53 protein-coding genes (1 of these 53 cut by a window edge) are annotated in these 57,514 nt (G+C 72.1%); 33 read left to right on the forward strand and 20 right to left on the reverse strand.

The annotated features are described in order from the left end of the window. The first annotated feature begins 88 nt into the window (after positions 1–88). The gene (locus BM290_RS39765) at positions 89–970 is read left to right on the forward strand and encodes a phosphotransferase family protein (protein WP_093621152.1); all 882 of its coding nucleotides are present in this window, start codon (positions 89–91) and stop codon (positions 968–970) included. Here the strand turns inward: BM290_RS39765 and BM290_RS39770 are convergent. Further along, positions 933–1,607: a TetR/AcrR family transcriptional regulator gene (locus BM290_RS39770; RefSeq protein WP_093621153.1), complete on the reverse strand. Its 675-nt coding sequence runs from the start codon at positions 1,605–1,607 to the stop codon at positions 933–935. The two genes, BM290_RS39765 and BM290_RS39770, sit on opposite strands and share 38 nt — an antisense overlap. Positions 1,608–1,684: 77 nt before the next feature. Here BM290_RS39770 and BM290_RS39775 point away from each other — a divergent pair, with 77 nt between their 5' ends. Beyond that, complete coding sequence (locus BM290_RS39775) at positions 1,685–2,809, forward strand: FAD-dependent oxidoreductase (protein WP_093621154.1); 1,125 nt, start codon at positions 1,685–1,687, stop codon at positions 2,807–2,809. A gap of 46 nt (positions 2,810–2,855) precedes the next feature. Then, positions 2,856–3,380 carry a dihydrofolate reductase family protein gene (locus BM290_RS39780; protein WP_093621155.1) on the forward strand — a complete coding sequence of 175 codons (525 nt, stop codon included), beginning with the start codon at positions 2,856–2,858 and terminating at the stop codon, positions 3,378–3,380. 3 nt (positions 3,381–3,383) lie between these two features. Here BM290_RS39780 and BM290_RS39785 read toward each other — a convergent pair whose 3' ends face one another. From BM290_RS39785 to BM290_RS39795, 3 genes are all read right to left on the reverse strand, one after another. Further along, a complete protein-coding gene (locus BM290_RS39785; protein WP_093621156.1) occupies positions 3,384–5,009 on the reverse strand; it encodes a discoidin domain-containing protein in 1,626 nt (541 codons plus the stop codon). Further along, positions 5,006–5,830 carry a GDSL-type esterase/lipase family protein gene (locus tag BM290_RS47750; RefSeq protein WP_203779814.1) on the reverse strand — a complete coding sequence of 275 codons (825 nt, stop codon included), beginning with the start codon at positions 5,828–5,830 and terminating at the stop codon, positions 5,006–5,008. Before BM290_RS47750 ends, BM290_RS39785 begins: the two co-directional genes overlap by 4 nt. A 224-nt stretch (positions 5,831–6,054) precedes the next feature. Beyond that, positions 6,055–7,362, reverse strand: a complete 1,308-nt coding sequence (locus BM290_RS39795) for an APC family permease (protein WP_093621157.1) — start codon at positions 7,360–7,362, stop codon at positions 6,055–6,057. An 80-nt stretch (positions 7,363–7,442) separates the two neighbouring features. Between BM290_RS39795 and BM290_RS39800 the strand changes: the two genes are divergently transcribed. After that, entirely contained in the window at positions 7,443–7,904 is a 462-nt protein-coding gene (locus BM290_RS39800; RefSeq protein WP_093621158.1) for an Lrp/AsnC family transcriptional regulator, read from the forward strand. A gap of 45 nt (positions 7,905–7,949) precedes the next feature. On the opposite strand, the gene BM290_RS39805 is transcribed toward BM290_RS39800, so the two are convergent. Continuing rightward, positions 7,950–8,522 (reverse strand): TetR/AcrR family transcriptional regulator, encoded by a 573-nt coding sequence (locus BM290_RS39805; RefSeq protein WP_093621159.1) that lies wholly within the window; start codon positions 8,520–8,522, stop codon positions 7,950–7,952. Between the two features lie 96 nt (positions 8,523–8,618). Between BM290_RS39805 and BM290_RS39810 the strand changes: the two genes are divergently transcribed. The 3 genes from BM290_RS39810 to BM290_RS39820 all read left to right on the forward strand — a co-directional run bounded on the left by BM290_RS39810 (position 8,619) and on the right by BM290_RS39820 (position 11,512). Beyond that, entirely contained in the window at positions 8,619–9,434 is an 816-nt protein-coding gene (locus BM290_RS39810) for an SDR family oxidoreductase (RefSeq protein ID WP_093621160.1), read from the forward strand. A 66-nt stretch (positions 9,435–9,500) separates the two neighbouring features. Further along, positions 9,501–10,070 (forward strand): TetR/AcrR family transcriptional regulator, encoded by a 570-nt coding sequence (locus BM290_RS39815; protein WP_177320091.1) that lies wholly within the window; start codon positions 9,501–9,503, stop codon positions 10,068–10,070. Beyond that, positions 10,067–11,512, forward strand: coding sequence for an MFS transporter (locus BM290_RS39820; RefSeq protein ID WP_093621162.1), 1,446 nt, complete (start codon positions 10,067–10,069; stop codon positions 11,510–11,512). Before BM290_RS39815 ends, BM290_RS39820 begins: the two co-directional genes overlap by 4 nt. On the opposite strand, the gene BM290_RS39825 is transcribed toward BM290_RS39820, so the two are convergent. Next, on the reverse strand, positions 11,513–13,435 hold the full coding sequence (locus BM290_RS39825) for a sensor histidine kinase (RefSeq protein WP_093621163.1): 1,923 nt from the start codon (positions 13,433–13,435) through the stop codon (positions 11,513–11,515). A 98-nt stretch (positions 13,436–13,533) separates the two neighbouring features. Between BM290_RS39825 and BM290_RS39830 the strand changes: the two genes are divergently transcribed. Further along, complete coding sequence (locus tag BM290_RS39830; protein WP_093621164.1) at positions 13,534–15,006, forward strand: serine/threonine-protein kinase; 1,473 nt, start codon at positions 13,534–13,536, stop codon at positions 15,004–15,006. Between the two features lie 309 nt (positions 15,007–15,315). On the opposite strand, the gene BM290_RS39835 is transcribed toward BM290_RS39830, so the two are convergent. After that, on the reverse strand, positions 15,316–16,260 hold the full coding sequence (locus BM290_RS39835) for a zinc-binding dehydrogenase (RefSeq protein WP_203779812.1): 945 nt from the start codon (positions 16,258–16,260) through the stop codon (positions 15,316–15,318). Between the two features lie 81 nt (positions 16,261–16,341). Between BM290_RS39835 and BM290_RS39840 the strand changes: the two genes are divergently transcribed. The 4 genes from BM290_RS39840 (at position 16,342) to BM290_RS39855 (ending at position 21,259) form a co-directional block, all read left to right on the forward strand. Then, positions 16,342–16,959: a TetR/AcrR family transcriptional regulator gene (locus BM290_RS39840; protein WP_093621165.1), complete on the forward strand. Its 618-nt coding sequence runs from the start codon at positions 16,342–16,344 to the stop codon at positions 16,957–16,959. A 202-nt stretch (positions 16,960–17,161) separates the two neighbouring features. Continuing rightward, entirely contained in the window at positions 17,162–17,869 is a 708-nt protein-coding gene (locus BM290_RS39845; protein ID WP_307837983.1) for an APH(3') family aminoglycoside O-phosphotransferase, read from the forward strand. Between the two features lie 341 nt (positions 17,870–18,210). Then, positions 18,211–19,665 carry a PepSY-associated TM helix domain-containing protein gene (locus BM290_RS39850; RefSeq protein ID WP_093621167.1) on the forward strand — a complete coding sequence of 485 codons (1,455 nt, stop codon included), beginning with the start codon at positions 18,211–18,213 and terminating at the stop codon, positions 19,663–19,665. Positions 19,666–20,023: 358 nt separating this feature from the next. Then, positions 20,024–21,259, forward strand: coding sequence for a serine hydrolase domain-containing protein (locus BM290_RS39855; RefSeq protein WP_093621168.1), 1,236 nt, complete (start codon positions 20,024–20,026; stop codon positions 21,257–21,259). 180 nt (positions 21,260–21,439) lie between these two features. Here BM290_RS39855 and BM290_RS39860 read toward each other — a convergent pair whose 3' ends face one another. Then, entirely contained in the window at positions 21,440–22,519 is a 1,080-nt protein-coding gene (locus tag BM290_RS39860; RefSeq protein ID WP_093621169.1) for an NAD(P)/FAD-dependent oxidoreductase, read from the reverse strand. Between the two features lie 156 nt (positions 22,520–22,675). On the opposite strand from BM290_RS39860, the gene BM290_RS39865 reads away from it, so the two are divergent. From BM290_RS39865 to BM290_RS39910, 10 genes are all read left to right on the forward strand, one after another. Next, positions 22,676–23,497 carry a helix-turn-helix transcriptional regulator gene (locus BM290_RS39865; RefSeq protein WP_093621170.1) on the forward strand — a complete coding sequence of 274 codons (822 nt, stop codon included), beginning with the start codon at positions 22,676–22,678 and terminating at the stop codon, positions 23,495–23,497. A 240-nt stretch (positions 23,498–23,737) separates the two neighbouring features. Then, positions 23,738–25,045: a choice-of-anchor B family protein gene (locus BM290_RS39870; protein ID WP_177320092.1), complete on the forward strand. Its 1,308-nt coding sequence runs from the start codon at positions 23,738–23,740 to the stop codon at positions 25,043–25,045. A gap of 38 nt (positions 25,046–25,083) precedes the next feature. Then, positions 25,084–25,908 carry a hypothetical protein gene (locus BM290_RS39875; RefSeq protein ID WP_239144051.1) on the forward strand — a complete coding sequence of 275 codons (825 nt, stop codon included), beginning with the start codon at positions 25,084–25,086 and terminating at the stop codon, positions 25,906–25,908. A 115-nt stretch (positions 25,909–26,023) separates the two neighbouring features. Then, positions 26,024–28,282: a M4 family metallopeptidase gene (locus tag BM290_RS39880; protein WP_093621172.1), complete on the forward strand. Its 2,259-nt coding sequence runs from the start codon at positions 26,024–26,026 to the stop codon at positions 28,280–28,282. A 140-nt stretch (positions 28,283–28,422) separates the two neighbouring features. Then, positions 28,423–29,313 carry a hypothetical protein gene (locus BM290_RS39885; RefSeq protein ID WP_093621173.1) on the forward strand — a complete coding sequence of 297 codons (891 nt, stop codon included), beginning with the start codon at positions 28,423–28,425 and terminating at the stop codon, positions 29,311–29,313. Between the two features lie 174 nt (positions 29,314–29,487). Then, on the forward strand, positions 29,488–30,009 hold the full coding sequence (locus BM290_RS39890; protein WP_093621174.1) for a sigma-70 family RNA polymerase sigma factor: 522 nt from the start codon (positions 29,488–29,490) through the stop codon (positions 30,007–30,009). Continuing rightward, complete coding sequence (locus BM290_RS48815) at positions 30,002–31,297, forward strand: sialidase family protein (protein ID WP_093621175.1); 1,296 nt, start codon at positions 30,002–30,004, stop codon at positions 31,295–31,297. Before BM290_RS39890 ends, BM290_RS48815 begins: the two co-directional genes overlap by 8 nt. Before the next feature lie 84 nt (positions 31,298–31,381). Beyond that, entirely contained in the window at positions 31,382–32,494 is a 1,113-nt protein-coding gene (locus tag BM290_RS39900) for an acyltransferase family protein (RefSeq protein ID WP_093621176.1), read from the forward strand. Between the two features lie 2 nt (positions 32,495–32,496). Further along, on the forward strand, positions 32,497–33,459 hold the full coding sequence (locus tag BM290_RS39905) for a hypothetical protein (RefSeq protein ID WP_093621177.1): 963 nt from the start codon (positions 32,497–32,499) through the stop codon (positions 33,457–33,459). Between the two features lie 77 nt (positions 33,460–33,536). After that, complete coding sequence (locus BM290_RS39910; RefSeq protein ID WP_093621178.1) at positions 33,537–34,079, forward strand: DUF4279 domain-containing protein; 543 nt, start codon at positions 33,537–33,539, stop codon at positions 34,077–34,079. A 66-nt stretch (positions 34,080–34,145) separates the two neighbouring features. On the opposite strand, the gene BM290_RS39915 is transcribed toward BM290_RS39910, so the two are convergent. The 4 genes from BM290_RS39915 to BM290_RS39925 all read right to left on the reverse strand — a co-directional run bounded on the left by BM290_RS39915 (position 34,146) and on the right by BM290_RS39925 (position 37,858). After that, positions 34,146–34,829 carry a PCRF domain-containing protein gene (locus BM290_RS39915; protein ID WP_177320093.1) on the reverse strand — a complete coding sequence of 228 codons (684 nt, stop codon included), beginning with the start codon at positions 34,827–34,829 and terminating at the stop codon, positions 34,146–34,148. A gap of 30 nt (positions 34,830–34,859) precedes the next feature. Next, complete coding sequence (locus BM290_RS50875) at positions 34,860–34,991, reverse strand: hypothetical protein (protein ID WP_275413327.1); 132 nt, start codon at positions 34,989–34,991, stop codon at positions 34,860–34,862. A 965-nt stretch (positions 34,992–35,956) separates the two neighbouring features. Further along, positions 35,957–36,520, reverse strand: a complete 564-nt coding sequence (locus BM290_RS39920; protein WP_093621180.1) for an aspartyl/asparaginyl beta-hydroxylase domain-containing protein — start codon at positions 36,518–36,520, stop codon at positions 35,957–35,959. A gap of 870 nt (positions 36,521–37,390) precedes the next feature. Beyond that, positions 37,391–37,858 carry an SRPBCC family protein gene (locus BM290_RS39925; protein WP_093621181.1) on the reverse strand — a complete coding sequence of 156 codons (468 nt, stop codon included), beginning with the start codon at positions 37,856–37,858 and terminating at the stop codon, positions 37,391–37,393. Positions 37,859–37,891: 33 nt separating this feature from the next. Here BM290_RS39925 and BM290_RS39930 point away from each other — a divergent pair, with 33 nt between their 5' ends. After that, positions 37,892–38,536, forward strand: coding sequence for a hypothetical protein (locus BM290_RS39930; protein ID WP_093621182.1), 645 nt, complete (start codon positions 37,892–37,894; stop codon positions 38,534–38,536). Here BM290_RS39930 and BM290_RS39935 read toward each other — a convergent pair. After that, positions 38,495–39,682 carry a mannosyltransferase family protein gene (locus BM290_RS39935; RefSeq protein WP_093621183.1) on the reverse strand — a complete coding sequence of 396 codons (1,188 nt, stop codon included), beginning with the start codon at positions 39,680–39,682 and terminating at the stop codon, positions 38,495–38,497. The two genes, BM290_RS39930 and BM290_RS39935, sit on opposite strands and share 42 nt — an antisense overlap. Beyond that, complete coding sequence (locus BM290_RS39940; RefSeq protein ID WP_093621184.1) at positions 39,670–40,659, reverse strand: glycosyltransferase family 2 protein; 990 nt, start codon at positions 40,657–40,659, stop codon at positions 39,670–39,672. Before BM290_RS39940 ends, BM290_RS39935 begins: the two co-directional genes overlap by 13 nt. 263 nt (positions 40,660–40,922) lie before the next feature. On the opposite strand from BM290_RS39940, the gene BM290_RS39945 reads away from it, so the two are divergent. Continuing rightward, positions 40,923–43,238 (forward strand): glycoside hydrolase family 9 protein, encoded by a 2,316-nt coding sequence (locus BM290_RS39945; protein ID WP_093621185.1) that lies wholly within the window; start codon positions 40,923–40,925, stop codon positions 43,236–43,238. Here the strand turns inward: BM290_RS39945 and BM290_RS39950 are convergent. Then, positions 43,204–43,914, reverse strand: coding sequence for a Fic family protein (locus tag BM290_RS39950; RefSeq protein ID WP_093621273.1), 711 nt, complete (start codon positions 43,912–43,914; stop codon positions 43,204–43,206). The two genes, BM290_RS39945 and BM290_RS39950, sit on opposite strands and share 35 nt — an antisense overlap. Positions 43,915–44,080: 166 nt before the next feature. On the opposite strand from BM290_RS39950, the gene BM290_RS48820 reads away from it, so the two are divergent. From BM290_RS48820 to BM290_RS39965, 3 genes are all read left to right on the forward strand, one after another. Further along, positions 44,081–44,638, forward strand: coding sequence for a hypothetical protein (locus BM290_RS48820; RefSeq protein ID WP_177320094.1), 558 nt, complete (start codon positions 44,081–44,083; stop codon positions 44,636–44,638). A gap of 148 nt (positions 44,639–44,786) precedes the next feature. Beyond that, entirely contained in the window at positions 44,787–45,041 is a 255-nt protein-coding gene (locus BM290_RS39960) for a hypothetical protein (protein WP_093621186.1), read from the forward strand. A gap of 128 nt (positions 45,042–45,169) precedes the next feature. After that, positions 45,170–46,327, forward strand: coding sequence for a cellulose-binding domain-containing protein (locus BM290_RS39965; protein ID WP_093621187.1), 1,158 nt, complete (start codon positions 45,170–45,172; stop codon positions 46,325–46,327). Here BM290_RS39965 and BM290_RS39970 read toward each other — a convergent pair. After that, positions 46,258–49,086: a glycoside hydrolase family 2 TIM barrel-domain containing protein gene (locus tag BM290_RS39970; protein WP_203779808.1), complete on the reverse strand. Its 2,829-nt coding sequence runs from the start codon at positions 49,084–49,086 to the stop codon at positions 46,258–46,260. The genes BM290_RS39965 and BM290_RS39970 overlap by 70 nt on opposite strands. A gap of 48 nt (positions 49,087–49,134) precedes the next feature. On the opposite strand from BM290_RS39970, the gene arfA reads away from it, so the two are divergent. Together arfA and BM290_RS39980 are read left to right on the forward strand one after the other, a co-directional pair. Next, positions 49,135–50,643, forward strand: coding sequence for an arabinosylfuranosidase ArfA (arfA, locus tag BM290_RS39975; protein ID WP_093621189.1), 1,509 nt, complete (start codon positions 49,135–49,137; stop codon positions 50,641–50,643). 90 nt (positions 50,644–50,733) lie between these two features. After that, the gene (locus tag BM290_RS39980; protein WP_239144045.1) at positions 50,734–52,659 is read left to right on the forward strand and encodes a sensor histidine kinase; all 1,926 of its coding nucleotides are present in this window, start codon (positions 50,734–50,736) and stop codon (positions 52,657–52,659) included. Here BM290_RS39980 and mgrA read toward each other — a convergent pair. After that, positions 52,621–53,610 (reverse strand): L-glyceraldehyde 3-phosphate reductase, encoded by a 990-nt coding sequence (mgrA, locus tag BM290_RS39985; RefSeq protein WP_203779806.1) that lies wholly within the window; start codon positions 53,608–53,610, stop codon positions 52,621–52,623. The two genes, BM290_RS39980 and mgrA, sit on opposite strands and share 39 nt — an antisense overlap. Before the next feature lie 11 nt (positions 53,611–53,621). Further along, positions 53,622–54,467 carry an aldo/keto reductase gene (locus tag BM290_RS39990; RefSeq protein WP_093621191.1) on the reverse strand — a complete coding sequence of 282 codons (846 nt, stop codon included), beginning with the start codon at positions 54,465–54,467 and terminating at the stop codon, positions 53,622–53,624. 101 nt (positions 54,468–54,568) lie between these two features. Between BM290_RS39990 and BM290_RS39995 the strand changes: the two genes are divergently transcribed. From BM290_RS39995 to BM290_RS50880, 3 genes are read left to right on the forward strand one after another with little or no spacing between them, the layout of a single operon-like run. Then, positions 54,569–55,456 (forward strand): LysR family transcriptional regulator, encoded by an 888-nt coding sequence (locus tag BM290_RS39995; protein WP_093621192.1) that lies wholly within the window; start codon positions 54,569–54,571, stop codon positions 55,454–55,456. A gap of 18 nt (positions 55,457–55,474) precedes the next feature. Continuing rightward, entirely contained in the window at positions 55,475–56,173 is a 699-nt protein-coding gene (locus tag BM290_RS40000) for a DUF6348 family protein (protein ID WP_093621193.1), read from the forward strand. Positions 56,174–56,201: 28 nt separating this feature from the next. Further along, entirely contained in the window at positions 56,202–56,327 is a 126-nt protein-coding gene (locus tag BM290_RS50880; protein WP_275413325.1) for a hypothetical protein, read from the forward strand. On the opposite strand, the gene BM290_RS40005 is transcribed toward BM290_RS50880, so the two are convergent. Beyond that, positions 56,305–56,751, reverse strand: a complete 447-nt coding sequence (locus BM290_RS40005; protein WP_093621194.1) for a MarR family winged helix-turn-helix transcriptional regulator — start codon at positions 56,749–56,751, stop codon at positions 56,305–56,307. The genes BM290_RS50880 and BM290_RS40005 overlap by 23 nt on opposite strands. Positions 56,752–56,821: 70 nt before the next feature. On the opposite strand from BM290_RS40005, the gene BM290_RS40010 reads away from it, so the two are divergent. Continuing rightward, positions 56,822–57,223, forward strand: coding sequence for a tautomerase family protein (locus BM290_RS40010; protein ID WP_239144044.1), 402 nt, complete (start codon positions 56,822–56,824; stop codon positions 57,221–57,223). An 11-nt stretch (positions 57,224–57,234) separates the two neighbouring features. Here BM290_RS40010 and BM290_RS40015 read toward each other — a convergent pair whose 3' ends face one another. Continuing rightward, positions 57,235–57,514, reverse strand: the final stretch of a protein-coding gene (locus tag BM290_RS40015; RefSeq protein ID WP_093621196.1) for an AI-2E family transporter. 1,046 nt of this gene lie beyond the right edge of the window; 280 of the gene's 1,326 nt are visible here — the last part of the coding sequence; the start codon falls outside the window, past its right edge; its stop codon occupies positions 57,235–57,237.

Below are 57,514 nucleotides of genomic sequence, written 5' to 3' on the forward strand. Positions count from 1 at the left end.
CCTCGAAGGTCGAGCGAGCAGGGCGATGGCCCGACGGTCACCGGTGCACTCGAACCACCATCAGCTCGAGTGAGACAAGGGTGCACCAATGAGCATCGACGACCCGCTCCTGCCCGCGCTGCCCGACGGTCATGTCGTCATCGACGTCGTGCCGCGCACCGGCGGCTCGCTGAACACGGTGCACGAGGTCCGGCTGGCGTCCGGCGAGTCGCTGATCGTCAAGCGGTACGCCGACTCGGAACGGCCGGCCCAGGCCAAGGAGGTGTACGTCTACGGCCTGATGGCGGCCCTCCCCCAGGTGCCCCGGGTCGTGCACGTGGACCCCGTACAGCGAACGACGGTCCTGACTCTGCTCCCGGGCCGGCCGATGTGGGAACGCGCCCCGGACCCGGTGGCGGTCCGGGCCGCCTACCGCAGGATCGGCGAGTTCCAGGCCGCCCTGCACCGCATCCACCTGCCGGCCTACGGCCGCCTCACCACCGGCATCGTCGACCCGGCAGCCGACAACACGACGTACATGCGCCGGAGGTTCGCCGGCCAGCTCGCCGAGTTCCTCGCCGCCGGTGGCCCCACAGACATCCACGACGCCGTGGCGGCGCGGGTGGCGGCGAGCGGCCGCTGCCTCGCCGCCTGCACCGCCCCGGTGCTGTGCCACAACGACCTGCACGAGGGCAACGTCCTGGTCGACGACGCCGGGGTGGTGACCGGTTTCGTCGACGTCGAGAACGCAGAGTCCGCCGACCCGATGACCGACCTGGCGAAGACCATCCAGTTCGACGACGCGCCGGAGAAGCGGGCGGCGCTGCTGGACGGCTACGGCCCGCTGCCGCCGTACGGCGCCGAGCGCATCGACCTGTACCGGGTGTTCCACGCCCTGGAACTGTGGACCTGGTTCACCTCGATCGGCGACCGGGAACGCCTGCCGGCGCTGCTCACCCACCTGAGATCGGCCGGTGCACGACGCCGGTGAGGAAGATGTCCACACCGGCCAGGAACTGCTCGCGATCGTCGTGCCCGGCCAGCAGCGCGGCCGACTCCTGGACTGCGGCGTCGGCGTCGTGCCGCGCCCACCGGGCCGCGAGCCTCTCCAGGTAGGCCCGCCGGGCGGCGTCGTCGGGGGCCCGGCGGGCGCCCGCCGCATGCTGGGCGGCCGCCCCCAGCACGTAGTTGACCAGCGCCGACCCGGCCTCGGACAGCGCCGCGCCGCGGGCCCCGAGACGGCGCAGGTGCACGCCGAGGCTGGTCCAGATGCCCAGCACGGCGGGCTGGAACGGCTCCCGCGACAGTTGCGCCCCCACCCACGGGTGGGCGTCGATCGCGTCGAAGACGCCGAGGGCCAGCGCACGGATCGCCCGCCGCGGATCGTCGTCGCCGGGGTGCGCGGTCACCCGGCCGATCACGTCCTCGGCGGCGGCGGCGAGCAGCTCGTCCTTGCCCGCGACGTGGTGGTAGATGGCGCCCCGCCCGGTCGCGAGGCGGGCGGTGACGGCCCGCACGGTCAGACCCTCCTCCCCCGCGGTGTCGAGGATCTCGACGGCCGCCTCGACGATGCGCTCCCGGGAGAGCGCGTCGGTGCGCCGGGGGTTCCGCTGCGGCGGGGAGGTCATGCCCCCATCTTGACACAGTTGGACCGGCGGTCCAATCTAGGGATCGTTGGACCGCCGGTCCAAAAGAAGGGAAGACCATGATCACTCCCGTCACCGTCATCGGCGCAGGCCTCGGAGGGCTGACCCTGGCGCGGGTCCTGCATCGGCACGGCATACCGGTCACCGTCCACGAAGCGGACCCCTCCCCCGGCGCCCGCACCCAGGGCGGCCAGCTCGACCTGCACGAGCACAACGGCCAGCGCGCCCTGGAGATCGCCGGCCTGACCAGCGAGTACCGGGCGATCATCCACCGGGGCGCCGGCGCCCAGCGGGTCCTCGACCGGCACGCGGCAGTCCTGGCCGAGCTGCCCGACGACGGCTCGATGACCCGCCCGGAGGCGCTGCGCGGCGACATCCGGCGCATCCTGCTGGAGTCGCTGCCCGAAGGGACCGTGCGGTGGGGCCGCAAGCTGCGCTCGGTGACCGCCCTGGGCGGCGGACGGCACGAGCTCACCTTCGCCGACGGCGCCACCCTCGTCTCCGAGCTGCTGGTCGGCGCGGACGGCGCCTGGTCGAAGGTCCGGCCGCTGCTGTCGGCCCACACCCCGCGGTACGCCGGCATGAGTTACATCGACACGTATCTGCACGACGTCGGCGCCCGGCACCCGGCCGCCGCCGAGCTGGTCGGCCCCGGCGCCATGTATGCGCTGGTCCCCGGCCGGGGCTTCCTCGCCCACCGGGAGCCGGGCGACGTCATCCACACCTACGTCGTGCTCGACCACCCGCCGGCCTGGTTCGCCGGCCTCGACTTCACCGACGCCGTAACCACGAGGAAACGGATCGCCGCCGAGTTCGACGGCTGGGCGCCCGGGCTCGTGTCGCTGATCGCCGACAGCGACACCGATCCGGTGCTGCGCAGCATCCACCGGCTGCCCGACGACCATCGCTGGGACCGCGTCCCGGGTGTGACGCTCCTCGGCGACGCGGCCCACGTGACGCTTCCCGGCGGCGAGGGCGCGAACATCGCGATGCTCGACGGGGCCGAGCTGGGCGAGGCGCTCGCCGCCGGCCCCGGCAGCATCGAGAAGGCCTTGGCGGCGTACGAGCGGAGGATGTTCTCCCGCAGCGCGGAGGAGGCGCGGGCGGCCCGGGAGACCATCGACCTGATCTTCGGCGACGGGGCCCCGCACGGCCTGGCCGCCCTCTTCGCTGGAGCCGCCTGATACCGGCAGCCGGCCGGCGGCCCGGTACCGCCGTAGGCTCGACGGCATGACGACATTGCAGTATCAGTGCGCCATGTCGCTCGACGGTTTCATCGCCGGCCGCGACGGTGACATGTCGTGGCTGGACACCGGGACCGCGCCCGGCGAGACGAATCCGCTGGTGGCTCAGGTGGGCGCGGTGCTCAGCGGCGCCCGGACCTACCATGGCGACGACCCGAACGCCGGGACCGAGCAGGAGGGCGGCTACGACGGGCAGTACACCGGGCCGACCATCGTGCTCACCCACCACGTGCCGCCGTCCGCCCCGCCGGGCGTGACGTTCGCCGACGACCTCGGCAAGGCGATCGAGCTGGCCCGGGAGGCGGCCGGCGACAGGCTGGTGAGCGTCCTGGGCGCGGATGTCGCCCGCCAGTGCATCGCGGCCGGCCTGCTCGACGAGGTCCTCGTCCACCTCATCCCGGTGCTGCTCGGCGACGGGGTGCGGCTCTTCGACAATCCGGGCGGCGATCCGGTACGCCTGGAGGTGCTGGAGTCGGGTCCGCTGATGGTCCGCGCCCGGATCGTCCGCTGACGCCTACCGGGTGCCGAGCACGGCCGCCGCGGTGAGCCGGGCACGGCCGGCACAGCCGGTCACCGTGATCCGCACGTGCCGGCCGAGCCCGGTGAACTCGGTGCGCCCGCCGGTGGCGTCGCGGGCCACGGTGGTCCAGCGGCGCCCGTCGGCGGACGCCTCCACCCGGTACCGGACGTCCCGGGCCCCGGCGAAGGCGGGGGTGACGCCGGTCAGCTCCCGCTGCCGTCCCAGGTCGACCCGCCAGGACGCGTGCCCGGCCGGCGCCCAGCGACGTCCTCGCGCGTGGTCGGACGGGATCTCCTCGGCGGTGTACCGGCTGTAGTTGTAGAGGCGTTTCGCCTGCGGCAACGGCCGGCCGGTGACCTTGGCGGCCAGGTCGCACGGCCCGTTCGCGTACAGGTGCGCGTGGTCGCCCATCACATAGTCGACCACCTCGGTACGGTCGTCGCCGCACACGTCACCGCGCATCATCCGCCCGTCGACGCCGAACGTGGCGATCCGCTCGCCCGTGCCGTCCCAGATGCCGGCCACCTCGCCGCAGCCCCGGTTCCAGGACAGCAGCAGGTCGGAGTACGTGCCGTCCCAGTTGTGCAGGGGCTCCAGGACGGTCCCCCAGCAGCCGAGGGTGGTGCGGTTCTCCTTCCACAGCGTCTGCCCGGCGGCCGAGACGAGGTAGAGGCCGTCCTTGCCGGTGGCCGACGTGCGGTCGACCCGGTCCAGTCCGGCCACCTCGAGCCCGGGCAGCTCGGGCCGGAAGTCGCCGAGCCCGACCTGCTGGGCCTCGACGGCATCGGTGTTCTGCCACAGCGCCCTGCCGTCCCACCGGTACGCGTTGGTGCTGTCCCCGCCCTTGCCCGCGCCACCGAACACGATGTCCTCGCCACCGTCGCCGTCGATGTCGCCGACCCCGATCGAGTCGGGGTGGTCGGCCATGTCGGCGGTCCACAGCAGCTCGCCGTCCGGCGTGAGGATGTCGTATCCGGCGATCAGCTCCTGCCGGCCGTCGTCGTCGAAGTCGTGCGGGTACGGCCGGTGCCCGGTCACGCCACGATGCGTCCACAGCAGCGTGCCGTACTCGTCGGTGGCCCAGACCTGCTCGTACCGGTCCTTGAAGACCAGGTCCCGCGGGTGGTCGAGGCCGCGGAAGTTCGCGATCACGATGGTGTCCCAGGCGTTCGGGCCGGGCACCGGGAACTCGCGCACGAGAGTGCCGGTCCGGCCGTCGAAGACCCGGAACATGCCCTCCATCACGGCCAGGACCTCGTTGTCGCCGTCACCGTCGAGGTCGTAGATCTCGGCCGGGATGTCGGTGCCGTTGGTGGTGACCCGCGGATCCGGGGTGCCGGCCTGCCACATCGGCGCGCCGGTGCCGAAGTCGTAAGCGGTGAGCGCCTGCACCTGCCGGCCGATGTAGGTGTCGCTGGCCAGATAGGTGGGCTGCATGGTGATCAGGTCGAGCCGGCCGTCGCCGCTGACGTCGCCGAGCAGCAGCCGTGCGCCGGTGCCGCCCGCGCTGGTGTCGATGCTGGTGATCAGCTGCGGCCCGGCCGCCGCCGCCCGGGCCGGTGCCGCGGGGGCGACGAGCGCGAGGGCGGCGGCGGTGAGCAGGGTAAGGACGCGTCTCACAGCAGATGTCCGGCGAGCGCGATGTTCTGGGTCCGCAGGGCGCCGGCCACGAGTCCGGCGATGCGCTGTGCGCCGTACGTCTCGAAGTGGGTGTGGTCGCTGCAGAAGTACTGCCCGACGAGCCCGGACGTGTAGTCGCCGTTGTTGGGACACAGCTTGACCGCGTTGTAGTGGTTGACGCTGAGCGTCTGCAGGTCGATGACCGGCGATCCGGTGGCCGCGCCGGCCGCGACGGTCTGCGTGACGAAGCCGCGGTTCTTGACCGCGGTGCTGCCCGAGCAGGTGATCGCCGCGACCGGGGTGAGCAGCACCGGGTAGGCGCCGCGGGCCTTCGCGGTCTGCGCCATCATGGTCATCAGCTGCTGGTAACGGGCCGTGCCGACGTGCCGGGGGCAGGTGGTCGAGCCGTCGTTGATGCCGAACTGGATGAACAGGTAGTCACCGGCCTTCATCCCGTCGAGCACCCGCTGCCAGCGGGCCGAGGCGGTGGTCGAGCTGAGGACGCACTCGCCGTTGGAGCCGATGGTGGAGGTGACGCCGCCTTCGTAGAGCCAGGTCTGGATGCTGCGGCCGCCGAGGGCCAGGTTGTTGACGACGACGTCGCTGGTGAACAGCGCGTCGAACTGGGCGCCCCAGCCGACCGGGCAGGCGGCGGCCGGGTTGGCCATGGTGGAGTCGCCGGCCAGCCAGACCGTGGTGGTCGCGGCCGCCGCGGCGGCGGACGCGGGCCGCTCGCCGCATCCGGGCAGTCCGGGCGCGGCGGCGGGCGCGGTCAGGATCAGGGGTACGGCCAGAGCGGTGACGATGAGTCGCCGGAGCATGCGCATGGTTCCTCCGTGTGGGGATGCACGTCTGCCGGCGGACCGCGGCGGTCGGGGGATGCGGTGACGCGGGCAGGCCGCGAAACGCCGGGGATGAATCGTTTCACGGCACAGGGACCCTATCAGCGTAGGTATTGAGAAGTTTCGATGTCAATTGGCGATGACGGTGGCGGTCGAGCCGTCGATGGAGAACTCGGGCGGCCGGGGTGAACACGATGCTCGGGTCACGCAGCACTCCCGTCGGGGCCCGTCCCTTTCAACACGGTCGGTTTCCCCGCGATATGCGGAGCGCGGCCGGGCACGTCCACCGGTCGATCGGCAGTGTTCAGCACCGATCGCACTCGAACACCGCGGGCGGCGAAACCGGCCAGCGCGATCCCGGCCGGCACCAGCAGGTAGATCCCGCTGAGCGCCAGGGTCGCTGCCGTCAGGGCGCTGCCGGCGACCGCTGTCGCGCGGGTCCACCCGCCGGGCAGCAGCCGGACCGCGGCCAGGGCGCCGACGAACATCACCGCGGCCAGGCACGCCGACGTGGCGCGCAGCAGCGGGTCCAGGCCGACCGGCAGCACCAGCACGGCGGCGCCGAGCACCGCGATCGCCGCGCCGAGCACGGTCAGGCTGCGGTGCGGCGTCGCGATCCGGTGCGGCAACAGCCGCTGCCCGGCCAGCGCCACCCCGAGCCGGGACGCCCCGGCGAGGTACGTGTTGACCGCGCCGAAGGTCAGCACCAGCGCCGCGATCCCGGTCACCGGCCCGGCGGCCGCGCCGAGGCCCGTGGCTGTCATCGCGGTCAACGGAACCGGCGAGGACGCCGCGCCCGAGCCGACCACCGTCACCGCCACACCCAGGTAGATCACCGCCACCGTGACCAGGGTCAGCGCGGTGGCCGTCAGCAGCCGCCGCCCCTCGAACTCGGCCGACAGGTGGCTCGCCGCCTCCCACCCGACGAACGCGAAGATCAGCACGCCGATCGCGCTGCCGACCCCACCGAGGCCGTGCGGGAGGAACGGCTCGAACCGTTCGGCCCGTACCGCCGGCACGCTCGCCACGATCGCGGCGGTCAACACCGAGAGCAACAGACCGACCATCACCACCTGGGTACGGCCACTGGCCCGCAATCCGGCAGCGTTGGTCACCAGCGCCGCCGCCAGCAGGCCGAACGCGATCACCACGGCCGCCCGCCCGTCCCAGCCGAACGCGTCCGCCGCGTAGACGCCGCCGGCCAGCGCGCCCGCGAGGGTGCCGATCGGCACGGCCACGAAGAACCACCAGCCGACCGCCGCGTACGCCCCGCGCCCGAGCGCCTTCCCGGCGAAGTGCGCCACCCCGCCGCCGTCCGGATGCCGCAGCCCGAGCAGCGCGAACGTGAACGCGACCGGAACGCTGACGACCAGCAGCGCCGCCCACGCCAGCACCGACCCCGGCCCGGCCGCCTGTGCCGCCAGGTGCGGCAGCACCAGCATGCCCGGGCCGAGCACACCGCCGAGAACGGTCGCCGTGCCCTGCCAGACTCCCAAACGATGCCCTGTCATGCGTACGACGCTAGGCATCTGTTCGGTGTGATCGTCCGCATGCCGAACGTTTGCTCGGAATCGATGGCGAGAATGGGTGGATGGACGAACTAGACGCGCGAATCATCGGCCTGCTGCAGTCAGATGCACGGTTGTCGAACCGGGAGTTCGCCCGGCGGCTCGGCATCGCCCCGTCGACTTGCCTGGAACGGGTCCGCGCCCTCACCCGGCAGGGGGTGATCCGTGGCTATCACGCCGACATCGACCCGGCCGCGCTCAACCGGGGCGTCCAGGCCATGGTGTCGGTGCAGGTGCGGCCGTTGAGCCGGGCCGTCATCGACACGTTCAAGGCGTCCGCCGGGAAGATGCCCGAAGTGCTGCACGTCTTCGTGCTGGCCGGCGGTGACGACTTCCTGCTGCACATCGGCGTGCCCGACCTGGACGCGATGCACGCGTTCCTGCTCGACCGGCTCAGCAAGCGCCGGGAGGTGGCCGGCTTCCGTACCTCGGTGATCTTCCAGCAGGTCAGCAACCCGGCGCCGGGCCTGCTGCCGTCACCCTGACCGGGATCTCCGCCACGGACCTCGACAACCGGCGCCGGCCGCCCGTCAGCTCCGGCCGGCGCCCTCCCCGGCGGTACGCAGACACTGGTCGAGGCGCTGCAGGAAGACGTCGAACGGCTCGTCGGCCCGCCAGGTCTGATAGGCAGTGGCGGAGGCGGCGTGGGCGAGATTGAGCCGCAGGATCGCGGTCATCTCCTCGCCCGCGCGGGCCCGGCCGAGCACCCACGCGTGCAGATCGGCCCGGAACCGCTCGCCGAAGTCCTGTGTCGACTGGGCGAGCGCCGGCGACTGCGCCTTGAGCCGCCGCTGCAGCGGCATCCGGTCGCCGAGCCGCTCGGTGAACGCCATCAGGATCGCGGTCAACGACAGCCAGAGCGGCTCGTCCGCCGGCCGCTGCGCCATCAGCGCCCGCCAGTTGTCACGCTCCTCCGGATCCTGATCGAAGACGACGGCTTCCTTGCTCGCGAAGTAGTTGAAGAACGTCGCCCGGGACACGTTCGCCGCGGCGGCGATCTGCTCGACGGTGACGGCTTCGTAGCCGTGCCTGTCGAACAGCGCCAGCGCGGCGGCCCGGATCGCGCGCCACGTCTCCAGCTTCTTGCGCTCCCGCAGGCTCATGCCCTGATCGTACCCGATCTAGATTCCGTCGATTTTTAGACGCCGTCTAGTTTTCGGATATGGTGGGCGGCGACACCCGCCACGAGAGGACTTCCCATGAGCAAGGTCTGGTTCATCACCGGCACGTCCCGCGGTTTCGGCCGCCGCTTCACCGAGGCCGCACTCGGGCGCGGCGACCGGGTGGCGGCCACCGCCCGCGACATCGGCGCCCTCGACGACCTGGTGGCCGAGCACGGCGAGGCGATCCTGCCGATCACGCTCGACGTCACCGACCGGGAGGCCGCCGAGGCAGCGGTGCGGGCGGCGCACGAGCGGTTCGGCCGGCTGGACGTGGTGGTCAACAACGCCGGCTACGGCCTGTTCGGCATGGTGGAGGAGCTCAGCGAGGAGCAGCTGCGCGCCCAGCTGGAGACCAACCTGTTCGGCGCCTTCTTCGTCACCCGCGCGGCCCTGCCGATCCTCCGGGAGCAGGGCAGCGGCCACATCGTCCAGATCTCCACGATCGGCGGCGTCGGCGCCTTCCCGTCGCTCGGCGGATATCACGCGTCGAAGTGGGCGCTCGAAGGACTCACCGAGTCGCTCGCCCAGGAGGTCGCCGGATTCGGCGTCAAGGTGACGCTGGTCGAGCCGGGCGGCTTCGCGACCGACTGGGGCGGCTCGTCGGCCGCGCACGCCACGCCGCACCCCGCCTACCAGCCGATCCGCGACGCCGTGGCGGCCCGTCGCGGGCAGGCGCAGCAGGGCGATCCAGCCGCCGCCGGGCCGGCGCTGCTGCGGATCGTCGACGCGGAGAACCCGCCGCTGCGCGTGCTGTTCGGGTCGCAGCCGACGCAGCTCGTCAAGCATCTGTACGCGCAGCGCCTGCAGACGTGGGCCGACTGGGAGCACGTCTCGCACGCCGCCCAGGGCTGAGCCGTTACTCACATGCACTCGGTGGAACTTTGCACCGGGTGCATGTTTCTGCCTAGGCTGCGAGTCGTGGACGAGGGCGAGGGCGGGCTGCGCGAGCGCAAGAAGCGGCAGACCTGGAGCGCGCTGCGGGAGGCCGGGCACCGGCTGGCCGCCGAGCGCGGTGTGGAGAACGTCAGCGTCGAGGAGATCGCCGCCGCCGCGAACGTGTCGAAGCGGACGCTGTTCAACTACTTCGACAGCAAGGAGGAGCTGCTCTTCGGCCCCGACCCGGAGGATCCGGAGCGGCTGGCCGCCCTGGTCCGGGAGCGCCCGGCCGGCGAACCGCTGTGGAGTTCGCTGCGCGAGGTCGTCGCCGGTTACGTGGCCGTCCACGAGACCCGCTTCCGGCTGCACAAACAGTTCCGGTATGCCAGCGGCGGCGTCCTCGAACCGGCGCTGGCCGCCTGCGTCGCCGGGCGCGGCACCGGTGACCCGCTGCACGACGAGCTGCTCACCAGGACGGCCATGACGGTCCTGCGCACCGCCTTCGCTATGTGGCAGCCCACCCAGGACTACGCCGAGCTGAGCCGGCTCGTCCGGCACGGGTTCGACCTGGTCGCCGCCGGGCTCGGCACCGACCGGGCACCGGTCCGATGAGCGGCCCCACGGCGGCGCGGCCGCGGCTCGTCCTCGCGGTCCTGGCCGCGTCCGGCACGGTCGTCGCGATCATGCAGACGATCGTGGTGCCGCTGCTGCCGTCGCTGCCCCGCCTCACCCACAGCACCCCCACCGATGTCAGCTGGCTGCTCACCATCACGCTGCTCACCGGCGCGGTGTTCACCCCGCTGCTCGGCCGGGCCGGCGACATGTACGGCAAACGCCGCGTCCTGCTGGGTGTCCTCGGCCTGCTCGTGGTCGGCTCGGTGCTGCTCGGCGCCGGCTCGCACCTGGCCGTCATGATCCTCGGCCGGGCGCTGCAGGGCGCCGCCCTGGCGGTGATGCCGCTGGGCATGAGCATCCTGCGGGACGAACTGCCCCCGGAGCGGGTGATCTCCTCGGCCGCGATCATGAGCTCGACCCTGGGCATCGGCGCCGCGTTCGGCATCCCGATCGCCGCGGCCGTGGTCGACTACGTGGACTGGCACACGATGTTCTGGGTGTCGGCGGTCCTGAGCCTGGTGCTGCTGATCCTGATCCGGCTCGTGGTGCCCGAGTCCCCGGCCCGCGCGCCGGGCCGCTTCGACGTCCCCGGCGCGCTGGGCCTGACCGCCATGCTGGTGTGCCTGCTGCTCGCCGTGTCGAAGGGCGCCACGTGGGGCTGGTCGTCGCCGCGGACGTGGGGCCTGTTCCTGGCCGCCGCGCTGATCGCCCCGGTGTGGGTGTGGTTCGAGGGGCGTACGCTGCAGCCGCTCGTGGATCTGCGCACGTCGGCCCGGCCCGCGGTGCTGTTCACGAACATCGCGAGCCTGCTCGTCGGGTTCGCCTTCTACGCCAACACCCTCGCCACCGCGCAGCTGGTGCAGGAGCCGGTGTCCACCGGGTACGGCCTGGGCCTGTCGGTGATCGTCAGCGGCCTGTGCCTGATCCCCGGCGGGCTCGCGATGGCGCTGCTCTCCCCGGTCTCCGGCTGGATCTCCGGACGCCGCGGCCCCCGGTTCACCCTGCTGCTGGCCGGCACGGTGATGGTGGCCGGCTACGCCACCCGCATCGTCACCAGCCGGAGCCTGTGGGCCATCGTGGCCGGGGCGCTGGTCGTCGGCGCCGGCACCGCGCTGGCCTACTCGGCGCTGCCCAGCCTGATCATGCAGGCGGTGCCGATCCACGAGACGGCGGCGGCGAACGGCATCAACACGCTCATGCGCTCGATCGGGCAGGCCGTGTGCAGCGCCGTGGTCGCCACCATCCTGGCGAACCTGACGATGCCGATTCCCGGCGGGGCCGCCCCGTCGCTGCACGCCTACCAGGTGGTGTTCGCCACGGCCGGGGCGGTCGCGCTCGCGGCTCTCGTGGCGGCCCTGTTCATCCCGCGGCGGTCGGCCGGCCGTACCCCGCGGGTCGATGATCGTGACAAGGTGCTGAGCCCGGCCGAGGCCGGCTAGCTAGGCGCTCTCCAGGGTCAGCTCGAAGACGCTGCCGCGGGGCTGGTTGTCGCGGTGGGTGACGGTGCCGTGGTTGGCGCCGGCCAGGCTCGCGACGATGTGCAGGCCCAGGCCGTGGCCCTTGGCGCCGCCGGTCTCGTGGGCGCGGGTGTAACGGTCGAACAGCCGCGACCGCAGCCCGGCCGGCACCCCCGGGCCCTCGTCGTGGACGGACACCGTCACCGTGGCGTCGCCGGCCCGTACGGTGATCCCGGTGGCGCCCCCACCGTACTTGGCGGCGTTGGTGATGAAGTTGACGACGATCTGCGTCAGGTGCGCCGGGTTGACCAGCACCCGGAGCCCGTCGGGGCAGTCGACCGGCACGTCGGCCTCCAGCGCCTCGACGGCCTCCCGCAGGGCCGGCCCGAGCAGCACCGGCTGCCGGCAGGCGGTGAGCGTGCCCGAGTCGAGGCTGCACATGGCCAGCACGTTGTGCCGCAGCTCGTCGATGCGGTGCGCGGACTTGCGGATCCGGCCGATGAGCCCGAGCACGAACTCCGGCAGCGGCTCCTCGCCGAGCAGCTCGCTGTAGCCGGTGATCGCGGCCAGCGGCGTGCCGATGTCGTGCGACAGCATTCCCATCAGGTCGAGTTTCAGCAGGTTGGCCTGCTCCAGCTGCCGGTTGCGCTGCTGCAGCTCGCGCTGGGCCAGCAGCCGCCCGGTGATGTCGGCGTTCGTCTCGATCACCTCGGTGCCGCCGTCCGGGGCGGGCCGCCGGGCGTGCCGGCTGAGCACGGTGATGGTGTGCCCGTCGGCGCACCGGTGGGTCAGCTCGCCCTCCCACGTCCCGGCGGTCTCCAGCGCCTCGCGCACCTCGGCGAGGCCGTCCGGGAACCCGGTGTGCAGCAGCTGGTGGATGTCCTGCCCGGCGACGGCGGCGGCGGGCCACCCGTACATCTGCTCGGCCCCGTTGTTCCAGAAGCGGATCGTGCCGTCGTCGCCGCGCACGATGATCGCCGCGGGCGCCGCGTCGATCAGCTCGGCCTGCCGCCGCAGCTGCCGCTGAGCCGCCCGGCGGGCGCTGATGTCGTGCAGGAAGGCGTGGTAGACGGGACTGCCGACGTCGGTGACCTGCACCGTGTACTCGACCGGGAAGTAGCGGCCGTCCCGGTGGCGCACCGGCATCTCCATCCGGCGGCCGGCCAGCTCGGACCGGCCCCCGGCGCGCACCCGGTCGATGTCCGCGTTGTACCGGTCCCGATGCTCCGCCGGGATGATCAGCTCGGTGGCGAGCGCGCCGATCGCCTCGTCGCGCGTCCAGCCGAACAGCGCCTCGGCGGCCTGGTTCCAGTCCACCACCAGGCCGCGGGCGTCGGTCGACACGTACGCGTCGTGCGACGCCTCCAGCACCGCCCGCATCGTCGCCGCCGCCTGCTGGGCGTCGTCGGCCGCCTTGATCAGCGCGATCTCCGAGTCGACGGCCGCCGCCAGGTCCTCCAGGGTCTCCAGCTCGGCGGCGGTCCACTTCCGCGGCTGGCCGTCGATGGCGCAGAACGCGCCGAGGGTCTGGCCGTCCAGCCGGATCGGCATCCCCGCGTACGCGATCACGCCGATCTCGTCGATGGCCCGGTTGTCGCGCAGCCGCTCGTCGTCCCGGGCGTCGGTGACCACCAGCGGCGCGTCGTCGTCGACCACGTACTGGCAGAACGAGTGCGACAGCGGCGTCTGGCCGGCGTCCGCCCACGGCTGCGGCAGGCCCAGCTGGCTCGCGAACACCTGCCGCTCGTCGGTGACCAGCGACACCAGCGTCGTCGGCACGCCGAGCAGCCGCGACGCCAGCCGGGTCAGCCGGTCCAGGCCGGGCGCGGGCGGCAGCGTCAGCAGACCGGTGGACGCCACGGCCGCCAGCCGGTCCGCCTGCGCGATACGCCGTTCGGTGTCCACCGCGGTCCTCCCGACTCCCGTCCGACCTATCGGCAGCAACCGGCCGGGACCTGAGCGGCGGGTTTCCGGCACCCCGCGCCGGGGCATCGATGATCCCGATGAACAGCGGAGACCTGATCGACGGACGGTTCCGGCTACAGGACCGGCTCGGCGCCGGCGGCATGTCGGTGGTGTGGCGCGCCCACGACGAGGTCCTCGGCCGCGACGTCGCCGTCAAGGTGCTGTCCCCCGCCGTGGCCCGCGACCCGGCACGGCTCGCCGACATCCGCGACGAGGCACGGGCGGTCGCCCGGCTGCGGCACCCCGGCATCGTCGAGGTGTACGACTACGGCGAGGCGGGCGGTCTGCCGTACCTCGTGATGGAGGTCGCCGAAGGCCGCACGCTGGCCCAGTTGCTCACCGGCGGGGCGCTGCCCTGGCCGACCGCCGTGGTCATCTGTGCCCAGGTGGCCGCCGCGCTCGCCGCCGCCCACGATCGCAGCGTCGTCCACCGGGACGTCAAACCCGCCAACGTGGTCGTCTCCGGCGCCCGGGTGAAACTGCTCGACTTCGGCATCTCGGCGGTGTCCGGCGCCGACGACCGCACCGCCGGCCACCTGCTCGGCACCCCCGCCTACCTGGCGCCGGAACGCCTCGAACACGGCGTGGCCCGCCCGGCGACCGACGTGTACGCGCTGGGGCTTCTGCTCTACCGGGCGCTCGCCGGACGGCTGCCGTGGGCCGCGTCGACAGCCACCCAGATGCTGCGGGCCCACCGCTATCAGGAGCCGTCCGGGCTGCCGCCGGTCGCCGGGCTGCCCGCCGAGGTCGCCGAACTCTGCCGCCGATGCCTGGCCAAGGATCCCGCGTACCGGCCCGCCGCGGCCGAGGCGGCCGAGACGCTGGCCGCCGCGGTGGCCATGGACCCGGCGATCCTCGCGCTGCCCGGCGCCCCGCCGGAGCGGACGCCGGAACACCCGGCCGCCCCGGCCGCGACGGTCGCGATCTCCGCCACCCCGCACCGGCGGGTCCTGATCCTCTCCGGCATTACGGTCCTGGCGGCCGGGGCGATCGCCGCGGTGGCGCTGCCGACGGACTCCGCCGGGCCGGTGGCTCGGGCCGCCCTGCCGGCCGCCTCCGCCCCCGCGTCCCCGTCGGCCGCCTCCGGCCCGGGGAAGCGGGAGTGCGCGGTCGGCTTCGTCGTCGCGACCGCCGACGGCCGGTTCACCACCAAGGTCAGTGTCGCCAACACCGGTGACGTGCCAATTCCCGCGGCCGCGCTCACCTTCACGCTCCCCGCCGACCAGCGGCTGGCCGACGGCGCCCCCGGCGTCTGGCGGCAGAAGGGCCGGACCGTCACCGCCCGCCTCGCCGACCTCGCGCCGGGCCACGACCACACCGCCACGGTCCACGGGACCTTCCGGGGCGCGACAGCCCCGCCCCGCGACTTCCATCTCGACGGCACGGCCTGCCGGGTCACCCTGGCGGTGGCACAGTCCGCGCCACAGCCGGATCCGCCCGCGCCGGCCGCGGCACCGCCTGCGCCGGCGCCCGCCGGACCGCCGGCGAAGAAGCCCAAGAAGCCGAAGTGACCTCGCCGTAGGTGACCATCACCAGCGCCGATGTCCCTCCTGGCCCATACCACCGCGGAGGTACGGCCACCCGCACCGTCGCCGACCGGACACCGCCGGGCAGCCACCGGTCACGACGAGAGGCGCCGCACCCACCGACTCCGTCTCGCGACCTTCAAGTCATGGCTTCCCGGCTCGCGGCCTTCCGACTCGGCTTCACGACCCTCCTACGGTCGCCCGTCACGCGGCCTTCCGTATCGCGGCCTTTCGGTTCCCGGCGTGCCGCCGCACGGCCTTCGGCTCACGCGGTGCCGCCGCACGGCCTTCGGCTCACGGTTCGAGGACGAAACGGCCGAGAACGTCGCCGGCGTCCATGCGGCGGTGCGCTTCGGCGGCCTGATCCAGTGGCAGCACGTCGTGGACCACGGCGTGCAGCTCACCGCGGGACACGGCGGCGAAGTGCTCCGCCCGTACCGCGTCCCGTGCCTTGACCGGAACCGTGTCGAGGCTGAACGTGGCCACCGACCGCGACTGCTGGAACGCCGCCATCAGGCGCATCCCGAAGTCGGCCGGCGGCATCCCGCCGACCACGCCGACGATCACCATCCGCCCGTTCGGGGCGAGCCGGTCGATGAAGTCCGGCAGGCCGGCCCCACCGACGATGTCGACGACGACGTCGAACGAGCCGGGCTCGCCGGCGCCGGAGCGGTCCAGCACCCGGGTCGCGCCCACGTCACGAAGCCGCTCCCCGCGTTCCGGCGAGGACGTGGTCACCGCGACCACCGATGCTCCGCCGCGGGCGGCGAGCTCCACCGCCGCGATGCCGATGCTGCCGGAGGCGCCCCGGACCAGCACGGACTCCCCCGCGGTGAAACGCGCGTGGGCGAGTGCGAAGTGCGCGACCGGGCCGGCGCTGCCGATCGTCACCGCGTCGACCGCGCTGAGCCCGTCCGGGAGGGCGACGACGTCGTCGATGCGGGCCAGCGGCCGCTCGGTGTAGCCGCCGCCGGCGCCGGTGAACGCCCACACCCGGCGCCCCAGCCACGACGCGCCGACCCCGGCGCCGACCGACGTCACGGTGCCCGCGACCTCACTGCCGGGGATCCAGCCGGACGTGAACCCGTACCCTCCGAGGGTCCCCCGCCGGATTACCGCGTCGACCCCGCCGACACCGATCGCCTCGGCCGTGATCACCACCTGCCCGGCCGCCGGCTCAGGCGCGGGAACGTCGACGACCGCCATCCCGCCCGCGTCCCCGAACCGCTGAACCGCCACTGCTCGCACCATCGTCTCCGCCTCCGCTCGTACGCTGGAAAGCTAACGGACGCCGGCGTCCACTTACCGGAAGTGAGAAGGATGAGCCAGCAGACGCCTCACCTGCTGCGGGCCGACGCGCGCGACAACCGCGACCGCGTCCTCGAAGCGGCCCGCACCCTCTTCGCCGAGCAGGGCCTGGCCGTGACGATGCGCCAGATAGCCCGCCGCGCGGAGGTCGGCCCGGCCACCCTGTACCGCCGCTTCCCCACCAAGCAGACACTCGTGGAGGCGGCGTTCGCCGACGAGGTCCGCGCGTGCCGGGGCATCGTCGAGTCCGGTTGCGCGGCGCCCGACCCGTGGCGCGGCCTCTGCTCGGTGATCGAGGGCCTGATCACGCTGAACGCCCGCAACCACGGTTTCACCGAGGCCTTCACCGCGGCCGCCCCGGACGCCGACGTGTTCACCACTCACCGGGCCGCCCTGCTGACCCTGCTCACCGGTTTGATCCGCCGGGCCCGGGAGGCAGGCGCCCTGCGCCGCGACGCGACAGTCCACGACCTGGTCCTGATCCTCCAGGCCGGCCGCGGCCTGTCGGCCCTTCCCCCGGCCCGCCGCGACCAGGCGGCCCGACGCTTCGCCACCTTGGTCATCGACGGCTTCCGGCCCGTCGTCACGAGCAGGCCACAACTCGCCGGCCCAGTCCCCAGCCAACCGTGACCCGGGACCCAACGCCTCGCCACCCTGACCGTCGACAGCTTCCGCCCTGTCACCACCATCGGGTCGCCGCCACGAGCCACGACGGCCGCAGGCTCGCCGTATTCTTCACCTTCGCGGCGAGCCAGGGCCGCCTCGCTGTTCCTCGCCCCCGGGCCACACCGTGATCGCGTTCCGGGCCTCGGCTCGTTGCGCGCATGGTGGTATGGCTTGGCGGATGTGGGAGACGGTGAGCGCAGGCCGGTCCGGGGCACGGGTCACTCGACGCAACGGCGTGTACCGCAAGGAGTCGGACGACCCCGCGACGGATCCGGCCGGCGAGGGAAACCGGTTGCTGTGGTTGCGCCGACACGGCATACCCGCCGCCGAGGTGCTCGACTGCCGGCCGGGCCTGCTGGTCACCGCCGCGGTCCCGGGCCGTTCCGCAGCCGCCCCGTGGCCCGCCGAGGCACGCGAACGCATCATCGACGCGCTCGCCGAGCTGACCGTCGCGCTCCACGCATTGCCGGTCGCCGGATGTCCCTACGACCGCCGCCTCGCGGTGACGATTCCCGAAGCGCTGGCCGCCGACATCGATCTCGGGAACCTGGACGCCGAACGTCGGGGATGGAGCCGTGACCGGCTGATCGCTCGCCTGTTGTCCACCCGTCCGCAGCACGAGGACCTCGTGGTCTGCCACGGCGACCTGTCCCTGCCCAACATCCTGCTCGACCCGGTCACCGACCGGGTGTCCGGCGTGATCGACGCCGGCCGGCTCGGCGCGGCGGACCGCTGGGCCGACCTGGCGATCATCACGAGGTCGATGACGAGCCGGTTCGGCAGCGCGGCGGCGGACCGCTACCTCGACCGCTACGGCGTGGACCCGAACCCGCAGAAGACCGACTTCTACCGTTTGCTGGACGAGTTCTTCTGACCACGGCGCCCATCGGGGATCCCGGCACGGGGACGGTGCTCGGGAAGGGGACCGTTTACGGCACCACGGACGCGCTGCCGATCCGGTCGTGGATCGACGAGTTGCACCGGTCGCCGCGGCCCCTGCCGTCACGGGTGTGAGCACTCGGATCACGGTGACCGACGGTGTGGAGGTGAGAGGATGCTGGGAACTTTTCGCGATCGGGCGACGACTGGTGTGGTGACCCCGCTCACGTGGGTGGGGTCCTTCGGCGTACCACCGGGTGAACCGGCACGTCGACTGCAACCCCCGGATGCCGGTGCGCCTGCCGCGTGCCGCCGACACCTCGACGAGGACAGCCGATGGCCATCACACCCGAACTCACCGAGAAACCGGTCCCCGCGGCCGACTCGGGCCGGCGTACCCCGAGCGCCCGCACGTTCGGACCCCTGCTGTTGCGTCTGCACTTCTACGCCGGTGTGCTGGTCGCGCCGTTCATCCTGATCGCGGCGACGACCGGTCTGCTGTTCACCATGGTCCCGACGCTCGACAGGATCGTCTACCGCGCCGAGCTGGTCGTCGCCGACCCGGGCGACACCACCCTGCCGGTGTCCCAGCAGGTCACGGCAGCGCGGGCCACCCACCCCGACGGAGACCTGATCGGGGTACGTCCCGGCGAGGGCGACCGCACCACCCAGGTCGATTTCAGCTCGCCGGGCCTGCCCGAGGAACACCTGCACACCGTGTACGTCGACCCGTACACCGGAGAGGTCACCGGGCAACTGGAGACGTGGTGGACGGCGACGCCGCTGAACACGTGGCTCGACCAGTTCCACCGTGACCTGCACCTGGGCACGACCGGGGAGCTGTACTCGGAGTTCGCCGCCAGCTGGCTGTGGGTGCTCGCGCTCGGCGGCGTGGTGCTGTGGTGGCGCCGGCAGCGCGGCAACCGTACCGCCCGGCGGCTGCTCGCCCCGGAACTCGCCGCGAAGAAGGGTGTCCGCCGGACCCGCAGCTGGCACGCGGCCACCGGCCTGTGGATCACGGTCGGTCTGCTGATCCTGTCGGCGACCGGCCTGACCTGGTCCGGATATGCCGGCGCGAACTTCGCCGCCGCCCTGGACTCGCTCAAGGGCAGCCGGCCGTACGTCGCCACCGAACTGACCGCCGCCCCGGCCGCCGCGTCCGGTGGCCATCACAGCGAGGGTGGCGCCGCGGCCGTGCCCGCTGTCGACCCGACGGCCGTCGACACCGTCCTGGCCGGTGCCCGCGCCGCCGGAATCGACGGCCCGGTGCAGGTCAGCCTGCCCACCGACGACGCCAGCGCCTGGACGGTCACCCAGACCGACAACGTGTGGCCGGTCCGTTTCGACAGTGTCGCCCTCGACAGCACCGGCAAGGTCACCGACCGGGTCGACTTCGCCGACTGGCCGTTCCTGGCCAAGCTCACCTCGTGGGGTGTCCAGGCGCACATGGGCCTCCTGTTCGGCCTGTTCAATCAACTCGTTCTCGCCGCTCTGGCGATCGGCCTGATCACCGTCATCGTCTGGGGATACCGCATGTGGTGGCAGCGCCGGCCCACCCGCGCCGACCGGCGCGCGCCCGTCGGCGCCCCGCCGGCGCGCAGCGCCTGGCAGCAGCTGCCGTCGTGGGGCATCGTCGTCGGGGTGCCGGTGGTGTTCGCGCTCGGCTGGGCGCTGCCGCTGTTCGGCATTCCGCTGCTGGCGTTCCTGGTGGTGGACCTTGTCGTCGGCGCGGTGCGCGGGCACGGAACGCCGCCGGAGGTCCCGGTGTCCCCCGCTCCCGCCGGAAGCTGACGCCCCGCCAGCTCCCCGTTCGCGCGGGGACAGGACCGTTCCGGAAGGGCGGCTTCCACGAGCCGCCCTCCCCGTCCGGCTGTCCGCACAGGACACCGGACACCAGTCCGGACGCGCATGGCTGTCGCCCGGCTCGGAGCCGGTAGAGGGCGGTCCCGCTCTGCTGGACATCCTCGACGGCGTGGCCCGCAGGCGCAGGACACGGGACCTCGCCGAGCAGATCCGCGCCCTCCTCCAGCGGGCGGCCCGCTGACCCCGGCCGGGCCACGCGGACCGCCTGCTTCGTAGAGCTGGCACTACCCCGTTTCGGGGCGTCTGCTGCAATGACCGGACCGCGGAATCTCGCAACGATCGATGCATGACAACGGACACCGTCAATGTTCCGAAGACCATGCACGCTCTGCGCGGCCCGGCACTCGTCCTGACCGCGGTCGTCGCCCTGACCGGCTCGGGAGCCGGCGCCGCCGTGGCGGCAGAACGGCCCGCCGGCTCGCCGGCGATGCGGGCGGCAGCCCGGCAGGTGCTGGACGCCGGCACCCCCGGATACCTGGCCCGCATCGACGACGGCCGGCGGATCGCGGTGACCGCCGCGGGGGTGGCCGATCGCCGGACCGGACGGCCGCTGACCGAGCGGGACCAGTTCGAGATCGGCAGCAACACCAAGACCTTCACCGCTGTCCTCGCGCTTCAACTCGTCGACAGTGGACAGCTGGAACTGGACGCGCCGATCGGGAGACATCTGCCGGGTGTCGTCCCGAACGGCGACGGCATCACGGTGCGGATGCTGCTCAACCACACCAGTGGCCTGTTCGGTTACACCGCTGACCCGGATTTCATCGCCGGCATCCTGCGAGACCCGCACCACGTTCACACCGAGCAGGAGCTGCTCGACGTGGCCTTCCGGCACGAGCCCCTCTTCGCCCCCGGCACGAGCTGGTCCTACTCCAACACGAACTACATCGTGATCGGAGCGCTGCTGCGGAAGATCACCGGCAAGAGCCTCGCCGAACTGGTGCAGCAGCGCATCGCGGCGCCCCTCGGCCTGCGCCACACCTATGTCGCCGATCCACGGGCGACCGGCACCGGCCGCGGTTACGCCCACGGCTACTCGATCTCGTTCGCCGGCCCGGAACCCGTCTACACCGACGTCTCGGCCTGGCCGCTCGGCGGATTCGCCGGCGCGGCCGGAGCGATCATCTCCACCCCGGGCGAGCTCTCGCACTTCTTCTCCTCCCTGTTGAGCGGAAAGTTGATCTCGGCACGGCAGCTCCGGCAGATGAAGACCACGGTTCCTCTGCCGGAGGACTGGGGCAAGGGCGGATACGGCCTGGGCCTCATGCGGGTCGACTCGCCGTGCGGGACCGTGTGGGGCCACGGCGGCGACACCCTGGGCCACCACAGCACCGCCGTGACGACCGCCGACGGACGCCGCAGCGCCGTCACCGACGTGACCGCCAACCTGGGCGACACCACACCGAACGAGGGTGCGATCCGTTTCCGGCAGGCCGCCTCGGCCGCGGAAACCGTGGCCACCTGCCAGATGCTCGGCAAGCCCGTCCCGGGCGAGGTGTTCGACGCCCTGAACGGCGGCTGATCACCGCCCCTCGGCCGTGTCCCCGGCCGGCTGCCGTGACGGTGGCCGGCCGACTTGCCGTGACGGTGGCCAGCCGGCTGCCATGACGGTGGCCGGCCGACTGCCGTGACGGTGGCCGGGCGGCTGCCGTGACGGTGGCCGGGCGGCTGCCATGACGGTGGCCGGGCGGGGACGCCGCGGTCAGGAGCCGGCGCCGAGCTGCGCCCGGAAGTGGTCCAGCAGGAAGTCGGCCTTGAACCGGGCGGTCGCCCCGGCGTCGAGGAAGCCGAACTCGGGGGCGTAACCGGCGCCACCGGACGGGCCCAGCGAGAAGATCATGGCGTCCGGATACGGCTCGTAGGCGGTGAGCGGCCCGCCCTCGATCAGCGCCCGGATGTTCGCCGCCGCCACCTCGGCCTGGCGGCCCGCGGCACGGCCGGTCTTGAGCTCCGGGGTGTCGTTGAGGTCGCCGACGGCGAAGACCCGCTCCTGCCCGGTCACCCGCAGGTGCTCGGTGACCTGGAGACGGCCGGAGGGCTGCCGGGCCGCGACCAGCTCAGGGCCGAGACAGGTGGTCGGCGTGGTGCCCCCGTAGCACGCGAACCACAGGTCGGCGACGATCGTCGTGCCGTCGCCGGTGGTGACCGTGAACGGCCGCACCGTGCCGGCCGGCGTCTCCGGCGGGGTGTCCAGTTTCGTGCCGAGCAACACCCGGACGCCCAGGTCGTCGAGCTGTCGGGCGAGGTCGGTGCGCAGCTGCTCGGGGAATCGGCCGGCCAGCAGCTCGGGCACCGGGTCGACGACGGTCACCGGCCGGCCCGGCCACGCCGACGCGATCTCGCCGGCGAACTCCAGGCCGATCGGTCCGGCGCCGAGCAGCAGCACCGCGGACGCCTGGTCCAGCGCGGCGTGCAGGTCGTGCAGCTGCCGGGTCACCTCGGCCCGGGAGGCGCCGGCGACCCGGGTCGGGAACGGGCCGGCCGAACCGGTGGCCAGCACGATGTAGTCGGCGCCCAGCCGCGCGCCGGAGGCCAGCTCGACGGAGCCGGGCCGGACCACCGTCGCGGTGTCGCGCAGCACCCGCCCACGGGCGAGCAGCCCGTCATACGGGATCATGATCCGCCCGGCCCAGGTCGGGTCGGCTGCCGCCCGGAGGTGGGCGACGTGGTGCAGGAACGTCTCCCGCGGCTCGATCAGCGTCACCTCCGCGACGTCGTCCAGGGTCCGGGCCGCCACGATGCCGCCGTAGCCGCCGCCCACCACAATCACCTTCGTAGCCATTTTCGAGACTCACCTTTCCTCGGCTGGCTCCGACTCTTCTGCGCCGCACGCTCCTCAGGGAGGCCGTGCTGAGGCTGGTAGCGGCATGGCTGGTAGCGCCGAGGGTGGTAGCGGCACGGCCACCCTCAGTGGTGCGGGCGTGGTTACAGTCGAGCGGTGGGTGACAACGAACTGGGTGTCTTCCTCCGCGTCCGGCGCGGCGAGGTGACACCGGCCGAGGTGGGGCTGCCGTCCGGGGCGCGCCGACGCACACCCGGGCTGCGCCGCTCGGAGGTCGCGATGCTCGCCGGGGTCAGCGTGGAGTATCTGACGCGGCTGGAGCAGGGCCGCTACCGTCATCCGTCACCACAGGTGCTGGCGGCGCTGGCGGGCCCGTTGCGCCTGACCGCCGCCGAGCGCGCCCATCTGTACCGGCTGACCCGGGCCTCCGCCGGGCCCTGCAGCGCGCTGGTCACCGATCCGCTGCGCACGGTGCGGCCGGGTCTGCGAGCGCTGCTCGACCAGTTGGAGCCGGCCGCGGCGATGCTGGCCAACCAGGTCGGTGACGTGCTGGCGTGCACGTCGGGGTTCCGGCGGCTGGCCGGGCCGACCGGGATGCTCGACGGCGATCCGCCGAATCTGAATCGGTTCGTGTTCACCGACCCACGGGCCCGGGAGGTCTATCCGGATTGGGCGCACGTGGCCGACGAGCAGGTCGCGGCGCTGAAGGACGGACCGCCGCGGCCGGATTTCACGGACTGGTTGACCGCGATGGCCGGGGACGAGTTCACCGAGCGGGCCGACCGGGTGCCGGGGCTGCCCCGGCCACACGGGCTGCTGCGTCTGCACCACCCGCAGGCCGGCCCGCTGCGTCTGGCCTACGAGATGATGACGCTGCCCGGCGACAACGGGTTGCGCCTGGTCGTGCACCTCCCGGCGGACGAGGCGACCACCGAGGCCCTGCTCGGGCTGGCACCGTTGCGGCTGGTCGCACAGTGACCCACCGGACCATCCCACGCTTCGCGATGGGCACGCAGCGAGTCCGCGGGCCGGTGAGCACGCGGCGTTCACACATCTGATCACCCGGACCAGGCCTCCGCTGCGGGCACGTCGGCCACGCGGCGGCGTGGATCGTCAGACATTGACGCCCATCGAATCGATGCCTAGCGTTCACGACACGCACCGCCGGCGCGTGCCGACCCCCGCTCGCGCCGAATGCTCCCCGCGAAAGGGCTGACCATGCTCCGAGGAGTACGTCGCATCACACTCGCCGCCACCGCGGTTCTCCTGCTGGCCCTGGCCGGTCCGCCGGCCACGGCACACGACCCGGACACCCCCGAGGGCCGCGCCGAGCAGACCGAGATGTTGCGCATCTACGAACCCGCCTGGCGCAGCGGCACACCCCTGGTCGCCGCCGCACCGGTGACCTGCGTCAACGGCAAGGCCGGGACGTACCCGTGCAAGAACGTCGACCTGCTCAGCTTCCTGCCGCAGTCGTCGCTGGGCGGCGGCGGGTCGTCGAGCATGTGGTATTGGACGGACACCCGGGACAGCAACGAGTACATCCTGTACTGCCGGTCCAACGGCGTCTCGTTCGTCAACGTGACCGACCCGTCGAACCCGCGCTACCTGGGCAACCTGCCGTCGTCGAACGGGGTCAGCTCGTCGTGGTGCGACGTCCGGACGTACAAGAACTACGCGTACATCGGTAAGGACTCGGTGTCGCACGGCATCCAGATCTTCAACCTCAACAAGCTGCAGGGCGTGACGACCACGCAGACGTTCACGGCGGACGCGCGGTTCACCGGCCTGACCAACAGCCACACGCTGCAGATCAATCAGGCGACCGGTTTCCTGTACGTCTCCGGCGCCAACACGTGCAGCAAAGGCCTGACCATCTACGACATCAAGACGCCGCTGACCCTGACACTGGCGGCCTGCTACAGCCGTGAGGTGTACTCGCACGAGTCGATCGTGGTGAACTATGCCGGCCCGGACACCCGCTACACCGGCCGGGAGATCGCGTTCAACTACACCGGCCAGGGCAAGCGGTTCCAGATCCTCGACGTGACGAACAAGTCGAACATCGTGGTCTTGTCCAGCGTCACGCACCCGGGCGCGAGCTTCATCCATCAGGGCTTCGCGACCAGCGACTACAAGCACATGATCGTCAACGACGAGACGATCAGCACCGCCTCCGGCAGCCCGGACTTCGTCTACAACATCGAGAAGCTGGACGCCGCCCGATATGTGGGCAGGGACAACGGCACCCGTGGCACGTTCGTGAACCACAACGGCTACACCGTCGGCAACCGCCACTTCCAGGCCGCCTACCGTGGTGGCCTGCGGATCCTCGACACCACGAACGCCGCCTCGGCGAGCCTGCCCGAGGTCGGCTACTTCGACGTCGACCCGTCGTCGAACGCCAGTGGCTACAGCGGCAGCTGGATGGCTCTCCCGTACCTCAAGAACGGGGTGGTCGCCGTCCAGAGCATCGGCGTCGGGCTGTTCCTGGTCCGGCCCACCGGCGCGGCGGCAGTGAGCTGACCGGCCACGATGCGCGTCACCGCCGCCTCACCGCGGCGGTGACGCTGGCCGGGTTCGTCGGGGCCGCCTATCTGTTCCTGGACAGCCGCGCCCCCGCCGCTCCCCCGGCGCCGGCGCCGTCACCGGCCGCCTACCACAGCGACGGGCTCTCCGACGCCTACGACGGCTTCCGCGTGGAGGCGCTGTCCCTGCCCACCGGACGCGGCCCGGCAACGGTGTCCCTGCGCGTCACCGGGCCCGGCGGCCCGGCCACCGACTTCCAGAAGATCCACACCAAACCCGTGCACATGTACGTGCTACGCGACGACCTGTCCGGCTATCAGCATCTGCACCCCGACGTGGCGGACGGAACGTGGACGGCCCCGGTGACGATCACCGACGGCGGCGCCTACCGGGTGTACCTGGAGTTCGTCCCGCACGGCCGTCCCGCCGGTCCGGACGGCCCCGAGCCCACGGTGCTGGGCGTCCCGTTCGTGATCGCCGGCGACACCACGATGGTGCCGGTGCCCGCCCCGCGGGCCGAGGACCGCTCCGGCCCGTACACCGTGCGCCGTCTCGACGGGGTCGCCGATCTGGCCTCCGGCACGCAGACGGCACTGCGGTTCCAGGTGCTGCGCGACGGCCGGCCGGCGGTCCTGGAGCCGTATCTCGGCGCGTACGCCCACCTGTCCAACTTCGAGGTGCGCACTCAGGGCCTGAAGCATCTGCACCCGCTTCCGGCCGACGCGACCGGCGGCGCTCCCGCCGACGGGGTCCTCTCCTTCCACGCGGCGTTCGCCGAGCGTGGCGACAAGCGGATGTTCCTGCAGTTCCGGGCGGACGGCGCGATCCACCAGGTCGCGTTCACGATTTTCACGACGTGACCGCCGCCACGGTCCTTCTGATATGACCCGAAAGATATATAAGATCATCACTATACCCGGGCCATAATTCATTTACACATTGCCATGTGTACATGTCTGGTTCGGGAGGAACCGCGTGAAGAAAACCCTGGCGCTGGCCGGTGTCACCGCGCTGGTCGGCAGCGCCCTCGTGGCCACCGCCGCGAGCACCTCGGCAGCCCCGCCGCAGCCCAAACCCCCCACCGAGGCTCAGGCCGTCTCACGTTCCGACGGCCTGATCAGCACCCGCCCGGCAGCGATCGCCGCCGCGGGCGGCGAGTCGTACACCGCCTACCGCACCAAGGTCGACGCCGACGGCGACGCCCACGTCCGCTACACCCGCACCTACCAGGGCCTGCGCGTCTACGGTGGCGACTTCGTCGTGCACACCGACGCCACCGGCAAGCTCACCGGCACCTCGGTGGGCCTCGCCGCGCCGCTGACACTGGCGACCACCCCGAAGGTCTCCAGCGCCAAGGCACTGAAGGCGGCCAAGGCACGCTTCGAAGGCACCCCGACCGCGACCGACCAGCCGGAGCTCTTCGTCGACGCCAGCACCGGCCGCGGCCGGCTCGCCTGGGAGACGGTGGTCCGCGGCTGGGCCCCCGACAAGCAGACCCCCTCCCGTCTGCACGTCATCACCGACGCGATCACCGGGGCACACATCGGCGAGTACGACGAGATCGAGTCGATCGCGGGCACCGGCGCCAGCGTCTACTCGGGTTCCGTCGCCGTCGAGACCACGCTGTCCGGCTCCACGTACAGCCTGATCGACCCGACCCGGGGCAACGGCCGCACCTGCGACATGAACAACGGCACCGGCACCTGCACCACCTTCACCGACGACGACAACGCGTGGGGCACCGGCGCCAACACGAACCGTCAGTCGGCTGCCGTGGACGCGCACTTCGGCGCCGCGGTCACGTACGACTACTTCAAGAACGTGCACGGCCGCAACGGCATCTTCGGCGACGGGCGCGGCGTCCCGTCCCGGGTGCACTACGGCAACGCGTACGTCAACGCCTTCTGGGACGGCGCCCAGATGACCTACGGTGACGGCGCCGGCAACGCCAAGCCGCTGGTCTCCCTGGACGTGGCCGGCCACGAGATGTCGCACGGCGTCACCGAGAACGTGGTGTCCGGCGGTCTCACCTACTCCGGCGAGTCGGGCGGCCTCAACGAGGCGACCAGCGACATCTTCGGCTCGATGGTGGAGTTCTACGCGAACACCACCAGCGACCCGGGCGACTACGACATCGGCGAGAAGATCGACATCCGGGGCACCGGCGCGCCGCTGCGCTACATGTACAACCCCACCCTCGACGGCTCGTCGCACGGCTGCTGGTCGACCAGCACCAATAGCATCGACGTGCACTACTCGTCCGGCCCGGCCAACCACTTCTTCTTCAACCTCGCCGAGGGCACCGGCGCCACCGCGTACGGCACCTCGCCGCTCTGTGGCAGCGCCGCCCCGGTGGCCGGCATCGGCCGGGAGAAGGCCGAGAAGATCTGGTTCCGGGCGCTGGACGTGTACTTCACCTCCAACACCCGCTACGTCAACACCACCACCCCGGCGAACACCTCCCGCGCCTACACCCTGTCCGCCGCCACCGACCTGTACGGCCTGTGCTCGACCGAGTACAAGGCGGTCCAGGCCGCGTGGACCGCTGTCAACGTCGCCGGCGACGACCTCGAATGCCCGGTCACCAACGACTTCTCGGTCGCCGTCGACCCGGCGACCCTGACGCTGGACCCGGGCACGTCGGCGACCGTCACGGTGACCACGGCCAGCGTCAACGGCGAGGCCCAGACCATCGACCTGACCGCCACCGGCGTGCCCGCCGGGGTGACCGCCACCTTCAGCTCGCCGTCGGTGACCGCCGGCGAGACGTCGACCCTGACCCTCACGGCCGGCGAGGACGCGGACAGCGGCCAGTACACGGTGGCCGTGACCGGCACGTCGCCGGCCACGATCCGGCGGGCGAACGTCGCGCTGACCGTGAACGGCCTGCCCGGCTGCTCCGGCAGCAACGCCTCCGACGTCGCGATCCCGGACAACACCACCGTCGAGTCCACCATCGTGATCAACGGCTGCGCCGGCAACGCGTCGGCGAGCAGCACGGTCGAGGTGCACATCGTCCACACGTACGTCGGTGACCTGGCAGTGTCGCTGGTCGCCCCGGACGGCTCCGTCTACTCGCTGCGGGCCCGCAGCGGTGGCAGCGCCGACAACATCGACGCCACCTACACGGTGAACCTCTCCGCCGAGGTGGCCGACGGCCCCTGGAAGCTGCGGGTCCAGGACGCCGCGAACCTCGACACCGGATACATCAACAGCTGGTCGCTCAACCTCTGACCGATCACCGTCCGGCCGCCTCCGTCCCGGGGGCGGCCGGTTCGGGCCGGAATGGCCGGCCACCCCTCGGCCGGTCAGCCGGTGGGCTTGCACCGGATTACCCAGTTTAAACCTGGTTTCGGTTGTTAAGCTCACCGCCTATGACCAGCAGCGACAGCACTCCGGAGTACGACCGCTTCGGACCGTGGATCGACGAGGTCCGGACCGTCGACGAGCTGCCGCGTCTCTATCGCGACGCGGGGATCGACCCGGCGGCGTACCGTCGGGTCCTCAAGGTCCCCCGCGACATCGAGGGACGAAACACCCATCCGACCATGCATCTGTACGACTACCTGCTCGCTGTCAACGAGGAGACGTTCACCGTCCTCGCCCGGCGCGACGAGGCCTTCTACACGGTGCACGTCCCCCTCGACCGGATCGCGGCGATCGTCGACAGCGTGCGGCTGCTCAACGGGCGCCTGACCGTGCACACCGTCGACGGCCCGGTGGTGACGGTGGTCTACAACGCCTCGGCGAGCGCCCCGGTGCGGGACCTGATGTTGCTGCTGCGCAAGTTCTACCTGCCGGAAGGTCCCGCGGTGGAGCCCGAGCCGTACCGCGGCGCCGAGCCGACCATGGACCCGGAGGACACCGGCCTGCTCACCGACTACCAACGGCTGATGGCCGAGGAGCCGGGCATGCGCCTGGTCAACATCGCCGACCGCCAGGTGGTGACCCCGCTGCACCGGCCCGACCGGCTGTGGAGCACCCAGTGGCCGACCACCCTGCACGCCTCGATAACGGTGGCCGACCACCGGGAGATCCAGATCATCCACCGCCGCGACTGGTTCACCGGCAACGGCGACAAGCTGTCGCTGGCCCGGACCATCCTGCCCCGGGCGCGGATCACCGACATCCGGGTCGACCCGCACCGCCGCTACGAGGGCGTGCACGTGCTGACCATCCAGGCCGGGGCCACCCGGATGGAGTTCCCGCTGGCCACCGGCCCGCTGGTGGAGGCCAAGCTGGCCGGTGACGCGGTCAGCATCTGATCCGGCCGGCGGCCTTGAGCCGCACATGGTCACCCGCCGCTGTCACGACCCGCGACGTGTCAATGACAGCGAGCCACGGCCTGAACCCTCGCGAAAAAACTTTGACGGCCGATGCAACCGTACTGCTGAGGTGTTGGTCCTTCCTGGGACTGGCAGCGACGGCGGGGAGGGTGCGTGGAGGCCGAGGACGCGGTCCGGCAAGCGTACGAGGCGTATTACCGGCGCCTCGTGACGCAGGTCTTCGGCCTGGTCGGGGATCTGGCCGAGGCCGAGGACGCGGTGCACGAGGCGTTCGCCCGGGTGCTGTCCTCGCCGCGGTCCTTCCTGCGCGCCGACGACGCCGAACGGTGGCTGCGGGTGGCCGCGCTCAACGTGGCCCGCACCCGCTACCGGCGGCGCTGGCTGTTCGACCGGCTGGTCCGCTCGGGCCGGGTGGAGGCGACCCCGGCCGCGGCGCCGGGGGTCTCCGGTGACCGGGTGGCGCTGGTGGCCGCCTTACGGCAGCTCGCCCGGCCCACCCGGGAGGCGGTGGTGCTGCACCATCTGGCCGACCTGTCGGTGGCCGAGGTCGCGGCCACGCTCGGCGTTCCGGTGGGCACGGTCAAGGCGAGGCTGGCGCGGGGCCGGGCGGCGCTGGCCACCTTCCTGTCCGACGACGCGGCTGTCGCACTGCCGGAGGGGGTACGCCATGCGTGAGCCACAGTTCGACCGGGTGCGGTCGGAGGTCGCCGCCGCGGTACGGCAGCCCGAGTTCAGCACCGTCCGGCAGCGGGCCGGGCGGGTACGGCGACGCCGGGCCGCCACCACGAGCGGCGTGTTCCTGGTGAGCGTGCTGGCCGCGGCGAGCTTCGGATACACCGCGCAGAACACCCCACCCGACTACGGCTCGCTCGACCCCGTCCCGGTGGCCACCTGCACCCAGGATTGCAGCTGGCCCTGGATGACGGCGTCGGCGGGCACCGGCGCCGAGGTCTACGGTGTCGTCTCGCGCTGCGAGGAGTGCGACTCCGAGCTGTTCGTGTCGCCGGACGGCGCCGGCTCCTGGGAGGCGCGCACCGTGCCGCCCGCGCCGGGCGAGGTCCGTACCCCGCGGGTGGTGTCGCTGGCAGCGCCGGGTCCCGGGCTTCTCGTCTGGCGCGAACAGGGCTCGCCGGCCGGCGGCGTGACCGGGACACAGGGCACCGGCGGACCGGCCGCCGACCCCACCGCGCCGTCGTCGATCATGCAGACGTGGATCAGCCGGGACGGCGGCCGGACCTGGGCACGGCCCACGGCCACCACCACGCCGGCGGACGCCGTCCCGGCCGGCTCGCGACCGGTCGACTGCGACCTCGTGGAACTCCCGGCCTGCGTGGTCGGTGTGCTCGACCCGGGCAGCGGCCGGTTCACCCCGCTCGCCGTCCAGCCCACCGGCATCACCGTCGAGCCGGGCTGGACCAGCGAGACCAGCGTGCCGGTCGGCGACCGGCTCTGGGTGCCCGGCCTGGACCCGGCCACGAGGAAACCGGCGGTGGCGACCAGCTCCGACGCCGGCCGGACCTGGCGGACCCACGTCTTCACCGACGGCGCGCCGCTCCCGGCCGACAGCGGGCTGCCGGCCGCGCGGTTCGCGCCCAACGTGGCGGCCGGCGCCGGCGGCACGGCGTACGCCGTCACCTCCCGCGCCGACGGCACGCTGGTCAGCCACTACACCACCGACGGCGGAACGACCTGGCAGACCGGCCAGGCCGTCGAGCGTGCCCGGGCCCTTCCCGGCTATGTCGCCGCCGACGGCTCACACATCGTCGCGACCGACGTCGGGGCGTCCGCCGCCCGCGGCACCGGCCATTACACGTCGATCACCCTGTCCGGCATGCCCGAGGGCGCCATCCGGAAGGTGGAGATCACGAGTGAGCAGGCCGGCAAGCCGTACCTGATGGCGTCGGGCTCCGAGACGTACCTCTCCGCGGACGGACGGACCTGGCAGCAGATCCGCGTCCCCTGACCCCCCCCACCTTCACACCGCGTGACGGAACGGCCGTAGGCCGTCTCCGCTGACCGGCGTGCGCCCGAAAGGCAGGACCGGACCGTGAGTGTATTGACCGAGGACCGGACATCAGTGGCCCGCGAACGGCCCCGCGACGACCGGCGGGTGGCCGGGCTGGACGGGATCCGCGGCCTGACCGCCCTCTACGTGGTGGTGCATCACTGCTGGCTGCTGTCGTTCCCCGGATACCCGGCGAACACCGGCCCGGCCTGGCTCGGCTGGCTCGTCCACGGGCGGCTGGCGGTCGTCGTCTTCATCGTGCTGTCCGGGTTCTCGCTGGCCATCGCACCGGCCCGGCGCGGGTGGCGGCTGGGCGGCGCCCGGCGCTACGCGATCCGGCGGGCCCGGCGGATCCTGCCCGCCTACTGGGCGGCCCTCGTCGCCAGCGCGCTCATCGCGACCCTCGTGCCGTACCTCCCCCTCAGTGAACCACCGACCTTCCGTTCGTTCGCCGTCTACGCCCTGTTGCTGCAGGATGCCGTCGCGGCGCCCGCGCCGAACGGCGCGTTCTGGTCGATCGCCGCCGAAGCCGGTCTGTATCTGGCGTTCCCGCTGATCCTGCTGCTGCGCCGCCGGGCCGGGGCGGTGCTGACGCTGACCGTGGTGACCGTGCCGGTCGTCGTGGCGGGCCTGATCGTCCCGGCGCTGTCCACCGGATCCCGGGCGGTCGGCTACACGCTGGAGCTGGCGCCGCTGTTCACCGTCGGCGTGCTGGCCGCCGGGGTGGTCGCGGCCGGTGAGCGGGTCCGGCGGCTGCCGTGGCCGGCCCTGGCCGGGCTGGCCGCCGCGCCGGTGCTGGCCGTGATCGCCGTGAAGGGCCCGGCGTGGACGGTCACGAACTACTACTGGGTGGATCTGGCGGCCGGCCCCGCGATCGCGCTGTTCCTGGCGGCGGTCGCCACCGGACGCCCGGCCCGGCTGGTGCGGCTGCTGCGTGGTGGCCCGTTGCAGGCCCTGGGTGACTTCTCGTACAGCCTCTACCTGATCCACATGCCGCTCGTCGCCCTGGTCAGCACCCTGATCGTCAGGCCGCTCATCGGGTCGCACCTGGCGGCCTTCGCGGTCACCGTCCTCGTGGTGGTCCCGTTGTGCCTGGTCGCGGCCCGCCTGTTCGCCGCCGTCCTGGAGAAGCCGTTCCGGTCCTACACTCCTTGATCATGGCGACGGAAGTGATGCTCGGCGAGGTGACGTGCCCGTCGGGGCATCTGGTGATCACCGACGGCGGCTGTCTGGAGATGTGGTCCGGCGACCGGGTGCCGGACGACGAGGAGCATCCGGCCACCGATTTCGCGATCGTCGGCCCGGACGCCGAGGAGGCGGCGGAGACGTTCGAGCGGCAGACCGGCACCCGGCTGTACGACATTCCCGCCCACGCCGCCGACGATGTCGTCACCATCTTCGGCGAGCACTGCCGCGAACACGGGCACGACGCGACGCTCAGCGCGTTCGCCCGGCAGATCCCGCACCGGGAGCGGGTCCGGCACGCGGTCGAGGCACGGGAGACCGAGTTCATCGTCATGGGTGTGCCGGTGCTGCCGCTCGAGGTGCCGGCCGACCGCCCGCTGCCGGTCACCGCGATCCCCGGCGAGCACGGCTGGCAGTCGATACGGATGGCGTTCAGCGACGAGCCGGTCGCCGACTCCTGGATGATCTGCGAACTGGGCATCGACCACGCCCGCTTCGTCTTCGCCGACGCCGACGCCCTGAACTCGTGGGAGCACGTCCTCCCCCTCGACGGGCTCGCCGACCTGGTCCTCTGGGGCCGCGACGAGGAACAGGCGGCCGCCGAGTTCGGCGCGCCCCGCCTCGACGACGGCCTCTACGGGTGGCTCGACCTGCCGGTCGAGGAGGCCTACCAGCGGGCGCTGACCCTGGAGGCCCGCCGCGAGGAGCCGGGCGCCCCCGCCTTCGCCGCCGACTTCCGGCCGCACTCCCACCACTGGCAGGTGATGCGCGAGGTCCGGGCCTCGGACCACGACGCCGGCACGACAACGGTCGCCGGCGCCGACATCCTGATGGCGATGACCTCGGTCGGCGACGGTTTCTTCCCCGTCCACCTGGACGTCGACGCCGACGGCCTCCCGGTGTCCTTGCGCATCGACATCACCGGCGAGTCCTGACGCCCGGCCGCCTTCACCGCCGGCAAGGCTCAGGAGATGGCCGTGGAGACATCGGCCCGGGGATCGGGGAGAACAGAATGCCGAGAAGACCGCCGTCCGACGCCGAGACCGATGGCCGGTCCGACTGCGTCCAGCGGGCCTACCTCTACTTCGTGAAGGACATCGACACGGGCGGGCCGCCGTACAGCACCGAAGATCTTGATCTGATGGCGTTCGATCCAGGTGAGGTGACCCGCCTGGCCGGCCTGCAACCCACCGAGGCGTGGCGACGAGGCGATGCGAGAGCCGGACGCCCGGACCCGCAGCGATTCAGTAACTGGACGTATGAGCTGCCCGAGACACGAACGTATGTCACCGAAGAAGTGGTCACCAGGCTACTGGACGAGATCGAGCCTCACGCCGGAGGCATCGCCGAGGCCTGCACCGCCCTCGGGCTGCGTGCCGGAATCAACGTGGTGATCGAGATGAGTGGTGTCCGCGACGCCGAGGACGGGGAGGTCATCCTCTCCACCGCCGCCGTCACGTACACCAGCGAGACACTGAAACGCCTGGCCAGGCTCAATGTATCCGTCGATCATGACCAATACGTCATCCTGCCCGGCCGGCACCCCGGGCACTGATCAGAGCCGACACTCAACCAGCCGCGATCCGGCCCGCAGCACCGGGGGGACGGCTGAGCGGGGCGGTCAGCCGTGGTTGTCGGCGTCCGCGACGAGCAGCAGCGAACGGACCACCCGGTAGGCGACCTCCATCTGTTGCCGCACCCGCGCATCGTTACGGAACGACACGCTCCAGCCGGTCGGCAGATGGGTGAATCGAACCGACGCCGTGGCCGGATTCCGCGTGCACATCATGTCCACCCGGACATCCCGGTCCCGGACGGTCACCGGATCGTCGTGCTCGGCCAGCGGGGCCACGGTGACGGTGACCTCGGCCGCCCCGGCGCGATGCCGGCCGGCCTCGGAGCGCAGCAGGCCGTAGGCGTACGGCGCGGCCACGACCAGCGCCCCTTCCCGTAGGAGCGATCCCGGCGGGACGTCGTCGGGCATCGCGGTGACGTGGCCGTGCCGCTCGGCCCAGTCGCGGTATCGCCGCAGCACGGTCATGACCGACGCCGCCGCGCCCTCGCCGGTTCCGGCAGCTCGGACGACAACCACGGCGCCCCGCAGGTCGAAGGGCCCGTCGAGGCGCATCCTGATCCCGAGGTCCGCGACAGCGTCGCTCAGCGCATCGGCCTCGGCCCGCACGTCGGCGAGGACCGCGTCGTCGTGGGCGTCGACCGCCAGCGCGAGCAGCTGTTCTGCGTCGTCGAGCCGCCGGCGCACCGTCTCGGCGCGGGTCAGCTCACGGGTGACGACGGCGAGACGCACGCCGATCGCCCGCCCGTGTGCGGGATCCCTTCACAGATCCGGCGCCGCCGCAGCGGTCTCCAGCTCGGCCCGGTCGCGGCGGAGCCGCTCGATGCCGGGCGCGGCCGAGCGGACGACCGTGGCGAGGTCGTGCAGGTGGCGGGTCAACTCGTCGGCGCTCACCCGCCCAGTCTACGGACCGGCGCTCCTCGGCTCTCACCCGTTTGCTGCGCCGCCAGTCGGCGCCCCGGCTCGCCCGCCACCCGTCCGCAGGGGGCTTGAAGATCGACTTCAGGGTGGGGAGCCAGGTGGCTCGGCCCTGGCCCTCATCCTCCCTCATCGCACGCCGTTGACTCTTCCGACCGAAGACAGTCGAGTGAAGCGATGGGCCCTGACTGCCTCACGCCCATCTTTTCCGGGACCCCATGTGGACCCGGATGCAGGCATCGACCGTCGGACAGGGCTCCGACGGGACCCATCGGTGCGGCGCCCTGCCCCGTCCGAGCGAAGGAGACGAGACATCCCCGCACCGTGTGGAGCTGAACGCCGTACACGATGTCGTGCGCCGGTGACTCTCCGACGTACGCGGCCGGCCGGACGTCGGCGTCCGGATAGCCGAGGCGGCGCAGCGCCTCCCGGACCAGGGCCACATCCGACGCCGTGGTGGATCGCGGTTCGGAACATGAGGAGCGGTCCGGGCATATCGCCGCGGTCACCGCCCTGTTGATGGCCTCCGCCTCGGATCTGGCCGGCAGCGTGGCCGAGAGCCGACCGCGGTCAGGATCGTGAGCGGTGAGATATTCGCAGTTTCTCGCATCCTGTTTCAGGATCGCCTCGTACAAGGCGTGGGCGTCGACCGGCCCTCCGTCAACGGAGACGCCCCTCAGGGTCACCGGCGTACAACTCGACGGATCAAGCGGAGCTTCGCTGGACGCGCTTGCGGGCGCCAAGCGGGACTCCGGATGCCACAGCGACGCCGCGGCTGCCGAACCGGCGATCGCCAGCAGGGTCACCGCGGCGGGGAGACCGAAGCCACGGGACCGACCGGCATCCCCGAGGACGAACACACGGCCACGCTAGCCACCTCGGGGTGCGGCAACGGTTGCCGACAGGTAGCAGGCCTCGCCCGGAGGAAGCTCACTCATCGCCTACTCGCGGTCTCGCGTCTGACGCCGCACGGCAGCTGCGACCTCAGGCGGCAGCTCGTCGAGGTCGCTCAGGGTTCGCCCGGGTCGCAGGAAATCGAACAGCAGCACGGTGCGCGTGCTCGAAGAATGGTTCCACGCTTCATGGTTGACGGTGTCGTCGAAGACGATCACGTCACCCTCGCGCCAGGGCTGGATCTGCGACCCGACCCGCAACGCGCAGTCGCCTTCCGGCACGATCAGGCCGAGATGGGCTCGGTACACGGTGGTGACCCAGCCTTCGTGGGATTTGATGTGGGTCCCGGCGACCATGCGGGAGAACCCGGCGGTGGTGAGTCCCGGGATCCTGCTCAGCGCATCCGCCGTACGTGGGCAGTCCGCCAGCGCCGCCTCGATCCGCTCGCCGAACGCGACGAGCCCGTAGACGCTCCATCCGGTCCCGTACATTTCGCGTTGCACCCAGGGCTCGAACGAGTCGCCGTCCAGGCTCAGACACTCCGCACGGATGTCTCGCCAGGCCCGGCGAAGATCGTTCAGAAACGGAAACCGATCGACGTCGATAAACATGGCAAGCCTCCACCGGCATGCGCCACGCTGAACGTGGTGCTGGACAGTGGCCGCACCCTATCGGCTTCCGGGTGAACGGACGCGCTCTCCGGGCCGGTCGGCGGGCCGCTGTCGTCAGCACAGTCGACTGCCACATGGCCGGCGACAGACCGCCGGCGTAACTGGCCGACCAACCGGCGCAGTTCGTCGCCGTGATGCCGGAGGAAACGGCGCACCGCGGATCGTCGCCGCCAGCAGCGACGAGTGCCTCACATCTGCCGACACCGTTATCGCTGCTTTGACGGGAAGGAACCGCCGACCCGCCGTCGCTGCTTTGACGGCAAGAAACCGCCGACCCGCTGGCTGCTCCCAGCGCCATCACACACGCAGCGACCACCGACGGCACCCGGCCCGGTCTCAAGCTCTCCACCATCCTCGTCGCACCCCATCGACAATGCGGCGCCTGAGTGAAGGAGGAGAGCAGCCACGTTCCCACCGAGGTCACCCTGGGGTGACCTCGGTGATCTCGTCCGCGGCGGCGTCGGGGTGGAGCGGGAGGCCAAAGGGCAAGCTGACGGGTAAGGATCGTGGACGCCCGGAATCGCTGCGCGAGGAAACGGGGCGACGGACGGTCATCGTTCCCGCGCTCGGATACGACCCCTCGGCGCGCCATTCAGATCCGACAGCAAGCCCGTTCCGGTTTCACGGATCGAGTGGGAGCCAGGCCGAGACCGGTGGTGGCTGACGCCGGCCGGCGAAGCGAGCCGGCCGCTCAACCGGCAACGCAGATCCGGGCCGGCCGCTCAACCGGCAACGCAGATCCGGGCCGGCCGCTCAACCGGCAACGCAGATCCGGGCCGGCCGCTCAACCGGCAACGCGGATCCGGGCCGTCACGACTGCTCCACGTCGCGGGCCAGACCCCGCAAGGTGGCGGCGAACCCCGCCCGCCCGATCAGCGTCACCAGCGGCGCCGCGTAGCGGGTCAGGCGGCGTGGGGAGACGGTGACGTCCTCGGTCCACTCGACCCGGCAGTGGCCGCCGGGCAGGGGTGTCACCGTGAACGAGGCGCCACCGTGCACCACGCGGCCGTGTTTGACGATCGCGCAGCGGCCGGGCGAGTCGCCGGGGGCGTCGCCGCCGGGTGGCTCCCAGGTCTCCACGGTCATCGGGTCGTCGAAGGCGAGGGGCCCCACCCCGGTACGGGCGACGAACCGGGCGCCGACCCCGTCGGGCCGCTCGCTCTCGACCCGCAGGGCGGTCAGCGGCACCCAGTCGCCGTGGCGTGGCCAGTCCACCAGGGCCGCCCACGTCTCGGTGGCGGTGGCACGCACGTCGCGGCTGACGGTGAATCGGCTCATGCGACAACGCTATCCGCCGGGTATGACATAACCATGGATCATGTGCGGTGGCGTTTCGACGGCTGGATCGCCGGGGTGGGCACGAGCGGCGGCACCCGGCTGGTGACCGGGCACTGGCCGGGCTCGCCGTTCGGGCCGGTCACCGACGTGATGGTGGAGCGGCCCGACGGGCATCGGCTGCTGCTGGCGGAGACCGCGGAGCTGGCCCGGTTCGTCGCGGAGACGTACACCTTCGACGAGGTACGGGTGGTGCCCGTCACCGTGGACCGGTCCCCTGCGGCGTGGACGGTGACCGCCGGGCCGCTGCGGCTGCATTTCACCACCGGCGGCCGCGGCCTGCTGGGCCATCTGCTGCACGCGGTGCCGGCGGCCGTCGCGCAGGACCTGCGGTGGGTGCGGCTGATCGATCTGCCCGCCCGGCTGCTGCGGGGTGTCCGCACCCACGGCTCCGCCGGCAACGGCCGGCGCGAGTGGTATGCGGTGCGTGACCTGCACCGCATCACCGCGGCCGGCGCGGTCCTCGACGGCGCCGACCTGGGCCGGCTCGCGCCGGTGGACCCGCCGGTGCGGTTCGGTTTCGGGTCGGCGCCGCGGTCCCCGGCACTGGTGCGCATCACCACGACCGTCGAGGTCCCGTCAGGCGACGAGGAAGTTGCCCGACATGAAGACGACGAGTAGCACCGCCTGCAGGCCGACGCCGATCACCATCAGCGCCCGGTCGATCGTCGGTCGCGCGCCGAGGCGGCCCAGGATCAGGAAGATCGCGACGGCCTCCATCGCGTACCGGCCGGCGGACTGCATCGAGCGGCCACCGACCTCGGTCGACATCAGCATGACCAGGGTGATCGCGCCCTGCACGACCAGATAGACCTGGTCGCGGCGAAGCTTGAGGCGCCCGGTCACGCAGAGGATCAGCAGCACCGCGGCGATCAGGGTGGTTCCGGCGTCGAGGACGGCCCCGAGCACCGCCGGATGCAGCAGGCGGTGCCCGCCGGCCTGTTCGACAGCGGTCAGCCAGGCCCCGCCGGGCACGGTGTACCGCCGTCCCCACTCGTCCTGGGCGATGCTGAAGGCGAGCGGGCTGCCCAGCTCGATCGCGCAGTAGACGCTGTACGCGACGGCGCCGAGCGGCACCAGCGCGATCCCGAGCACGTCGGGCCGGAGCCGCCGGGGCCGCCAGCCGATCTGGCGCAGGTATTCGACGGCCAGTGGCGCCAGCAGCAGCACCCCGAAGAGGCGGGTGGCCGAGGACAGGGCGCCGAGCACGCCGGCCAGCCACCAGTGGCCGCGGCGTCCGGCGTACAGCGCACTGATCGCCAGCATCAGGAACAGGGACTCGTTGTAGCCGATGAACAGGAAGAACCCGGTCGGGAAGACGGCCAGGTACCAGGTGGCGCGCTGGGCGACCCGGGGGCCCAGCTCGTGGTCGGCCAGCCGGTGCAGCATGACCAGGGCGCCCAAGGCGGCGACGTTGGCCACGAAGAGGGCGCTGACCAGCGGCCCGCCGGGCAGCAGCACGTCGAAGGAGCGGATCAGCAGCGGGTAGAGCGGGAAGAACGCCGGGAAGCCGGGACCGATGTGGTACCCCTCCTCGGCGATCCGTACGTAGTGGCCGGCGTCCCACCCGTTCCAGGCGAGGGCGATCGACCAGAGCCCGCCGGACGGCCGGCCGGCGCGGGGCAGCCAGGCGAGCGCGCTGACCGCCAGGTGCAGGACGGTCATGGTGGCCCAGGCCGCGAGGGCGGTACGGTACGCCGTCCGCCACGGCCGGCGGACCACCGGCGCGATGACCGGTGCGGGCGGCGCCAGGGTCAGAGTTTCCACGGCGTGCTCCCGGTGCCGGTCTCGACCAGCGGACGGCCGGTCGCCGCCGAGTCGTAGGCGACCACGTATCGTGGCCGGCCCTGCATGGTGGTGAAGATCCGGGCCACGTACTCGCCGAGCAGCCCCAGGCAGAGCAGTTGCAGGGCGCCCACGAACATCAGCGCCACGAACATCGAGGTCCAGCCGGGGACGACGGTGCCCCACAGGTACGCCCCGAGGGCCGCCGCACCGATCGCCACGCACAGGGCGATGCCGGCGCAGCCCAGCCAGGTGGCGACCCGCAGCGGCGCGGCCGAGAAGCCGGTGACGCTGTCCAGGGCGAGCCGGATCATCTTGCCGAGCGGGTATTTGGACGAGCCCGCGGCCCGCCGTTCCCGGGTGTAGGTGACCTCGCCGCTGGGCAGGCCGAGCCAGGGCACGAGCAGCCGGTAGACGGGCTGGTGCTCGGGCAGTTCGGTGAGCGCGTCGACGGCCGTCCGGGACAGCAGCCGGAAGTCGCCGGCGTTGTGCGGGACGTCGGCGCCGACGACCCGGCGGATCAGCCGGTAGTAGAGCCCGGCGGTGCCCCGTTTGAACGCGCTGTCGGTGCTGCGGTCGGCGCGGACGCCGTGGACCACGTCCAGGTTCGCGCTCTCGGCCAGCTCCAGCATCTCGGCGATGACCTCGGGCGGGTCCTGCAGGTCGACGTCGATGCTCGCCACGTACTGTCCGCGGGCGCGGTGCAGGCCGGCGGTGAGCGCGTTCTGGTGGCCGCTGTTGCGGCGCAGCCGGACCACGCGCAGCTGTGGCCATTCGCGGCGGATCCGCTGCAGCACGGCCGGGGTGGCGTCGCGGCTGCCGTCGTCGACGGTGAGCACTTCGTACGACACGCCGAGCCCGTCGAGCACGGGCCGCATCCGCTGCGCGAAGAGCGGCAGCACGTCCTCCTCGTTGAAGACCGGAACCACCACCGACAGCCGTGGTACGCAGATGTCCATGTGTGCCCCTCACTCTCATGATCGTCGCGGCGGGGAGAAGGCTGACCCGTCGGGCGATCGAAGTATGGGCATGTCATCGGGGGTGGCACGTTCTCGGGAGACCCGCGGAGATCTGCCTCTCAATCCCCGCGGAAATGCCATCCGAGAGGCCTCGCCATCCGTCGGCGGCACCCGCTCCCGTAACAGGCTCGACACACCATTGAAGTGGGAGCGCTCCCATGCAACGATATCGGTCACTGTCTTAAGAGGTGTGGGGCCGCCCGATGTTGAAGAAGATCGTCACTGTCCTCACGGCTGCCGCGCTCAGCGCCGGCCTGCTCTGGACCGCCGTACCGTCCGATGCCGCCGCCGCGCCCTACCGCTACGGCGAGGCGCTTCAGAAGTCGCTGCTCTTCTACGAGGCACAGGTGTCCGGCAAGAAACCGGCGTGGAACAGGGTGTCGTGGCGCGGCGACTCGGCGATGACCGACGGCGCCGACAAGGGCCTCGACCTGACCGGCGGGTGGTACGACGCCGGCGACCACGTCAAGTTCGGCCTGCCGATGGCGTTCACCACCACGATGCTCGCCTGGGGCGCCGTGGAGAACCGGGACGCGTACGCCGGCTCCGGGCAGTTGACCCACCTGCTGAACAACCTGCGGGTGCCCAACGACTACTTCATCAAGGCGCACCCCTCGGCCGACGTGCTCTACGGGCAGGTCGGCAAGGGCGACGACGACCACAAGTGGTGGGGGCCGGCCGAGGTGCTCCCGATGGCGCGCCCGGCGTACAAGATCGATGCGACCTGTGGCGGCAGCGAGCTGGCCGCGGAGACCGCGGCCGCGATGGCAGCCTCCTCGATGGTCTTCCGTCCCACCGACCCGCAGTACGCCGACACCCTGCTCACCCACGCCAAGCAGCTGTATTCGTTCGCCGACCGGGTGCGCAAGAGCTACCACGAGTGCATCACCGACGCGACGGCGTTCTACAAATCGTGGAGCGGTTACGCCGACGAGCTGGTGTGGGGCGCGATCTGGCTGCACCGGGCCACCGGCGACGCCACCTATCTGGCCAAGGCCGAGGCGGGGTACGACGCGCAGGGCAACGAGAACCAGACCACCACCAAGATGTACAAGTGGACCATCTCCTGGGACAACAAGCAGTACGGCAACTACGTGCTGCTCGCCCAGCTGACCGGCAAGCAGAAGTACCTCGACGACGCGAACCGGTGGCTCGACTGGTTCACCGTCGGCGTCAACGGCGAGAAGGTCCGCACGTCGCCGGGCGGCATGGTGGTCGTCGACTCGTGGGGCGCCCTGCGGTACGCCGCCAACACCGCGTTCGTCGCGCTAGTGCACAGCGACCACCTCGGCGACGCCACGCGTAAGCAGCGCTACCACGACTTCGCGGTGCGGCAGATCAACTACGCCCTCGGCGACAACCCGCGCAGCTCCAGCTATGTGATCGGGTTCGGCGACAACTCCCCGAAGAACCCCCATCACCGTACGGCCCACGGCTCCTGGTGGGACAGCCAGCAGGTGCCCGCCGAGACCCGGCACGTGCTCTACGGCGCCCTGGTGGGCGGCCCGTCCTCGCCCGACGACAAGTACACCGACAGCCGCGGCGACTACGTGATGAACGAGGTGGCCACCGACTACAACGCCGGGTTCACGTCGGCGCTGGCCCGGCTCTACGGCGAGTTCGGCGGGGCGGCGCTGACCGGCTTCCCGGTCGCCGAGACGCCGGACATCCCGGAGCTGTCGGTCGAGTCGACGGTCATGCAGAACGAGACCCGGTCCACCGGCGTGAAGCTGGTCGTCTACAACAAGTCGGCGTTCCCCGCCCGCGCGCTCACCGCCGGGAGGTTCCGCTACTACTTCACCCGCGACGACAGCAGCGCGCTGCAGGTCAGCTCGCCCTACACGCAGGGCTGCCCCGGGCCGGCCTCGGCCAAGCAGTATTCCGGCGACATCTGGTATGTCGAGGTCGACTGCACCGGATACACCATCGCGCCGGCCGGTCAGTCGGCCCACCGGATGGAGGTGCAGCTCAAGATCGGTGTCGCCGAGGGCGGTGTGTGGAACCCGGCGAACGATCCGTCCTACCAGACGGCCTCCGGCCCCAACACCAGGATTGCGCTGTACGACGGAACGACACTCGTGTGGGGCTCGGTGCCCGGCGGGTCGTCCCCGTCTCCGTCACCGTCCGCCTCGGTGTCCGTCCCGCCGTCGCCGTCCCCCTCGGTGTCGGTGTCGGTCCCGCCGTCGCCGTCGACGTCGCCCGCCGGCGGATGCCGGGTCGCCTACACCACCAACGACTGGGGCTCCGGCTTCACCGCCACCGTGACGATCACCAACGGGCCGGCCGCGGTCAACGGGTGGACGCTGACCTTCCCGTACACCGCCGGTCAGAAGGTCTCGCAAGCCTGGTCGGCCACGGTCACCCAATCCGGAACCCAGGTGACGGCCACGAACACCTCGTGGAACGGGAGCCTGCCGGCGGGCGGCACGGTGAGTTTCGGCTTCAACGCCACCCACACCGGCGCCAATCCGGCGCCGGCCGCCTTCACCCTGAACGGGACGGCCTGCACCGCGGCGTGACCGTCCCGGCGTCGTGCCGCAACCACCGGCGGTGGGTGGCGCCGGCGATGCCGTGGACGAGGCGGGCCAGGCCGGCCGCCCCGTCCGCGTCGTCGGCGCGGCGGACCGCCGTGAGGATCGGGACGGGCTCGTCGAGGCACACCCCCTCACGCCGCAGGACGAACTGCAGCGCGAGCCCGGCGAGGCGGGCGTTGCCGTCGTCGAACGGGTGGAAGAACGCGATGTCGAGGTGGAGGCGGGCCGACCGGGCGGTCACGGGGATCGCCCGGTCGGCCGCCTGCGCCACGCACTCGGCGAACCGCTGCTCGGTGCCGGCGTGCAGCGCGTACCGCTCCCGGCCGTTCTTGGCGTAGGCGTCGCCCTGCCGGAACCGTGGTCGCGAGATGCCGCGGGCCAGCCCGTTCCAGCGGGCCAGCAGCTCCGTGGTCAGGGGCGTGCCCGCGGCGGCCCGGGCGCGGACGTCGTCGTAGGCGGCCGGCAGCCCGGGCCGCCGCCGGGCGAACTCCAGGTACCCGTCATGGACCGCGGCTGTCGGCGTGACCGGGTGCGGGACGACGTCGCGCCACGGCACCTGCTCGCGGACCCGCAGCCAGATCGCCAGGTGATCAGTCGCGGTCGAGGGGGATCCGGATCGCCGGGCCGGCGGTTCGCGAACGTCCTCGGCGCTGGTCGGCATCGGCTCACTCTCGGGCGGGGCCGACCAGCCTAGCCGGTGCGGTCGCCGCCCCTGCCGGAGGAGTCGGCGCCCCGCGGTGCCGACCTGTGGTTGCCGTGGGTGGATTCCGGCGGCCCGCGGGCGGTTACTTACGATGGCCGATGTCGTCGACAGCAGAGGAAGCCCCGTGCCGAAGTCATACACCTCGACGGTCCTGGCCGTGCTGATGCTCGCCGGCCCGGCCGGATGCACGGGCGGGACCCCGGAGTCCACGCCGTCGCCGCCCGCCGCCACCTCGCCGGCCGCCACGCCGCCGGCCGTCTCCCCCGCACCGTCGTCGGCGACGGCGTCCGCATCACCGGCGGCGTCCCCCGCCACGATGTCACCGGCCACGGCGCCGACCGCGGCGGCCTTCCCCCTGGTGGTCACCCGCCGGGGCGGTTTCGCGGGCGTCGAGGACCGCGCCGAGATCGCCGCGAACGGCTCGGTGACGGTGACCAGCCAGAGCCGCCCGGCGGCGAAGACCTCCCTGCCGGCCGCCTCGGTGGCGGAGCTGAGCCGGCTGGTCACCTCCAAGGACTTCACCGGTCAGGCGGGTCGCCCGGAGCTGCCGGCCTGCAACGACGGTTACGAGTACCAGGTGGCCACCCCGGTGTCGTCGGTGACCGTGCATGATTGCGGCCAGCCACACGCCGCCCCGATCAACCGCCTCCTCGCCATCGTCGTGCCCCTGCTGAACAAGTGACCCACCGACCGGGCGCACCGACGCGAACGGATCGGCACCTGCCGTCGACGCGAGCCGGGGCCGGCGATCACCCCGAGGGCAGTCCCCGGCCGGCCGGAGAACCCGCAGGACGCCGCGGGAGTTGATTTGACGCGCTAGCGTGTCATCCATGACCGAGATCGTGATCACTGTGGACGGCCGGGCGGCGCTCACCACAAGGCAGCTCGGCGAGGAGTTCGGGCTCGATCCGGCGTCCGCGAGGACGGCGGTACGACGCGTCGGGCTCGAACCCGTCGCGCACCTCGACGATCGGACGCCGCTCTACGACGCCGGGACGGCGCGCGAGGCGCTGCGGAACCGGCCGGGCAAGGGGCGCCGGTCGCGGTGGGCCGCCATCGCCAGGTCCATCGCCCAGACGGTGTGAGAGGGACCGGACGAGCCCGGCCGGAGCAGACAGGCACCGGAGGAAGCAGTCGGTTCGGGAGAAATAGCGACTCATCATCGTCTATATTTGGGAGCGCTCCCATACCCGTTCCCGAAGGAGCTTCCCCCATGCGTCTCCGTCCTCTGCTCGCCGTCGCGGCCGTTGCCGTCGCATCCGGCGGGATCGTCGCCGGGCTGCACGTTCCCCCGGCTCAGGCAGCCACCGTCTGCACCGTGGACTTCACCGTCAACCAGTGGGCCACCGGGTTCACCGCGGACGTCAAGCTCACCAACACCGGGCCGGCCGTCAGCTCCTGGACGCTGTCCTGGACGTTCGGCGGCAACCAGGCCGTGTCCAACGGCTGGAACGCGTCCGTGAGCCAGTCCGGCAACCGGGTCACCGCGTCCAGCCTGAGCTGGAACGGCTCGCTGAACACCGGCGCGGCCGCCTCGTTCGGGTTCCAGGCCACCTACTCCGGGACCAACGCCAAGCCGACCGACTTCGCGCTCAACGGGGTCTCCTGTTCAGGTGACGTCCCGGTGCCGCCGTCGAGCCCGCCGCCGTCCAGCGCCGGCCCGTCGCCGAGCACCTCGACCGGGCCGGCGCCGGTCTGCGGGACGGGGATCCGCTGTGACGGGTTCGAGGGGCAGGCGGCCGGGACGCCGGGCGGCGACTGGGCGGTCACCTACCCGGACTGTCAGGGCGCCGGCACGGCCACGATCGACAAGGCCGTCGCGCACACCGGCGGCACCTCGTTGCGGGTCAACGGGGCGACCGGCTACTGCAACCACGTCTTCGTACGGAACGCGGCGATCCTCGGCACCGCGACGTACGTGCGTTACTGGGTCCGGCACACCACCGCCCTGCCCGCCTCGCACATCACCATGGTCGCCCTCCGGGACGCCGCCGACGGGGACCGGGATCTGCGGTTCGGCGGGCAGAACGGCGCTCTCCAGTGGAACCGGGCCTCCGACGACGCGACGCTGCCCGAGCAGAGCCCGGCCGGGGTGGCCCAGTCCCGTCCGCTGCCGGTGGGCTCCTGGAACTGTGTCGAGTTCAAGGTGAACGGCGCGGACGGGACGATGGAGACCTGGCTGGACGGCGTGTCGGTGCCGGGGCTGCTGCAGGACGGGGTGGCCACGCACGACATCGACGGGCAGTGGCTGAACCGCACGTACCGGCCGCGGCTCACCGACCTGAAGCTGGGCTGGGAGAGCTACGGCGAGGGCTCGGACACGCTCTGGTACGACGACGTGGCGACCGGCTCCTCCCGGATCGGCTGCTGAAGCACGACCCGGAGCCGCCGGGTGGAGGGTGCGAGCCGGTAGGGCGGCAGCACCCCCTGCCCGCACGACGCCGTGCCGACGCCGGAGGCCGCCGCGTCCAGCGAGATCCACGTGGACGCGGCGGCCGGCAGCTCGTGGTCGTGGGCGGTCGCCGCGACGGTCTCCCGCGACCAGGGCCGCACGGTCAGTGGCACGTCGACGCCCCGCACCCGCAGCCCGGCTCCGGCCCGCTCCGGCCGGTTCTCCGGGGCGGGCGCCAGGTCGATGGTGGCGTCGTCGACGCGGCGGGCGCCGTGCTCCTGAGGGCGCACCGTGCGTACCGCGTAGGTGTCGCGGCCGGCGGTGAACGTGCCGTAGCGGGCGCCCTGGCCGGTGTCCGGGTACTGCGGGCCGGGACCCCAGCCGGTCCAGGTGACCCGGGCGGTGGGACGGTCGAGGCGCAGGTCGATCCCGGCGCGCGCCCACTCGCACGGCCAGCGGCCGTAGGGCTCGATCGTCAGGTCGAGCGCCAGCGCGTCGCCGTCGCTGGTCCAGCGCCATGTCACGTCCACCCCGGCGTCGATCACCGGCGGGCCGCTGCGGGTCCGCACGACGAGAGCGGGACCGTCGGCGGTGATGCCGATCAGGCGGGTCCGCAGGTCGCCGAGGCGGGCCGCGGCCCAGCGGTCGGCCATCGACGGCAGGTCACGTTCCTCCCACCCCTGACCGCGATCGTTCTCGGTCGGCGCCCGCCACAGGCTCACCGCCACGTCGTGCAGGCCGAGGTCGCCGAGCCGCACCGGCATCCCGGTCCGGGCGTCGAAGACCGCGGGACCGAGCCGCAGGTCGCCGGACGGCACGGCGGTGGCCTCGACAGCGGGCGCGGGCCGCGGCGGGACGTGCTGCGCCCAGGCCACCTCATGCCCCTGCCGGCGGTCCCGCAAGGACAGGGTCACGAGCGAGGAGACCTCCAGGGGTACGGTCACTGTGTCGCCCGGCGCCACCGGAGGCAGCGGGAAGTCCGCGTCCAGATGTGTCAGGTCCAGGCTGTGGTAACGGTTGACGATCGTCACCGTGGACCGTTCGGCGTCGATGGTCAGCCCGACCGGCGCGAAGACGCGGGCCACGTCGGCGAGCCCCGGCCCCGGCGTCCTGTCGGCGTGGACCAGCCCGTCGATGACGAAACTGCCGTCGTGCACCCGCTCGCCGAAGTCGCCGCCGTAGAGCTGGACGGTCCGGCCCTCGGCGGTCGTCCCGGCGTGCAGCGCGTGCTCCACCCACTCCCAGATGAACCCGCCGGCCAGCCGCGGGTAGCGGTGGAACAGCTCCTGGTACTCGGAGAGGCCGCCCGGCCCGTTGCCCATCGCGTGCGCGTACTCGCAGAGCAGGAACGGCAGTTCGCGCCGGTGCTCGTCCTCCGGCTCGGTGCCGGCGCCGATCCGCTCGACCTCGGCGGTGGTGGCGTACATCCGCGAGTACACGTCCACGTGCCGTGAGCGCCGATCGCCCTCGTAGTGCACCGGACGCGACGGGTCACGCCGCTTGGTCCACTGTGCGATCGCGTCGAGGTTGGCGCCGGTCCCGGCCTCGTTGCCGAGCGACCAGAAGAGCACGCTGGGGTGGTTCTTGTCGCGTTCCACGGTGCGGCGCATCCGGTCGAGGATCGCGTCGTGCCACAGCGGGTCGTCGCTGGGGTTGCCGCGCCAGTCGTTGAGCTCGAAGCCGTGGGTCTCCAGGTCGTTCTCGACCATCACGTAGAGGCCGAGCTCGTCGGTGAGGTCCAGGAAATCCGCCTGCGGCGGGTAGTGCGACGTGCGTACCGCGTTGATGTTGTGCCGTTTCATCAGCTCCAGCTCGGCGCGGGCGGTGGCGAGGTCGACGGTCCGGCCGTGCAGCGGGTCGTGTTCGTGCCGGTTGACGCCGCGCAGCAGCAGCGGACGGCCGTTGAGCATGAGGGTCGCGTCGTCCACGTGCACCGTGCGGAATCCCGCCCGCAGGGTGACGGTCTCCTGCTGGGTGTGCACGCGTACGGCGTACAAGCTGGGGGTCTCGGCGGTCCAGGGATCGACGGACCGGAAGTGATGGGACTCCCCCGCGCTCAGGTCCTCGCGGCCGAGAGCCGGGACGCTGACGGTGACCGCCGCATCGCTGTCGACGTCGACCCGCAGGGTCCCGGAGCCGTCGCGGTGGTCGTAGGAGGCGTGCACGAAGACGTCGCGGATGCCGCCCGCGGGTCGCGCGAGCAGCGTGACGCTGCGGAAGATGCCGGGCATCCACCACATGTCCTGGTCCTCGAGGTAGCTGTGCGCCGACCACTGCGCCAGGCGCACCTGGAGCACGTTGACGCCGTCGCGGAGCACACCGGTGGTGTCGAACTCGGTGGTCAGCCGGCTGCCGCGCAGGGTGCCCAGCTCGACGTCGTTGAGCCGGACGGTCGCGGCGCCGTCGACGCCCTCGAACCGCAGCGCCGACGGGTGGGCGAGCACCGCGGGGTCGGCCTCGAACTCCAGCCGGTGGTCGAACTCCGGGTTGTCGTCCGGCGGGAAGGGCGGGTCGACCGGGAACGGGAACTGCACGTTGGCGTAGATCGGCGTGCCGTGGCCCTGCAGGGGCAGGTGGCCGGGGACGCGGATCTCCGACCAGCCGCCGTCGGGGCGCCGCCGGACCTGCCAGGCGCCGTCGAGCGGCTGGCGGGGCGCGTCGGAGCGCAGGTGGGCACGGGCGGGCAGGCCGCCGCGGCCCGGCTGGGGGGAGGCCAGTTCGGTGCGAAACGATGTCACGGGTACATAGTCTTTCTTGATCAACGCCTGACGTGAAGGAGTTCCCGCGTGACCCGTGCCGATCTCACACTGCATCCGTCGTTCGCGGTCGGCCCGGTCGACCGGCGGCTGTTCGGTGGGTTCGTCGAGCATCTGGGCCGGCACATCTACGACGGGATCCACGAGCCGGGACATCCCACGGCCGGGCCGGACGGGTTCCGCCGGGACGTGGTCGAGCTGGTCAAGGAGCTGGGCGTCACCACGATCCGCTACCCGGGCGGCAACTTCGTCTCCGGCCACCGGTGGGAGGACGGCGTCGGCCCGGTCGGGCAGCGGCCGCGGCGGCTGGACCTGGCGTGGCACTCGACCGAGACCAACCTGGTCGGGCTGCACGAGTTCCAGCAGTGGCTCGACCTGGTCGGCAGCGAGCTGATGCTGGCCGTCAATCTGGGCACCCGCGGCCTGCAGGAGGCCGTCGACCTGATCGAGTACACCAACGTGCCGTCCGGGACCACCCGCTCCGACCAGCGCCGGGCCAACGGCCGCGAGGCGCCGTTCGGGGTGACGATGTGGTGTCTCGGCAACGAGATGGACGGCCCGTGGCAGGTCGGTCACCGCAGCGCCGAGGAGTACGGCCGGCTCGCGTCCCGGGTGGCGAAGGCGATGCGGCTCGTCGACACCGGCGTGCGGCTGGTGGTGTGCGGCTCGTCGAACCGGGACATGCCCACCTTCGGCACCTGGGAGCGCACGGTGCTGGAGCACACCTACGACGACGTCGACTACATCTCCTGCCACGCCTACTACCAGGAGCACGACGGTGACCTGGCGAGTTTCCTGGCGTCCGGGGCCGACATGGACGCGTTCATCCGGGCCGTGGTGGCCACCGCCGACCACGTGCAGGCCGTCAGACGGTCCGCCAAACGCATCGACATCTCGTTCGACGAGTGGAACGTCTGGTATTACACCCGCTGGAACGCGCAGGAGGGCACGTTCGCGATCGACGACTGGCCGGTCGCGCCGCGGCTTCTGGAGGACGTCTACACGGTCGCCGACGCGGTCACCGTCGGCGGGCTGCTGATCACCCTGCTCAACCACGCCGACCGGGTCACCTCGGCGTCGCTCGCGCAGCTGGTCAACGTGATCGCGCCGATCATGACCGAGCCCGGCGGCCCCGCCTGGCGTCAGACCACCTTCTTCCCGTTCTCTCTCACGTCCAAGGCGGCCGGGGGTACGGCACTCGCCGTCGGGATCGACACCGGCACCGTCGCGACCGCCCGGTACGGCGAGGTGCCGGCGGTGGCCGCGGCCGCCACCGTCGACGACCACGGCACCGTCCGGCTGTTCCTGCAGAACCGGGACACCACCGGCCCGGCCACGGTGACCGTCGACCTGACGAGCTTCCCGGCGCGCTCGTCGGTGGCCGCGACCGGCATCTGGGACGACGACCCGTACGCGGCGAACACCCTGGCCGAGCCGGAGCGGGTGGCCCCGCGCGCCAACGACACCGCCGCGATCTCCGGCAACGTCGTGACGATCACGCTGCCGCCGGTGTCCTGGACGGCGCTGACCGTGGCCTGACCACTCAGCATCACGCCGGACCGGCCGATGGGGAGGTGTCGACCGTCCGTCGGGAGGTGAGCGGTGAAAGCCGGCTACCGGAGCTCCCTGGTGCGGACCGTGTGCTTCGCTCTCGCCTACGCCGCCGCGTGTTACGCGGGGCGGCGTCTCGTGCTGGTCGGCAACCACAACCTGGCCTGGCCGGCCGCCGGTGTGGCGGTGGTCTGGTTCTGCGCGCACCGGCGGGCGCCCACCCGGCATCTCGACATGGCGCTGCTCACGCTGATCCTGGGCGTGACCAACTGGCGTACCGGCACCAGCGCCGCGGTCGGTGCCGTCGCCGGGCTGGTCGGGCTGGTGCAGGCGCTGGTCTTCCTCCGGCTGTGGCGCCGCCGCAGCCCCCACCTGTGGGGCGCCGGCGGCACCGAGCCGCTGCGCTCGCCCCGCGACCTGTGGGATCTGCTGCGGACCGGCTTCACGGCGACCATCGCGGCCAGCGTCGTCAGCCTGGTCGGCCGCGGGCTGGTCACCGGCTCGTTCCCGGTCACGGTCACTGCCATGTCGGTGGCCCGGCACACCGCCAGCATCCTGATCATCGGGTCGGCCGGGATCTGCGCGGGCGCGGCGCTCAGCCGGCGCGCGGCCGGACGGCGGCGCGCCCCCGTCGCGCCCCGGCGGATCGCCGAGATCGCCGGTATCGGCACGTTGAGCATCGCCCTTCACGTGGCCGTCTTCGCCTACGAGCCGCAGTTCCCGGTGTCGTTCGCCCTGCTCGGCATCAGCGTCCTGGTCGGGGTCCGGCTCGCCACCCCGTGGGTGCTGCTGCACAACCTGGTGATCAGCGTCGTCGCGCTGCGCTACACCCTGCTCGGTTACGGGCCGTTCGCCCACGTCGGCGATGTACCGCTGCGGGCGGTGGTGGTGCAGCTCTTCGTCACGCTGGTGGCCCTGGTCGGGCTGGCCCTGGCCCTGGGCCGAGAGGAGCGGAACATGCTGCTGAACGCCCTGGCTCAGGAGAAGGATCTGCTCACCGCGATCATCGACGCGATGCCCGACGGCCTGGCCGTGATCGGCCCGGACGACCGGGTGACGGTGCGCAACCCGGCGGTCGCCGGCATGCTCGGCGCCGACCCCGCCCGGCTGCGGGCGCTGGCCGAACAGGACACCGCCGGCGCCGACATCGTCGTGAACCGGCCCGGCGAGCCGGAGAGCCGGATCGTGCACGTGACGGCCACCGCGCTGCCGCATCCCGACGGCACGCACAGCGCGGTGGTGCTCTTCCACGACGTGACCGCCGAGCGCCGGCACCGCGACGAGCTGACCAGTTTCGCCGGTGTCGTCGCCCACGACCTGCTCAACCCGCTGACCAGCGTGGACGGGTGGACATCGGCCGCGATGGAGTCGCTGGAGGACGCGCCGGACCATCCGAGCGTGGGTGAGGCGTACACCGATCTCACCCGGGTCACCCGTTCGTCGGCACGGATGCGCGGCCTGATCGACGGGCTGCTCGCCTACGCGACCACGCGGGAGGCGACGGTCACCCCGGCCCCGGTGGACCTGGCCGAGGTGGCCGCCGACATCGCTCTCGCCCGCACGGACGCCGCGGTGGCCGCCGGCGACCCGGCGCCCCGCTTCACGATCGGCGCGCTCCCGCCGGTGCGCGCCGACCAGGTGCTGGTCCGGCAGCTGCTGGACAACCTGATCGGCAACGCCGTCAAGTACACCGCCCCCGGGGTGATCCCGGTCGTGCGGATCACCGCCGAGGACGACGACGGGATGGTCGCCGTCCGGATCGTCGACAACGGCATCGGCATCCCGCCCGGACAGCACGAGGCGATCTTCGGCAACTTCCACCGGGCCCACGCCGGCGGCGATTACCACGGCACCGGGCTCGGCCTGACCATCTGCAAACGCATCGTCGAGCGGCACGGCGGCACCATCACCGCCGTCGACGATCCCGGTGGCGGCTCCTGCTTCACCTTCACCCTGCCACCGCTGTCACTGGCTGCTGGAGCCCGCCCACAGGTCGATGCCTGACTCGGTGGCGTGCTTGTCGATCTCGGCCAGCTCGTCGGCGGTGAACGACGCGTTGTCCAGCGCCGCCACGTTGGTCTCCAGCTGGGCGACACTGCTGGCGCCGAGCACCGTGGAGGTCATCCGCGGGTCGCGCAGCACCCAGGCGATCGCCATCTGCGCGAGGCTCTGCCCCCGACGGCCGGCGATCGTGTTCAGCGCCCGGATCTTGTCCAGGTTCTCCTCGCTGAGCAGGTCGGTGCTCAGCGACTTGCCGGCGCCGGCCCGCGAGTCCTCCGGCACGCCCTCCAGGTAACGGTCGGTGAGCATGCCCTGCGCCAGCGGCGAGAACGCGATGCACCCGGCGCCCGCCTGCTCCAGGGTGTCGAGCAGGCCGTCCTCGATCCAGCGGTTCAACATCGAGTACGACGGCTGGTGGATCAGCAGCGGGGTGCCCAGGTCACGCAGGATCGCCGCGGCCTCGGCGGTTCGCGCCGGCGAGTAGGACGAGATGCCGACGTAGAGCGCCTTGCCCGCGCGCACCGCCGCGTCCAGGGCGCCCATCGTCTCCTCGAGCGGCGTCTCCGGGTCGAGCCGGTGCGAGTAGAAGATGTCGACGTAGTCCACGCCCATCCGCTTCAGCGACTGGTCCAGCGAGGCGGTCAGATACTTGCGGGAACCCCCGTTGCCGTACGGGCCGGGCCACATGTCGTAGCCCGCCTTCGTCGAGATCACCAGCTCGTCGCGGCGCCCGGAGAAGTCGGTGGCCAGGATGCGGCCGAAGTTCTCCTCCGCCGACCCGTACGGCGGGCCGTAGTTGTTGGCCAGGTCGAAGTGGGTGATGCCCAGCTCGAACGCCCGGCGCAGGATGTCACGCTGGGTCTGGAGCGGCTTGTCGTCGCCGAAGTTGTGCCACAGGCCGAGCGAGACCGCGGGCAGTTTCAGGCCACTACGGCCGCTGCGTCGGTATTCCACGGATCTTTCCTTCAGGGCAGGACGGCGAGGTCGTCGGCGGTCAGTTCCAGCGTGTCGGCGGCGGCCGAGTCGGTGATCGTCTCCGGGCGGCTCGCACCCGGGATCGGGATCGACACCGGCGACTTGGCCAGGTGCCAGGCCAGGCACACCCGCTGCGGGCTCACCCCGTGCCTCTCGGCGACCTCGGCGAACGCGCCGCCCAGCGAGCCCGCCGCCTGGATGCCGCCCAGCGGCGACCAGGGCAGGAAGGCGATGCCCAGCTCGGTGCAGAGCTCCAGCCCCGGCTCGGACGAACGGAACGCGGGCGAGAACTGGTTCTGCACCGACACCAGCCGCCCACCCAGGATCTCCCGCGCCTCGCGGATCTGCTGCGGGTTCGCGTTGGAGATGCCGGCCATCCGGATCTTCCCGGCGTCCAGCAGGTCCCGGATCGCGCCGATCGCGTCCGCGTACGGCACCCGCGGGTCCGGCCGGTGGTGCTGGTAGAGGCCGATCGCGTCGACGCCGAGCCGCTTGAGCGAGGCCTCGCACGCCTGCTTCAGGTAGTCGGGCGAGCTGTTCACGGTCCAGCTGCCGTCACCCGGCCGCAGGTGCCCGCCCTTGGTCGCGACCAGCACCCCGGAGGTGTCACCGCCGTAGGAGGCGAGCGCCCGGGCGATCAGCGACTCGTTGTGCCCGACCTCGTCGGCGCCGATGTGGTAGGCGTCGGCGGTGTCGATCAGGGTGACACCGGCGTCCAGGGCGGCGTGGATGGTACGGATCGAGCGGTCCTCGTCCGGCCGGCCCTCGATCGACATCGGCATGCCACCGAGTCCGATCGCGCTGACCTGCACGTCACCGATGCGACGGCTCTGCATGGATTCCTCCTGAAGATGTGTACGTCTCCACCCTGGTATGCCCCCGTTCCCGCCGTCCAACAGAAGAAACCGCTGGAATTCAGCAGCTACAGTGATCGGTCGTGGAACTGCGGCATCTCGAGTACTTCGTGGCGGTCGCCGAGGAACGGCACTTCACCCGGGCCGCCCAGCGGATGCGGGTCGCCCAGTCCGGCCTGTCCGCCTCGATCCGTGCCCTGGAGCGCGAGCTCGACGCCGACCTGTTCATCCGCCACACCCGCCGGGTCGAGCTGACCGACGCCGGCCGGGCGCTGCTCACCGAGGCCCACCGCACGCTGGCCGGCGCGGCCGCCGCCCGGGACGCGGTCGCCGCCGTCCGCGGACTGCTGCGGGGCAGCCTGGCCATCGGCGCCGAACAGTGCCTCGGCGTGATCGACATGGCGCCGCTGGTCGCCTCCTTCCGGCGCGCCCACCCCGGCGTCGAGGTCCGGTTGCGCTACGCCGGATCCGGGCACCTGATCGAGCTGGTGCGGGCCGGGCGGCTGCAGGCCGGATTCGTCGCACTGCCCGGGCCGGCGCCGGACGGCGTACGCCTGCTGCCGGTCGCCGCCGAACGGATGATGCTGCTCTGCCACCCGGCGCACGCGCTCGCCGACAGCGAGACGGTTGCCGTCGGTGACCTGGCCGGCAGCGAGTTCATCGACTTCAGCGCCGACTGGGGCGCGCGCCGCGTCAACGACGTGGCGTTCGCCCGCGCCGGCGCCGACCGCCGGGTGGCCGTCGAGGTCAACGACGTGCACACGCTGCTCGACTTCGTCCACCAGGACCTCGGGGTGGCTCTGGTCCCGGCCCCGGTGACCCGCAAACCGCAGGCGAAGGGCCTGCACGCGGCCCCGGTCACCGGCCCGGTCCCGGACTGGCGGGTGGCGGTGGCCCTGCCCGCCACGACCCCCGCCGGCCCGGCCACCGAGGCCCTGCTGCGGCTGGCGCTCCCGCAGGACCAGGCCTGATCACCTAGGCTGCCCACCATGATCGACTCATCGCCACGGCCGCTGCCCGCCGAACGTGTCCTCGAGATCGCCGCCCCGATGCTCGACGCGGTCGGCGGCAACTGGCGGATGACCGACGGGCCGATGCTCCGCTCCGGGTCGATGGGCATCCGGCTGCGCGAGCCGGACAGCGAGGACTATCGGCATCTCGACCTGGAGATCCTGCTCAACGCGGACCGGGCGGACGTGCCCACCCTCACCGACTGCACGATGGGCCTCGCCCAGGACCCGGCCGACGCCGCCCGGCAGGCGATCCAGGCGTTCATCGACACCTGCCTGGTCACCGCGCTGGAGATGGTGGAGCGACAGGGACGGCTGGCGAGCCACTTCGGGTCCGCCGACCCGGGCGGCTTCCCCGGCTGGCACGCGATCGTCGGCGGTGTCACCGGATGGTCCGTCGACGGGTCACCGGCCAAACAGCAGTGGTTCGTCGACGAGATGCCCTGGTCGGCCCTCGCCCCGGTGATCGCCACCGGACTCGACCGGCCGCACCTCAACGGCATCCGCATGCTCGTCGGCCAGGGCGGCGACTTCACCGAGTGCGAGGTCCGGATCAACGGCCACCGGCACGAGCCGTCCGAGAAGGCGCTGGCCGCCCTGGACTGGCCGCGCACCGCGCAGTTCGGCCTGGCCCGTACCTTCATGCTGCTGGTCGGCCCGGACACCGATCACCACTGACGTTCCGGGCGCGGTCAAGGCCGTCGCGGTGAGCCCGGATGTCAGCCTGATGGGCCGGGAGGGCGGCATCGTGATCGATCTGCCGCGCGGCGCGATGACCGACGCCGAGGACGGTGAGCTGCGCCCGTTCCTCACTGATCGCGGATCGCTGTGACGGCCTGCTCGTAGCGCAGCAGGGTGTCGACGAAGGCCCGCTGCTCGGCCGGGCTGAGCGGGGCCAGCGCCTGCCGCCACGCCTGTGCGCCCGGTGACAGCCACGCGGTGATGGCCTCCCGGCTGTCCGGGCTGATGTCGACGATCCGGCGGCGGCGGTCGTCGTCGTCCTCGCGGCGCACCAGGACCCCGCGGCGGCTCAGGTCGCTCACGATGAGGCTGATCGTGGTCGGGGCGACACCCAGCACCCCGGCCAGCCGCGAGACGGTCTGCGGGCCGTCGAGCAGCAGCAGGGACAGCATCGACAGATGCCGGGGCGCGAGGTCGAGCGACCGCAGCTGCTCGGGCAGGGGCAGCTTCTTGATCCGGCCGACCATCCGTGGCATCACCAGGAGCAGCTCGCGGACAGTGTCGTCGGTTGACATGGCGTACGCCCTCCGAATACCTTTGCTATCAAAGCTTTTTTGCGTTCAAAGCTGTTTTACCCTCAAAGCCATGGAGGAGGAGGATATGCCACACCTCAGCGTCCACGTGCTGGAGAGCGACCTGGCCGGCCGTGAGACCGTGCTGATCAGCGCGTTGACCGACGCGGTCGTCTCGGTCTACGGCGAGTGGGCCCGCGGCCTGGTCGACATCAAGCTGATCGGCCTGCCCCCGCACCGCTGGGGCGTCGGCGGCAAACCGGCCGCGCAGCCATCGCCGTTCGTCACCTTCGGCATCAAGGCGGCCGCGTTCGACCGGCCCGACGCCGACGAGATCGTGGCCCGGCTCGTCACGGTGGTCACCGATGCGATCACCGGCGTCTTCGGTGACCACGTCCGCGACGGGGTGACCGTCGAGCTGGTGGCGACCCCGGCCGGCCGCACCGGCATCGGCGGGGTCGTCACCACCTCCTGAGCGGGACCGCGTCAGGACACCGAGGTGTGGGCCGGCGGCGGGTTCGCCGGGTCGGTGGCCCGCTGTGCCGCCTCGGCCCGGTCCTCCTGCTCGGCCTCGTCGTCGTCGGTCGGCTCGGTGCCCGGCGGTTCCCGGTCCGGGGTCGGTTCGCCGGACGGGTGGCGCACCAGGTAACGGATCGCGGTGTTCAGCACGGCCAGCAGCGGGACAGCGATGAGGCCGCCGACGATTCCGGCCACCACGATGCCGCCGGCGATCGCCAGGATCACCGCGAGTGGGTGCAGCGCCACC

The sequence above is a fragment of the Actinoplanes philippinensis genome, assembly GCF_900113015.1.
GTDB classification, from domain to species: domain Bacteria; phylum Actinomycetota; class Actinomycetes; order Mycobacteriales; family Micromonosporaceae; genus Actinoplanes; species Actinoplanes philippinensis.

Bases quoted from the DNA above. Each gene is read 5' to 3' on its own strand.
- BM290_RS39850 (WP_093621167.1), top strand. From the start codon at position 18,211: ATGGCCATCACACCCGAACTCACCGAGAAACCGGTCCCCGCGGCCGAC.
- BM290_RS39905 (WP_093621177.1), top strand. From the start codon at position 32,497: ATGGCGACGGAAGTGATGCTCGGCGAGGTGACGTGCCCGTCGGGGCAT.
- BM290_RS39765 (WP_093621152.1), top strand. From the start codon at position 89: ATGAGCATCGACGACCCGCTCCTGCCCGCGCTGCCCGACGGTCATGTC.
- BM290_RS39965 (WP_093621187.1), top strand. From the start codon at position 45,170: ATGCGTCTCCGTCCTCTGCTCGCCGTCGCGGCCGTTGCCGTCGCATCC.
- BM290_RS39920 (WP_093621180.1), bottom strand. From the start codon at position 36,520: ATGTTTATCGACGTCGATCGGTTTCCGTTTCTGAACGATCTTCGCCGG.
- BM290_RS39910 (WP_093621178.1), top strand. From the start codon at position 33,537: ATGCCGAGAAGACCGCCGTCCGACGCCGAGACCGATGGCCGGTCCGAC.
- BM290_RS47750 (WP_203779814.1), bottom strand. From the start codon at position 5,830: ATGCTCCGGCGACTCATCGTCACCGCTCTGGCCGTACCCCTGATCCTG.
- BM290_RS39950 (WP_093621273.1), bottom strand. From the start codon at position 43,914: ATGCCGACCAGCGCCGAGGACGTTCGCGAACCGCCGGCCCGGCGATCC.
- BM290_RS39870 (WP_177320092.1), top strand. From the start codon at position 23,738: ATGCTCCGAGGAGTACGTCGCATCACACTCGCCGCCACCGCGGTTCTC.
- BM290_RS39945 (WP_093621185.1), top strand. From the start codon at position 40,923: ATGTTGAAGAAGATCGTCACTGTCCTCACGGCTGCCGCGCTCAGCGCC.
- BM290_RS39795 (WP_093621157.1), bottom strand. From the start codon at position 7,362: ATGACAGGGCATCGTTTGGGAGTCTGGCAGGGCACGGCGACCGTTCTC.
- BM290_RS40010 (WP_239144044.1), top strand. From the start codon at position 56,822: ATGGAGGAGGAGGATATGCCACACCTCAGCGTCCACGTGCTGGAGAGC.
- BM290_RS39830 (WP_093621164.1), top strand. From the start codon at position 13,534: ATGAACAGCGGAGACCTGATCGACGGACGGTTCCGGCTACAGGACCGG.
- BM290_RS39800 (WP_093621158.1), top strand. From the start codon at position 7,443: ATGGACGAACTAGACGCGCGAATCATCGGCCTGCTGCAGTCAGATGCA.
- BM290_RS39775 (WP_093621154.1), top strand. From the start codon at position 1,685: ATGATCACTCCCGTCACCGTCATCGGCGCAGGCCTCGGAGGGCTGACC.
- BM290_RS39885 (WP_093621173.1), top strand. From the start codon at position 28,423: ATGACCAGCAGCGACAGCACTCCGGAGTACGACCGCTTCGGACCGTGG.
- BM290_RS40000 (WP_093621193.1), top strand. From the start codon at position 55,475: ATGATCGACTCATCGCCACGGCCGCTGCCCGCCGAACGTGTCCTCGAG.
- BM290_RS39925 (WP_093621181.1), bottom strand. From the start codon at position 37,858: ATGAGCCGATTCACCGTCAGCCGCGACGTGCGTGCCACCGCCACCGAG.
- BM290_RS39810 (WP_093621160.1), top strand. From the start codon at position 8,619: ATGAGCAAGGTCTGGTTCATCACCGGCACGTCCCGCGGTTTCGGCCGC.
- BM290_RS39960 (WP_093621186.1), top strand. From the start codon at position 44,787: ATGACCGAGATCGTGATCACTGTGGACGGCCGGGCGGCGCTCACCACA.
- BM290_RS48815 (WP_093621175.1), top strand. From the start codon at position 30,002: ATGCGTGAGCCACAGTTCGACCGGGTGCGGTCGGAGGTCGCCGCCGCG.
- BM290_RS39860 (WP_093621169.1), bottom strand. From the start codon at position 22,519: ATGGCTACGAAGGTGATTGTGGTGGGCGGCGGCTACGGCGGCATCGTG.
- BM290_RS39840 (WP_093621165.1), top strand. From the start codon at position 16,342: ATGAGCCAGCAGACGCCTCACCTGCTGCGGGCCGACGCGCGCGACAAC.
- BM290_RS39770 (WP_093621153.1), bottom strand. From the start codon at position 1,607: ATGACCTCCCCGCCGCAGCGGAACCCCCGGCGCACCGACGCGCTCTCC.
- BM290_RS39930 (WP_093621182.1), top strand. From the start codon at position 37,892: ATGGATCATGTGCGGTGGCGTTTCGACGGCTGGATCGCCGGGGTGGGC.
- BM290_RS39780 (WP_093621155.1), top strand. From the start codon at position 2,856: ATGACGACATTGCAGTATCAGTGCGCCATGTCGCTCGACGGTTTCATC.
- BM290_RS39940 (WP_093621184.1), bottom strand. From the start codon at position 40,659: ATGGACATCTGCGTACCACGGCTGTCGGTGGTGGTTCCGGTCTTCAAC.
- BM290_RS39805 (WP_093621159.1), bottom strand. From the start codon at position 8,522: ATGAGCCTGCGGGAGCGCAAGAAGCTGGAGACGTGGCGCGCGATCCGG.
- BM290_RS39820 (WP_093621162.1), top strand. From the start codon at position 10,067: ATGAGCGGCCCCACGGCGGCGCGGCCGCGGCTCGTCCTCGCGGTCCTG.
- BM290_RS39845 (WP_307837983.1), top strand. From the start codon at position 17,162: ATGGCTTGGCGGATGTGGGAGACGGTGAGCGCAGGCCGGTCCGGGGCA.
- BM290_RS39855 (WP_093621168.1), top strand. From the start codon at position 20,024: ATGACAACGGACACCGTCAATGTTCCGAAGACCATGCACGCTCTGCGC.
- BM290_RS39990 (WP_093621191.1), bottom strand. From the start codon at position 54,467: ATGCAGAGCCGTCGCATCGGTGACGTGCAGGTCAGCGCGATCGGACTC.
- BM290_RS40005 (WP_093621194.1), bottom strand. From the start codon at position 56,751: ATGTCAACCGACGACACTGTCCGCGAGCTGCTCCTGGTGATGCCACGG.